Genomic DNA, 57,024 nt, shown 5'->3' on the forward strand with positions numbered 1-57,024 from the left:
CGCGGGAGCCTTCGGGCGTCCCGGCGGCCGTCCGGCGCGTGGCCGCAAGTCGAAGCGGCAGAGGCGCCAGGAGTTCGACAACATGTCGGCGCCGGCGATCGGCGGCGTGCAGGTCGCTCGCGGCAACGGCGCGACGATCCGCCTGCCGCGCGGCGCGTCGCTGTCCGACTTCGCCGACCGCATCGGCGCCAACCCGGCCTCGCTCGTGCAGATCATGCTGCACCTGGGTGAGATGGTGACCGCGACGCAGTCGGTCAACGAGGAGACGCTGCAGCTCCTCGGCGCCGAGCTCGACTACAACATCCAGGTCGTCAGCCCGGAGGAAGAAGACCGCGAGCTGCTCGAGGCCTTCGACATCGAGTTCGGCGAGGACGAGGGCGACGAGGCCGACCTGGCCGCGCGTCCCCCGGTCGTGACCGTCATGGGTCACGTCGACCACGGTAAGACCAAGCTGCTCGACGCCATCCGCAAGACCAACGTGGTGGCGCGCGAGGCGGGTGGCATCACCCAGCACATCGGCGCTTACCAGGTCTCCGCCGAGCACGAGGGCCTAGACCGGAAGATCACCTTCATCGACACCCCGGGTCACGAGGCGTTCACCGCCATGCGTGCCCGAGGCGCCAAGTCCACCGACATCGCGGTGCTGGTGGTCGCGGCCGACGACGGTGTGAAGCCGCAGACGATCGAGGCGCTCAACCACGCCCAGGCGGCCGAGGTGCCGGTCGTGGTCGCGGTCAACAAGATCGACAAGGAGGGCGCCGACCCCAACAAGGTGCGCGCCCAGCTCACCGAGTACGGCCTGGTGGCGGAGGAATACGGTGGCTCGACCCTCTTCGTCGACATCTCGGCGAAGAACGGCACGGGCATCGACAACCTCCTCGAGGCCATCCTGCTGACCGCCGATGCCGAGCTCGACCTGCGGGCCAACCCGACGATGGACGCTCAGGGCATCGCGATCGAGGCGCACCTCGACAAGGGCCGCGGCCCCGTCGCGACCGTCCTGGTCCAGCGCGGCACGCTGCGCGTCGGCGACTCGATCGTGTGTGGCGAGGCGTTCGGCCGCGTCCGCGCGATGCTCGACGACAACGGCGACGCGGTCGAGGAGGCCACGCCGTCGCGTCCGGTCCTGGTGATGGGTCTGACCGCGGTGCCGAGCGCCGGTGACAACTTCATCGTGGTCACCGACGACCGGATGGCCCGGCAGATCGCCCAGCAGCGCGCGGCGCGCAAGCGCAGCGCCGACATGGCGAAGTCGAGCCGTCGCCGCACCCTCGAAGAGCTGTTCAGCGACCTCGAGAAGGGTCGCGTCGACGAGCTCAAGCTCATCATCAAGGGTGACGTGTCCGGTTCGGTGGAGGCCCTGGAAGACGCCCTGCTCAAGATCGACGTCGGCGACGAGGTCAGGCTGCGAGTCCTGCACCGCGCGGTCGGCGCGATCACCGAGTACGACGTCAACCTGGCCGTCGCCGACGACAACGCGGTCATCATCGGCTTCAACGTCCGCCCCGAGCCGCGGGCGCGCGACCTGGCCGAGCGCGAGGGCGTCGACATCCGCTACTACTCGGTCATCTACCAGGCGATCGAGGAGATCGAGGCGGCGCTCAAGGGCATGCTCAAGCCCGAGTTCGAAGAGGTCCAGATGGGCACGGCGGAGGTCCGCGAGGTCTTCAAGGTGCCGAAGATCGGCAACGTCGCCGGTACTCTGGTCCGCTCCGGCGTGATCGTCCGCAACAGCAAGGCCAGGGTGATCCGCGACGGCGTCGTCATCGCGGACAACCTGACCGTCTCGTCGCTGCGTCGCTTCAAGGACGACGCGACCGAGGTCCGCGAGGGCTTCGAGTGCGGTGTCGGTGTCGGCTACAACGACATCAGGATCGACGACGTGATCGAGACGTTCGAGATGCGGGAGAAGCCGCGCGTGTGACGCGCGGCCGGGCGCCCGGCGGGACATCCGCCGGGCGCTTCTCGCACGCCCTGGCCTGGTCCCCACCGCAGCAGGCCGGGCGTGCGCTCACCTCACCAGGACAAGCGGTGGTTGACAACGATGTATGTGGGTGCTCTGACCCTGGACATCCTGCTCGGCGACGTGCACTCGCTGAAGCAGAAGCGCTCTGTCGTACGACCGCTGATCGCCGAGCTGCAGCGCCGTTACCCCAGCATCGCGGTGGCTGAGACCGGCCACCTCGATCTGCACCGCAGGGCGGAGGTCGGCGTGGCGGTCGTGTCCGCCTCCGCGGGCAACTGCAGGGAAGTGCTCGACGCCTGCGAGCGCATGGTGGCCTTCCGCCCCGAGATCGAGCTGCTGTCGGCCCGGCAGCGGCTCTACAACGACGAAGACTGAACGACAGCACGGCCGGGCAGGTCGTGCGTGAGGGGGAGCGAACATGGTGGATGCCGCACGAGCGCGCAAGCTCGCCGACCGCATCCAGCAGATCGTCGCCGAGATGCTGGAGCGCCGGATCAAGGATCCGCGTCTGGGCTTCGTGACCGTGACCGACACACGTGTCACCGCCGACCTGCGCGACGCGACGGTGTTCTACACGGTGTTCGGCTCCGACGCCGAGCGGGCCGACAGCGCCGCCGCCCTCGAAAGCGCCAAGGGCATCATCCGCTCCGAGGTGGGCCGCCAGACGGGCGTGCGGTTCGCTCCGACGCTGACGTTCAAGCACGACCCGCTGCCCGACAGCGCCCGCCACCTCGACGACCTGATCAACGCCGCCCGGGCCCGCGACGCCGAGGTGGCGCTGCGGGCCCAGACCGCCACCTACGCCGGCGAGGCCGACCCCTACCGCAAGCCCGAGGACGACCTGGACGAGGGCCCGGACCGGGACGAACAGGCGTGACACCCGACGTTCGCGACTGGGCCGGACGCCAGCCCCGGATGGAGCGGCGAGTGGCGAACGACTGTCCGATCCCCGAATCGTCGTGGGATCGTGCGCTGTGCCTGATCCGTGAGACCGACGAGGTCGCGCTGGCCTGCCACGTGACGCCCGACGGCGACGCGCTCGGCTCGATGCTGGCCGTCGCGTTCGCGCTGCGCTCGATGGGCAAGCGGGTGGTGGCCTCCTTCGGCGACCGGCACTTCGCGGTGCCGCGGCTGCTGCGGTTCCTGCCGGGGCAGGAGATGCTGGTGCCGCCCGACGACTATCCCGCCGCCCCCGACCTCATGATCGTCTTCGACTCCTCCACCTTCGAACGCGTCGGCCTGCTGGGCGCGAACGTGGCCGCGGCCCGCGAGGTCATCGTGGTCGACCACCACCCGTCCAACGCCGGGTTCGGCACCCTCGACCTCATCGACGCCGCGGCCGCGGCCACCGCCGTGCTGGCCGAGCAGCTCGTCTACCGGCTCGGCGGGCGCCTCGACCGCGACATCGCCACCTGCCTGTACGCCGGCCTGGTGACCGACACCGGATCGTTCCGCTACTCCTCGACCACCCCGGCCGTGCACCAGATGGCGGCCAGGCTGGTGGCGACCGGGCTGCGTACCGACGAGATCGCCCGCGAGCTGTGGGACCGCTCGCCGTTCGGCTACCTGAAGGTGCTGGCCGCCGCGCTCGAGCGGGTGACGCTGGAGGGCGGGCTGGTCTGGACGTACGTGTCACGGGTCGACCGGGCCGCCCAGGGGCTGCCGTACTCCGAGCTCGAAGGCATCATCGACATCGTCCGCCGCACCGACGAGGCGCAGGTGGCGGTCGTGCTCAAGGAGGACGACCACGGCGACTGGCAGGTGTCGACCAGGTCCAAGGGAGACATTGACGTGGCGGCCGTGTGCGCGGCGCTGGGCGGCGGCGGGCACCACAACGCGGCCGGATTCACCTCGTACGACACCGTGGAGGAGACGATGGCCAGGTTCCGGCGCGAGTTGCGGAAGGTCGTGTAGATGTCCGAGAGCGGTCTGATCATCGTCGACAAGCCCGGCGAGTGGACCTCGCACGACGTGGTGGCCAAGATGCGCCGCATCGCCGGCACCCGCCGGGTCGGGCACGCGGGCACGCTCGACCCGATGGCCACGGGCGTGCTGGTGGTCGGCGTGGAGAAGGCGACCCGGCTGCTCGGGCACCTGATGCTGACCGAGAAGGTCTACGAGGCCACGATCCGGCTCGGCGTCAGCACGAACACCGACGACGCCGAGGGCGAGGTCACCGCCACCGTCACGGCGGCGGGGGTGACGGCGGCCGAGATCCACAAGGGCGTGGCGGCGCTGACCGGCGAGATCATGCAGATCCCGCCCCAGGTCAGCGCGATCAAGGTGAACGGGCAGCGAGCCTACAAGATGGCGCGGGCGGGCGAGGAGGTCGAGCTGGCGGCCCGGCCCGTCACGGTGCGGGAGTTCGTCGTAGGCGACATCCGGGCCGAGGGCGAGGTCGTCGACGTGGACGCGGTCGTGACCTGCTCCAGCGGCACCTACATCCGCGCGCTGGCCCGCGACCTCGGGGCCGCGCTCGGCGTCGGCGGCCATCTGACGCGGCTGCGGCGTACCCGGGTGGGCCCCTACGACCTGTCGCTGGCCAGGAGCGTCGACCAGCTCGCCGAGGAGTGCGTGATCCTGCCGATCGGCGAGGCGGTGGCGGCGGCGTTCCCCCGGCGGGACGTCACGGCCGAGGAGGCCCGCGTCATCGGGCACGGCGGGCGGCTGCCCGCGGCCGGGCTCGGAACGGGCCCCATCGGCGTGTTCGGGCCGGAGGGCGAGCTGCTGGCGCTGGTGGAGGAGCGGGGACGGGTGGCCAGGCCGCTCGCCGTCTTCGTGGGTTAGCGCTCGTCAGGCGGTCGTTAGCTAGTGGTGGCGGGCTTGCGGGCCACGATGACGTCGCGGACGATCGCCTGGTCGACCCAGTGCTCGAAGTCGGGGTAGTCCATGACCTCCAGGCCCGCGTCCGTGAGGATCTTGGCCAGGTCGGCGCTCTTGCCGCCGTAGGTGTTCCAGGCGATGCCCATGGCGCCGCCTGGACGCAGCAGCTCGGCCCACACCGGCACGGCCCGGCCCAGCAGCTCCAGCGGGCTGCGCGACAGGCCGGCGCCGCCCTTGCTGCCGTGCTGGACCCCGTAGGGCGCGTCGGTGGCCAGGATGTCGAACGAGCGCGGCTTGAAGAACTCACGGCTCCTGAGGGTGTCGGCGTTGACCACGGCCAGGTGCTGCACGTCGCCGCCCTTGACGGCCTCCTTCGACAGGCCGAAGGTCACGTTGAGCCGCCGCCCGGCCAGGGCGCGCTCGCGGCGCACCGGCACGGTCTCGGCCGTGTGCTTGAGCCGCTTGTTGCGCAGCCACGTCTTGATGAAGCCGCTGTACGCCTCGAAGTCCTTGGCGTCGACGTCGATGCCGTAGGCGTCGTAGCCGTACATGAGGGCCTGGTTGAGCGTGGTGCCCCGGCCGCACAGCGGGTCGAACACCGACAGCCCGTCGCCCAGCCCCTTGTCGCCCGCCAGCGCCGTGACGTTGAGCAGCAGCTTGGTGAAGTGCTCGTTGGTCTTGCCGGCGTATTTCTGGATGGTGATCAGGTCGCTGCTCAGCCGGTCGCGCGAGCGCATGGCCAGCGGCCTGAGCAGCTCGCCCTCCACGGCGAAGAGGGCGTAGACGGAGGAGAGGTTGGACAGCAGCCGGACGGCGGTCTCGCTCAGCGGGCGCTCGGTTTCGAACGTCACGTAGGGGACGCCGCCGATGGTCGTCTCGTCGCTGTCGAGCACCTCGCCGCCGAGGGCACGCGCGCTGAAGACGGCCAGCTCGGCGCGGGTCAGCCGGACGGCACTCTCGGCGTAGACCCGGTTGAAGGCAGGCAGGATCAGAAGCGCGTAACGAGGCATGATGCCCGATGATAGCCCCCTCGGTTGGAGGGAATGCCGGGCCTCGTGGCAGTCTTGTACGGGTTGATCCGGGGACGAGGCGGTCCCAGGACGAGCGAATGGGGCCTTACGTGCAGGGTTCGGAGAGGTCTGTGCAGGGTTCGGAGAGATCCGTCGTGACCGTCGGCGTCTACGACGGGGTCCACCGCGGGCACCAGCGGGTGGTCGGAAGGGCCGTCGCCATCGCCCGTGAGCGGGGGCTGCGCGGCGTGGTGGTCACGTTCGAGCCGCACCCCGACGAGGTGGTCCGGCCGGGGTCGCATCCGCACCGGCTGACCAGCCTCCGGCGCAGGGCCGAGCTGCTCGCCGGGCTGGGCGCCGACGAGATCGACGTGGTGGAGTTCAGCTTCGGCCTGTCGCGCAGCACGCCCGACGAGTTCGTCCAGAACGTGCTGGCCGAGCGGCTGCGCGCGGCGGTCGTCGTGGTGGGGGAGGGCTTCGTGTTCGGGCACAACGCGGCCGGTGACGTGGAGACCCTGCGCAGGCTGGGTGACAAGTACGACTTCGAGGTGGAGGCCGTGCCCCGGCTCGACGCCGTCTCCGCGACCTCGATCCGCGAGCTGCTGGTCGCGGGCGACGTGGCCGCCGCCGGGGCCCAGCTCGGCCGCCCGCATCGGGTGGAGGGCGTGGTCGTACGCGGCTACCAGCGCGGACGCCAGCTCGGTTTCCCCACGGCCAACGTCGAGACCCCGCAGTACACCGCGATCCCGGCCGACGGCGTCTACGCGGGCTGGCTGGAGTGCGTGCCGGTGGCCAACCTGCCCACCCTGTACGAAGGGGAGCGCTGGCCGGCGGCGATCTCGGTCGGCACCAACCCGACGTTCGAGGGCGTGCCGCGTACCGTGGAGGCGTACGCGCTCGACCGGGACGACCTCGAGCTCTACGGCGCCCACGTGGCGGTGGAGTTCGCGGCGCGGCTGCGTGGCAACACCCGCTTCGACTCGATCGAGGCGCTGATCGCCCAGATCCACGACGACGTGGAGGCCACCCGCCGCCTCACGAGTTGACCGCCGCCCCGGGCGCCTCACGAGTCGGGGCGGCCCCGGGCGCTCCACAGCCCGCGTGCCGCCGCCGCGCCGCCCGCGTCCTGTCCGGGACATCGCCGTCTCAGCACCGTCTCAGCGCCCTCTCAGCACCCGTCCCAGGCAGCGGACACGAGGTGGTAACCTTGCATGTCGGCTCTGTAGCGGCGGCGCTGCGCGCTGCCATGACGGCCTTCACGCGGCGACTGTAGGCACGCGCGGTCGTTCGCTCATATTTCATTCGCGCGTGCCCGTAGCTCGAAGGAGAGCCGTGTCCCTCGACACCGCTGCCAAGAAGACCATCATCAGCGAATACGCGACGGCCGAGGGCGACACCGGGTCGCCCGAGGTGCAGATCGCGCTGCTGAGCAAGCGCATCAGCGAGCTGACCGAGCACCTGAAGACGCACAAGCACGACCACCACAGCCGTCGTGGTCTGCTGCTGCTCGTCGGGCGCCGGCGCCGCCTGCTGAAGTACCTGCAGAAGGTCGACATCCAGCGCTACCGTTCGCTCATCGAGCGGCTCGGCCTGCGCCGATAGCATGAAAGGGAGCGGCGGCCTGCGCCGCTCCCTTCTCATATGGGGGTAGGACCCCATACGGTCGGGCGCGTGGCGACGTGAAACCGTCCCGCGCCTGACGTACAAATGAAGATCCGAGACACACAGCCCCCGCGTCCGCTCAGCACCATGCGACCCGCGACGCCTGCGGGCCGGTCCTCGGTAGTGGCTTCCGGTAATCACGCACGCGACCGGGCGCTTCGATCGAAGACCGGCGCTGCACCTAACGAGGGTGCCGGTGAGAAAAGGCGCGGGTGACCGACCACAAGGAGGTCCCCCGTGGAGGGTGTCCACACTGCTGAAGCCGTCATAGACAATGGCTCATTCGGCACGCGTACGATCCGGTTCGAGACCGGACGGCTCGCGCGCCAGGCGGCCGGTTCCGCCGTCGCCTACCTCGACAGCGACACGATGGTGCTGTCGGCGACCACCGCGTCCAAGTCGCCGAAGGAACAGTTCGACTTCTTCCCGCTGACGGTCGACGTCGAAGAGCGCATGTACGCCGCCGGGCGCATCCCGGGCTCGTTCTTCCGCCGTGAGGGCCGTCCGTCCGAGGACGCCATCCTCACCTGTCGCCTGATCGACCGGCCGCTGCGCCCGTCGTTCGTCAAGGGCCTGCGCAACGAGGTCCAGGTCGTCGCCACCGTCATGGCGCTCAACCCCGACCACCTCTACGACGTGGTGGCGATCAACGCCGCGTCGCTGTCCACCCAGCTCGCGGGCCTGCCCTTCTCCGGGCCGATCGGCGGCGTGCGGGTGGCGCTGATCGAGGGCCAGTGGGTGGCCTTCCCGACGCACCACGAGCTGGAGCGGGCCACGTTCGACATGGTCGTGGCGGGCCGGGTGCTCGACGACGGCGATGTCGCGATCATGATGGTCGAGGCCGAGTCCACGAAGGACACGCTCAAGCTGGTCTCCGAGGGCGCGGTCGCGCCCACGGAGGAGACCGTGGCGCAGGGCCTGGACGCCGCCAAGCCGTTCATCAAGGTGCTGTGCGAGGCGCAGTCGCGCATCGCGCAGGTCGCCGCCAAGGAGACGGCCGAATACCCCGTCTTCCTCGAGTACCAGGACGACGTCTACGCCGCCGTCGAGGCCGCGATCAAGACCGAGCTGGCCGCCGCGCTGACCATCGCCGGCAAGCAGGAGCGCGAGACCGAGCTCGAGCGGGTCAAGGCGCTGGCCGCCGAGAAGCTCCTGCCCGAGTTCGAGGGCCGCGAGAAGGAGATCGGCGCCGCGTTCCGCTCGGTGATGAAGAAGCTCATGCGCGAGCGGGTCGTCAGCGAGGGCGTCCGCATCGACGGGCGTGGCACCAAGGACATCCGGGCCCTGTCGGCCGAGGTCCACGTGGTGCCCCGGGTGCACGGCTCGGCGCTGTTCGAGCGCGGTGAGACCCAGATCATGGGCATCACCACCCTCAACATGCTGCGCATGGAGCAGGTCATCGACACGCTCAACCCCGAGCGCACCAAGCGCTACATGCACAACTACAACTTCCCGCCCTACTCCACCGGCGAGACCGGCCGGGTGGGCTCGCCCAAGCGCCGCGAGATCGGTCACGGCGCGCTGGCCGAGCGGGCGCTGATCCCGGTGCTGCCGTTGCGCGAGGAGTTCCCGTACGCGATCCGGCAGGTCTCCGAGGCGCTCGGCTCCAATGGCTCCACCTCGATGGGCTCGGTCTGCGCCTCGACGATGGCGCTGCTCGACGCCGGTGTGCCGCTCAAGGAGATGGTCGCGGGCATCGCGATGGGCCTGATCGCCGAGGGCGACAAATATGTCACGCTGACCGACATCCTCGGCGCCGAGGACGCCATGGGCGACATGGACTTCAAGGTCGCCGGCACCAAGGACGTCATCACCGCCCTGCAGCTCGACACCAAGCTCGACGGCATCCCGGCCCACGTGCTGGCCGCCGCGCTCAAGCAGGCCAAGGGCGCCCGCCTGGCGATCCTCGACGTGATGCAGGAGGCGATCGACTCCCCGGCGGAGATGAACCCGACCGCGCCGCGCATCATCACCATCAAGGTCCCGGTCGACAAGATCGGCGAGGTCATCGGCCCCAAGGGCAAGATGATCAACCAGATCCAGGACGACACGGGCGCCGAGATCACCATCGAGGACGACGGCACGATCTACATCGGCGCCACCGACGGGCCGTCCGCCGAGGCCGCCCGTTCGGCGATCAACGCCATCGCCAACCCGCACATGCCCGAGGTCGGCGAGCGTTACCTGGGCACGGTCGTCAAGATCGCGGCCTTCGGCGCGTTCGTCTCGCTCATGCCCGGCAAGGACGGCCTGCTGCACGTCTCGCAGATCCGCAAGCTGCACGGCGGCAAGCGCATCGAGAACGTCGAGGACGTCATGAGCGTCGGCGAGAAGATCCAGGTCGAGATCGCCGAGATCGACGGCCGCGGCAAGCTCTCGCTGGTGCCGGTCGAGGTCATCGAGAAGGAGGCCGCCGAGAAGGACGCGAAGCCCACCGAGCGGTCCGCCGACGCCCCCGCCGAGGCGCCGGACGAGCCCGAGACCGCCGCTCCGGACGCCGCCGAGGACAAGGCCGACCGGCCCCGCCGCACCCGCACACGCGTGCGCACCACCCGCGGCGCCGAGGGAGACGACCGGAACTCGTGACGACGACCACGCTGCACCCCGGCAAGGACGGAGCCGGGGTGGTGAGGCGCACCGTCCTCCCGGGTGGGCTGCGCGTGGTGACCGAGACCATGCCGACCGTGCGGAGCGTCGCGGTCGGCATGTGGGTCGGCATCGGCTCGCGCGACGAGGCCCCCGAGCACACGGGCGCCACCCATTTCCTTGAACACCTGCTGTTCAAGGGCACCCCCACGCGCGACGCGATGGAGATCTCCGCCTCGATCGAGGGCATCGGCGGTGAGATCAACGCCTTCACCGCCAAGGAGTACACCTGCTACTACGCGCGGGTCCTCGACGAGGACCTGCCGATCGCGGTCGACGTGCTCGCCGACGTGGTGACCAGCTCGCTGGTGACCGACGAGGACGTCGAGTCGGAGCGGGGAGTGATCCTCGAAGAGATCGCCATGCACGACGACGATCCCTCCGACGTGGTGCACGAGCAGTTCGCCGCCGCGCTCTACGGCGACTCGCCGATCGGGCGGCCCATCCTGGGCACGGTCGACTCGATCAACGCCCTGAGGCGCGAGCGCATCGCCGAGTACTATCACCGCTTCTACCGGCCGCGCCGGACGGTGGTGTCGGTGGCGGGCAACATCCGGCACGAGGAGGTCGTCGAGCTGGTCGCGCGGGCGTACGAGCGGGCGGGCGCGCTGAGCGGCCCGGCCGAGTTCGCGCCGCCGCGCACCAGCGGCCCCGGGGCCGAGACGCGCTCCGACGTCAAGGTGCTCGACCGGCCCACCGAGCAGGCCAACCTGGTGCTCGGCACGACCGGCCTGTCCCGTACGGACGATCGCAGGTTCGCGCTGGGCGTGCTCAACGCGGCGCTGGGCGGCGGCATGTCGTCCAGGCTCTTCCAGGAGATCAGGGAGAAGCGCGGGCTGGCGTACTCGGCCTACAGCTACACCTCCGCCTACGCCGACACCGGCCAGTTCGGCATCTACGTGGGCTGTCTGCCGTCGAAGATCGACGACGTGCTCAAGATCTGCCGGGACGAGGTGTCCAGGGTCGTGGCCCAGGGGCTGAGCGCCGACGAGATCATGCGCGGCAAGGGCCAGATGCGGGGCGGGCTCGTGCTCGGCCTGGAGGACACCGGGTCGCGCATGTCGCGCATCGGCAAGAACGAGCTGGTCTACGACGAGCTGATGTCGGTGGACGAGGTGCTCTCGCGCATCGAGGCGGTGACGCCCGACGAGATCACCGAGGTGGCCCGCGACGTGCTCAACCGGCCGCTCACGCTCGCCGTGATCGGGCCGTACGGTGACAAGGACTTCTCCGACGCCATCAGTTGAGCGTGCTGCCGCCTCGGCCGTGGGGGCGGCAGCACGATAGGGTCAGCCTGTGATCAGGGTAGGTGTGCTCGGCGCCCGTGGGCGCGTGGGCGTCGAGGTGTGCAGGGCGGTCGAGGCGGCCGGCGACATGGAGCTGGTGGCCGCGGTCGACAAGGACGACTCCATCGAAGGGCTCGACGGCGCCGAGGTGGTGGTCGACTTCACCCATCCCGACGTGGTCATGGGCAACCTCGAATGGCTGATCGGCCACGGCATCCACCCCGTGGTGGGCACGACCGGGTTCGACGAGGGGCGGCTGCGGACCGTACGCGGCTGGCTGGCGGCCAGTCCCGGCACCAACTGCCTGATCGCCCCGAACTTCGGCATCGCCGCCGTGCTGATGATGCACTTCGCCCAGCAGGCGGCGCGTTACTTCGAGTCCGCCGAGATCGTCGAGCTGCACCACCCCAACAAGGCCGACGCGCCGTCCGGCACCGCCCGGCGTACCGCTGAGCTGGTCGCGCAGGCGCGGGCCAAGGCGGGGCTGGGGGCGATGCCCGACGCCACCTCCACCGCGCTCGACGGCGCGCGCGGGGCCGACGTCGGTGGCGTACACGTGCACGCGGTGCGCCTGTCGGGGCTGATCGCGCACCAGGAGGTGCTGCTCGGCGGCGACGGCGAGATCCTCACGATCAGGCACGACACGATGAGCCGGTCGGCGTTCACGCCGGGCGTGCTGCTCGGCGTGCGCAGGGTGCGCGAGCTGCCCGGCCTCACGCTGGGCCTGGAGCCCCTCCTCGACCTCTAGCGCCTTTGAGCAAGTCTGAGCAAGTCGAACAGCACACGACTGTGCCCACGGCCGCGCACGGTCGTGGGCACGTCGTGAGGAGAGGGTCCCGGCTCCGCACAGCCGGGCCTACGATCATCAACCCTAATACGAGCGGCGAGTCGCACCCGAAACATGAGAACGTGTCGCCATGGTGCGATGGGCTGAAGAGCATGAGCTGGCCGGGCTGGTCTCGATCGAGCTGGCCGCCGATGGGCTGTTCGAGCAGGTGGGCATCGTGTTCCCGCCCGGCACCACGATGATCGAAGAGGTCGACGACCCGGGCGTGGTGCTGGTCGAGGGGGCGCCGCCGGCCGGGTTCGCGCTGATCGGATGGGTCGACGGCGACGTGCACCTCGAACAGCTCGCCGTCGATCCCGCGCACATGCGCCAGGGCATCGGCGGGCGGCTGGTCACGGCCGTGGTCGACCACGCGCGCGCTGCCGGAGCCTCGGCCGTGACGCTGACCACGTTCAGGGACGTGCCCTGGAACGCCCCCTGGTACGAACGGCACGGCTTCGCCACGCTTCCCGAGACCGAGTGGGGACCGGAGCTACGGGCGCTGGTCGAGCACGAGCGCGAGCTGGGCATCGAGGTCGCACCCCGCGTGGCCATGCGCCGCCGCTGGGGCGGCCCGGCCGGGGACGCCCGCGCCTAAGGCGTCTCGACGGCGCTGTGGGCCGCGCGGTCGCCCGTCCGGCGCTGGGCCGCCAGCACGGAGTCCAGCAGGCCGGGGAACAACCCGTCGAGGTCGTCGCGGCGCAGCCGGACCAGCCGGGACCGGCCCTGCACCGTGGTCCAGGTCACGCCTGCCTCGCGCAGCACCCGGTAGTGGTGCGACAGCGTCGTCTGGTGGACGTCGATCTCGCCGCCGATCGTGTTGCAGGCGTCCTCGCCCATCTGGTCGAGCCGCCGGACGAGCTCCAGCCGCACCGGATCAGCCAGCGCACGCAGCACCTCGACCAGCCGGATGGCCTCGGTCGCCGGCTGTGACACCTCACGCATCGCCGCCCCCTGTGTTCCGCATGCCCGCACACTAGCAACACATGGACGCATGGACAAGCATCCATATATCGCCTAGGCTCCCGCCCTGTCACTTCCGAGTCCCCTCTGGAAAGGCAGGCGCCACCCGATGGTGAAACGACTCCTTCCTCTGGCCCTGGCGACGTTCGCCGTCGGCACCGACAGCTACGTCATCGCGGGCCTGCTCCCCTCCATCGCCACCGACCTGCGGGTCTCCACCCCGGCCGCCGGGCAGCTCGTGACGGTGTTCGCCCTGGTGATGGCCCTGTCAGCGCCGGTCATGGGGGCGCTCACCAGCGGCCTGGACCGGCGGTCCGCACTGCTCGTCGCGCTCGGCGTCTTCGTGGCCGGCAACGTCGTCACCGCCCTGGGCACCGAATACGCGGTGGTGATGATCGCCCGAGTCGTCACCGCGATCGGCGCCGGGGCCATCAACTCCGCCGCCTCCAGCACCGCGGCGGCCGTCGCGCCGCCAGAACGCCGGGGCCGGGCACTCGCCTTCGTCATGGGCGGCCTCACCCTGGCGACGGTGCTGGGTCTGCCGCTCGGCACGCTGATCGGCCGTACCGACTGGCACCTCACCCTGTGGGCCGTCGCCGGGATCGGTCTCGTGGCGGCCCTCGGCATCGCCGTCGGACTGCCCAAGGTGACGCTGCCCGCCGCCTCACTGGGCGAGCGGCTGCGCCCGCTCAGGCAGGGCCGGGTCGCCGGGCTGCTGGCGGTGACCACGCTGGCCTTCCTCGGCGTCTACACCCTCTACACCTACCTCGCCCCGGCCCTCCAGGGCGCGACAGGCGGCTCGGAGCTGCTGCTCACCGTCGTCCTGCTGGCCTGGGGAACCGGCGTCCTGGGTGGGAACGTCCTCGCCGGACGGCTGGTCGACCGGCGTGCCCCCGCGCACGTGCTGACCTGGACGCTCGCCGTCGCCGCCGTCGCCCTGGCCCTCACCCCGGTGGCGACCGCCGCCCTGGTCCCCGCGCTGGTGTGGGCCGCGATCTGGGGCGTGACCGTGGGCCTCGTCGTCGTGCCCCAGCAGCACCGGCTCCTCGCCCTCGGCCCGGCCGCCGCCCCCGTTCTCCTCGGGCTCAACTCCTCGGCCCTCTACCTCGGGATCGCGCTCGGCGGCGGCCTCGGCGGCCTGGCGCAGGAATGGCTCGCCATCACGCCCGCCATGCTGGGGCTCTCGGCCGCCGGAATCACCGCCCTGACCCTGCTCTACCACGTGACCACCGCACGCCGCTGGGAGAGGCCGGAGCGTCAGGCGACGTACGCGTCGACCTCGGCGAGATAGGCGTCCTTGAGCTGCCGTGGCAGCCAGGTGACCTCGAAGGCGTTGCGCTGGAGCTGGGCCTGCTCCTCCCGCGTGAGCTGCAGCGCGTCCTGGAGGGCCAGGAGGTTCTCCAGCACGTACGCCGAGAAGTACGCGGGATCGTCGGAGTTGATCGTCACCCGCACGCCCAGGTCCATCAGCTTGCGGATGCCCTCGGCCTTCATCGACCCGGTGACGTAGCCGTTGGACACCGGACAGCACGTCAGCCCCATGCCACGGGCCAGCACCGTCTCCACCAGCCGCTGGTCCTCCAGGAGGTTGACGCCGTGGTCGACGCGGTCGACGCCGATCTCGTCGACGGCCTGCCGGATGTGCTCGATCGCGTCGTCCTGGTCGACGTCGCAGTGCATGGTCAGCAGGTAACCCTCCTGCCTGGCCCGCTCGTAGACCGCCGCGAACTTGCTCGGCGGGTTGCCCTTCTCGTCGGAGTCGAGCCCCACCCCCACGATCCACTCCTTGTACGGCAGCGACTCCAGCAGCGTCGCCATCGCGTATTCGGCCTGGAAGTCGCGCAGGAAGCACATGATGAGCTGCGCCCGCACCCCGAGCTGCGCGTACGCGTCCATCAGCGCCCGCCGCAGCCCTCTGACCACCACGTCGAACGGCACGCCGCGCGAGGTGTGCGCCTGCGGGTCGAAGAAGATCTCCACGTAGCGGACGTTCTGCCCGGCGGCCCTGCGCAGGTAGGCCATGGCCAGGTCGTAGAAGTCGGGCTCGGTGCGCAGCACCCGCATGCCCTCGTAGTAGATCGTCAGGAAGGACGGCAGGCTGTCGAAGGTGTAGGCCGCCCGCATCTCCTCGACCGTCGAGTACGGCAGCTCGAGGCCGTTGCGCCCGGCCAGCTCGAACTTGAGCTCGGGCTCCAGCGTGCCCTCGATGTGCAGGTGCAGCTCGCACTTGGGGAGACCGGCGATGAAATCCTTCACCGTCTCACCCTAAATGACGGCCTACCGTTAGAAAATGATGGCCAGCCCCACCGCGAACAGCAGCCCGTACGCCATCTGCAGCTTGCCCGTCTGCTGCAGCACCGCGATGAGCGCCGGGCCCACCGCCCTGCCCAGCACCGAACGGATGGGGGAGATCGCCAGCGGCGCGGCCAGCAGCACCAGCGCCGCCCACGGCGTGATCGGCACCATCGCCACCGCCACCACGAACGGCACCACCTGGCAGGCCACATACAGCGCACGGGTGCGCTCGGCCCCCATCCGCACCGCCAGCGTACGCTTGCCCGCCTGCCCGTCCGTGCCCACGTCGCGCAGGTTGTTGACCACCAGCATCGAACACGACAACAGCCCCACCGGCACCGAGGCGAACAACGCCGCCCAGCTTAGGTGCTCGGTCTGCACGAAGGCGGTGCCGACCACGGGCACGACCCCGAAGAACACGAACACGGCCGGCTCGCCCAGCCCGTGGTAGCCGTACGGATGCTTGCCGCCGGTGTAGAACCAGGCGGCCGCGATCGCCGCCGCGCCCACCAGCAGCACCCACCACGCCCGCGTCGCCACGACCAGGACCAGCCCCAGCACCGCCGCCACGGCGAAGCAGCCCAGCGCGGCGGTCAGCACCTCCCGCGGCGTGGCCGCGCGCGAGCCGACCAACCGCATCGGGCCGACCCGCTGGTCGTCGGTGCCCCGGATGCCGTCGCTGTAGTCGTTGGCGTAGTTGACGCCGATCTGCAGCGACAGCGCCACGAACAGCGCCAGGATCGCCCGCCACCACACGAAGCCGCCCTCACCGACGGCCACGCCGGTGCCCACCATGACGGGCACGACGGCGTTGGGCAGGGTGCGCGGGCGGGCTCCGGCGATCCACTGACCGGGGGTTGCCATGTTGCTCTTCAATCTCTAGCTGATGTCGGTGGTGAGCCGGACCATCCTGATCGGGCGGCCCATGTCGAGGACGCGCTCGGCCATGTCCTCGCCCCAGCCCGCCGACTCCAGGAAGCCGAGCACCGCGTAGTTGTCGGCGAACACCCAGGTGACGATCTGCCGGAAGCCGTCTTCTCGCAGGTAGTCGACCGTGGCGTTGAGCAGGCGGCTGCCGTGCCCCCTGCGGACGAAGTCGGGGTCGACCAGCAGCGTCAGCATCTCGGCCACCACGCCGGGGTCGAGGTCGGGATCCTCGGCGGGGGCATGGGAGGCCAGGCCCACCACGCGCTCTCCGCCGCGGGGGGTGACCAGCGCCGCCGCGGCGCCGCCCGCGCCGAGGGCGGGGAAGCCCTCGGTGTCGAGGATGGTCTCCACCGCCACCAGCACCCGGTGCATGGGGCTGGGCGGGGCGACGATCGCCTCGTCCCACTGGCGCAGCCACATCTTCTCGGCCGCCGCGCCAGTCATCTGCTCGAGTGGGCCTTCGGGGAGGAAGTCCCGATAGCCGTAGCGCCAGGCGCGGATCTGAGTGTTCGCAACCTGGAGCACATCCTCGCGCCGGGCCGCCCGGACGCCTACGTCTGCCATCTCGGCCCGCTCCTTCGCCTGCCGTTCATGCCACAAGGCACGAGTTACACCGTATCGGTGTTTGAGCCTTGGAGACGACGCGAACCACGCTTCCTCGCCCGGTATGCCCGCGTCTTAGTACGGTTGCCGCATACCCGCATGGAACACCACGACCGGGAACGGTTCTTTGACGAGTCGATGAACGCCCACTGACACGTGCCCTCCGCGCACACCTTGAGCCGGTCCCACGACGCGGACACCGCCGCCGCGGCGATGCCGGCCAGCCCGCCCCGGACCCCGTCCGCCGCCGGCACCAGCTCAGGACCCTCCGCCCGCACCCTGACCTGGAGCGGCAGGGCCGGTAGCGGGGCCTCCTCACGCCTGAGCGCGGCCCTGAGGCCCTCGCGGAGGTGGTGGGCGGCGTGCAGGTCGTCGTCGGTGGCCCGGTCGCCGGGCCCGGCCAGGCCGCGGTCGCGCAGCCACAGGGCCAGCTCGGCGGGGGAGGACAGCTCGTCCGCCTGGGCTTCGACGTCGAAGGTGTTCACGAAGTCTCGTACGAGCTCCGTGGAGAACGGCATGCCGCCACTCTACTGGGCGACACCCGCCTTCGTGATCAACGGGGGCAGTTCGGCGGGGCGTCGGGGCGCCCGGCCTCGGGGGTTTGAGAGGTGCGGGTGTCACTCGGCTTCGTGGGAGGTCAGGGCTAGGGCTTCGGCGAGGCGCCGTACCCCTTCGCCCAGCTCCGCCAGATGGGCGGCGGCCATGTGCGTGACCCGGATGCGCGGCCCCGGCGGCTCCGACGGGTAGTACATCCGTCCCGGGCTCACCAGCACCCCGTTCCGCCTGGCGGCCTCCACCAGGGCGGTCTCGTCCACGTCGGCGGGCAGGTGTACCCAGAGGTGCATGCCGCCGATGGGCAGCAGGTAGGTCCGCGCCCGCGGCATGCGCGCGGCGAGGGCCGCGGCCAGCGCGTCGCGCCGGGTCCTGATCTCGGCGTGCACGGCCGTCAGGTGCCGCCGCCAGGCCGTCGAGCCCACGAACTCCAGCGCCGTCTCCTGGAGGGGCCGCGCCACGAAGAACGACTCCACGAGCTGGCTCGCCCGAAGCCGGTGCGCGGCGGGCCCCCTGGCGATGACCGCCGCCACCCGCAGGCTGGGTGAGAGGATCTTGGTCAGCGAGCCGATGTGCACGACGGTGCCGTGCTCGTCCATGGAGGCCAGCGACGGGGGCGGGTGCTCGGTCAGGTACCGCGCGAAGTTGTCCTCCACCACGAACGCCCCCGCCGCCCTGGCGACCTGCAACACCTGCTCGCGGCGCTCGACCGGCAGGGTCGCGCCGGTGGGGTTGTGCAGGGTGGGCTGGCAGAAGAACACCCGCGCCCCCGTGACGGCGAACGCCTCGGCCAGCAGGTCGGGACGTACGCCGTCGTGGTCCATGGGCACGGCCGTGGCCCGCAGCCCCGCCGCCCTGGCCGCCGCCAGCGCGCCCGGGTAGGTGGGCGTCTCGACCAGCAGGGGCGTGCCCGGCGCCGCCAGCGCCCTGAACGCGTGCGTGAGCGCCGCCTGCCCACCGCTGACGATCACGGCGTCGGACGCGGTCACGTCACCCCCGGCCTGCACGGCGAACCAGCGCCGCAGCTCCGGCAGCCCGGTCAGCGGCGGCACGGCCCAGGCGTCGGGCCTGCGCACCGCCCGTGCCGCCGCGGCCGCGAGCTGCTTGTCCGGGCGCAGCCCCGGCCGCAGGTAGCCGCCGGTGAGCGGCACCACCCCCTCGGCCGCCGTACCCAGCAGCGCCGCGACGGGCCCCTCGTCGACCACGCGATCGCCCAGGGCGACGGTCTGCCAGGACAGATCGGCCGCCTCGCGGGCCCGCCCCACCGGTTGCGCCACGAACGCCCCGCTGCCCGGCCTGGTCACCACGCGTCCTTCGGCCGCCAGTTGCCCGATGGCCCTGGAGACGGTGACGGGGCTGACGTTGTGCCGGCGCACGATCTCCCTGCTGGACGGCAATCGCGCTCCCGGGCCGAGCCGATCGGCCTCTTCCCGCAGTATCGCGGCAATCTGGGCGATACTGCTATCGTTGTCCATGAGAGATCAGAGTAGCGCTATTGTGGTCGATACGGTAGCGGTCCACCGGCGCGGCCAGGGCACGGCCCTGGCGTTCCTGGGCGTCCTGGCGTTCTCCGGCTCGTTCCCGGGCACCGTTCACGCGATGCAGGGTTTCGACCCCTGGCTGGTGGCCATCGGGCGGGCCGCCGTCGCGGGCGTCCTCGCCCTGACCTGCCTGGCGGCCACCGGCACCCCGCTGGTCCCGCCCCGAGCCCACTGGCCCTCGTACGCGCTGATCTCCCTGGGCGTGGTCTTCGGCTTCCCGCTCTTCAGCGGCCTGGCCCTGGACCTCGGCGCCAGTACCGCCCACGCCGCCGTGGTCACGGGCCTCCTCCCGGTGGCCACGGCCGTCTGCGCCGTACTGAGAGCCGCTGAACGCCCCCGCCCGCTCTTCTGGGCCGCCTGTACGGCCGGAGCCCTCGCCATCACCGCGTTCACGCTCATCCAGCACCAGGGGCGGCCCTCCTGGCCCGACCTGCTCCTTCTGGGCGCCCTCGGCTCCGCCGCGATCGGCTACACCGAAGGGGCCCGGCTCTCCAGGCGTATTCCGGGGTGGCAGGTCATCTCCCACGCCCTCGTGTTCTCCCTCCCGGTGACCGTCCCCGTCTCGGCCGTCCTCGCGCTCACCACTCCCATCAGCCCCTCCGGGCCTGCCCTGGCGGGCTTCGCGTACGTGTCGGCGATCTCCATGTTCCTCGGCTTCATCCCTTGGTACGCGGGCCTGGCCAGAGGCGGGATCGCCAGGGCCGGGCAGACCCAGCTCGTCCAGCCGCTGCTGACCCTCGTCTGGGCCTGGTTCCTGATGGGCGAACGCTTCGGGCCGCCGACCGTTGTGGCGGCCCTGGCCGTACTCGTCTGCGTGGCCGTCACCCAGCGCGCCCGTACGTGAGGGTGGGCGGGGTGCGCACGCGTACAACTCCCGCCCGTCCCGAAGCACCTCCAGCCTCTTCCGACACCCCGGCCCCTCAGACGCATCCACCCCTCACGCACCCCCGACCCCGCGCCCCTTGCGGACGCCCGGCCCTACGCCCCTTACGCACGCCCGGCTCCGCGTCCCTTGCGCATGCCCGGCCCTACGCCCCTTGCGCACGCCCGGCTCCGCGCCCTTCACGCACCCCCGGCTCCGCGCCCCTCACGCATGCCCAACTCTTCGTGGACGGGCGCTCAAACCCTCACGGCCGCGCAGCCGATGTCGCCCGCACGCCCAGCCCCTTCCCCTTCCCCGAAACGGATGTCGTCACGAATGCACCCCCAGCCCGGCCCTTCACACAACGGACACCCGGCCCCACACGCACGCGCGGCACTTGGCCGTTGGGCGCGCACGCTTTTTCGAGAACCGCCGTCCTGGTTCGAGGGGCTGTGCGGCGGCCCGCCTGTGCTTGTCGGCCGGCCCGCGCCGTAACCAGAGGTGCCGAGCAGAGGCGCCCAGCAGAGGTGCCCAGCTGTTTGCCCAGCCCACACCCAGGGCACATGAGGCAGCGCGGAGGGCTCGCACTTGAAAGCCGTGACGCTTCCCCGCAGGATGGGAGAGGAGGTGTCACAACCATGGCAGACCTCACGATCCCAGAGGGCGGTTTCTGGCCCGCGCCGGAGATCCCGCAGCCCAACATCTATCCCATGGAATGGCACGTCGAGACCGAGAAGCTCGCCGCCATCTACGAGAAGTCCAAGCGCGTGGTCTGGAACCCGGCCGACCTGCCCTGGGACGGCCTCGATCCCAACGATTTCACGCGGGAGCAGCGCCTGGGCATCATGTACTGGTTCGCGGTGCTGGCGAACTTCGACGCCTCCGGACCGGCCGTGTTCGCCCGCGCGACCATCCAGGCCTTCGAGAAGCACGAGGAGGACCCGGTCAGGAAGTGCTTCTTCTCGATCACCCGTGACGAGATGAACCACGAGGAGTGCTGCCAGCGCACCATCGCCAGGCTCTGGCCGGGCGGCCCGCTCGACTGGACCCCGTCCGACGACCTCGAATCGGCCGCCCACAACAACATCGGCTGGCTCTACCACAACGGCGGCCGCTACTGGACCGGCTACAACTCGGCCGTCGGCAGGTATTCGCTGCCCGTCCTGTTCACGAGTTTCATGATGGGGGAGATGGCCGCCTCCACGCTCTTCAGAGGCATGGCCTCCGGCACCCAGCACCCGGTCTTCAGCGAGATGTTCCACCGCATCGGCCGCGACGAGTCCCGGCATCTGCAGATCTGCATGACCATCCTGGAAAACGAATGGCCGGGCCTCACTGACGCGACCCGTACGCTCATCACACGTCAACTCCGGGCGGGATTCGTCTTTCTCAGCATGATTCTCTGGGAGCCGCCCGAGGGTTTCTGGGAACTGCCGCCGTACTTCCTGCCCAATCACCGCGTCCTCATGGACCACGCCCGGCAGGCCGGGCTGGGCGTGCTTTCGTACGAGGAGCAGGCGGAGAACTGGCGGGTGGCGATGGCCCGAATCCGCGCGATCGTGGAACGCTGGGGGATCGCCTTCCCTGCCATTCCCGAGCTCGACCTGGAAGGCGTACCGGTCGACTTCATCAATCCGGATGACATCATCCCCGTCTTCTAGGCCGAACCCACGCACGGCCGTCACCGAAGATCGACGCCCGCGCCGCCGTCTTCATCCGATGCGCCCCCTGCGACGGACTCCACGCCCTCGACCTGGGTACGCCCACCCGGCGCCACGCACCGAGTGCGAGCCCTGGCCCCACAAGACATGCGTGCCCCGGGACGCAGGACCGCCGACTGCGACCGTTCCCCGGGTTGACGCGTAAAACCAACGCACCGCCGGCACAGGCCAGCGAAGGCCGCCGCACAAGAACTGGCGGACAGATACGGCGCCACCATAGGCCCGCGAGGCATACACGCTTCAGCGCCCCTGCCCGCAGGTCCGTCGACTACAACCTCCCCGGGCTGATGAGTGCAACCCGACGCACCACCAGCAGGAACCCGGCAGACCAGTCCCGAACCAGCGAAACACAAGCACTGCAACACCCCGCCCGGGCCCGCGAGGCATGCGTGCCCAGCGCCCCTCCATAGGACCGCCGACAGCGACAACCGTCTCCGGGCCTGTCGCACACGGTCCGGACCCGCCGTCGGAAGAGGCCCCGCCACGCCGGGTTCGGGCAGGTGAGACACACACGCACCGTTGCGTCGCTGTGCCGCGCTCCCCAACGTGCAACTCAGCCCCAGTTCTGCCGGCCCGCAACCCTTCTGCCTGTACCGCTCACACAGAAGCGCCACACGCATGAGGAGTGAGGAGCCGTGATGCGGTGCGGTAGCCGCCGCGTCTCTCGGGCATGTCGATCCCGGGGATGACCGCAACCACATGGTTCGGCAGGCGATGCGACCTTGCCCGGGACGACAGCCGCTCGGCGTTCAGTAATCGCTGACCGAGCGCCGTCCGCCTGTCGGTGTGCAGTATCGGTCGTTCACCAGTGGCCGGCGGCGGTTGATGGTGAACGGCCGGGCGCTAATCTCCTCCACCGACCGGCCACTTCTCCGCCCGGGACACGAAGCTCCCCCGATGCGGAACGCTGTACACCCACCCCTCGTCCCGCAGCAACGCGACGGCCCGCCGGACCGTCTCACGCGCCGCACGATACTTCCGCACCAACTCGGCCTCGGTCGGAATTTGTTGTCCTGCTGCCAGCTCGCCGCCCTGGATCCGCTCCCGGATTTCCCGGGCGATATGTCGATAGAACGGCACCTGCCGCCCCGCCACCTCTGCCTGGCCGGGAACGCTGACGAACGTCCCCTCACCCTGCCGCGTATGAACCAGCCCCTGGCTTCGCAGCACTTGAATTGCCCTGCGCGCGGTCGTACGCGCGACGTTGAACTCCCGCTGGATTCCCGCCTCGCTGATCACCAGATCCCCGGGGGAGAGTTCGGCGATGATGCGCGTCCTGATGACTTCGCTGATCTGAAGATATAGAAAGGTGTCACCCTCGCGACTCAGCACACTCCAAGGGTATCCAATGGCCCGGCAAAGGGAAGGCCAATCAAGAACCTTGACTAATGGGCTATATTTCAGAGTGTGCCACATATCCACCTCGATGCGACATTAAAGACGGTCATTGGAGTTCATGGAGATGCGCTATATAACGCCCTCTGGTTGCCTTTGTGCCTGCATATTTCCGCATTGCCGAATTCTCGTCAGGAATAACCCCGTTGGTGGGATCTCTCCGTACTCGCTCCGTTCGGCAGCCGGCTGAGCCGGTCCTCCGGTTGACCGGCCATGCGACGCTCGCCACGTACGCGAGCAAGATCCAGAAGAACGAGGACCAGCACGATAACGCCCGGCCACCTCGCGCATCCGCCCGCCCCCTGCGATCCCTCCTCGCTTCGGCCTAGCTGGGCACGTGTGGGGCAGCCCGGTCCAGCCGGGGCGCGGCCTCGCCCTTCACGCCGTCCCCACGCACAGGCGACCTTGTCGCATTCAGCCTGGCCAGCCTGCAGTACCGACCAGGCCACGATGGCGCCGTGCGGGAAGTCATGACGCCCCAGGTATCGAACGACATCGGCCGAGTACGAGCACCATGAGCCGCGAGGTCGAGTACGAGCACCATGAGCCGCGGGGTCGAGTACGAGCACCATGAGCCGCGAGGTCGAGCACGGGCGCCATGAGCCGCGAGGTCGAGCTCGGACACTACGAGTGAGAGGGGGGAAGCCCTCGGGAACCCGGGCAAGAGGGTAATCTCGCGAAACCCCGGGCCGCACCCGCCCTCGGTAGGCAGGCCCCGCCAGCGTGCCGCTTGCACCAGCACGCCCAAGGACCGCCCGCCAACTCTTAACCGGCAGAACCTCGCCATCCTCAATGTGGCGCAGGCAGCCCCAGAGGTAAGGAGTCGCTCAGGGCGAGGAAAGAGGAAAATGGTGACGGCCATCGCGACCCTTACGAAGACGCAGTTCGCAAGGATGTCGAGCGCGATGGCCGCGGTCAACAGTCTGACGCCTCGACCCTTGTCCAGGGAAGAGGTTTCTGACCAGTAGCCCCGACTTTCATTGACGATCTTAGTCAGGAAACCTGATTGTGCACCCAGCGCCGGATTCCCTGAGAATGCCCCCGCCTGCGCTGCCCGCGATCGGGCACGAGTGCCCCTGACGGCCCATGCACATCTCTGCTCGAAACTCAGTTGGTCGGGGAGTTCCCGGGCCGCCCTGCCAGCAGACTCGGGTGTCCGGTTGCCGCCGGCGAGTGAACGCTTCCCTCCCCTGGACCGATCACGGGTCCCGGGAACAGATCGGGCCCTCCGCAGCGGTGGTCAGGAGTCTTGATCGCCGAAGGGATGTCGTGCTCGCCGACCGGAGCTGTCGCCCGGACCTGTAGCGGGAGGCCGAACGCGCGGCCCGAGCCACCGCCTCGCCCCCGGCCAGAGCCAGCCGGCCTGTCCCCTCCCCGGTCCGAGCAGTCGGCATATCCCAGATCCGAGCTACCGGCCTGTTCCCGGCCAGAGCCAGCCAGCCTGTCCCCTCCCCGGCCAGAGCTGTCGGCCTGTCCCCTCCCCGGTCTGAGCCGTCGGCCTATCCCCGGTCCGAGCTACCGGCCTATCCCCGGTCCGAGCTACCGGATTGACGCCGACCCAAGCAGCCAGAGTGACCCGGCCGGAGCCGCTGGATTGGCACCGGTCCAAGCAGTCGGATTGACCCCGGCCCGAGCGGGCGGATTGTCACCGGATGGGAGTGCCGCCACCCATCCGGTGACAACAGTGCGCAACAGGCACCTGTGCACGCAGAGCCATCGCCCCTGCAGACCGAACACCGTCGACGATGACATGCTCAGGTATCCAATGCTGACGCACCTGCTATCCCGCGCGTTGTCCCGGGTGACGCGCCTGCCCACCCCGACAAAGTGCGGGATGGACTTCACCCGGGACGAACGCGAGCCCATGGACCTGGTCCCATGCTGTTTCAAGGGGAAACGGAACCACAGCCCATGACGAGTATTGGCCGGCTGACGTCCGTAACGGCCTACCCGCGTCATTAGATTCTCATGGTCATCCGTTGGAAAACTGCCGTTCGGCGCTATATATGGGATGATGCCGTTTGCGGTTGGATGGGTTCATAATCCGCCGTGGAATTGGTTTAGGTGGGAATCCGCCTCCAGGCGCCGTCCGAGATGATCAGATGGTCGAGCAACCGGAGCCCGACCGTCCGCGCGGCCTCGACGAGCCGGGCCGTGGCCTCCAGGTCTTCCGGGCTGGGTTCGAGCGAGCCTCCCGGGTGATTGTGGGCAAGCCCGAACATCGCCCCACCCGAGGTGAGCACCTCCGTGATCAGTTCGCGTACGGGCATCGCAGTGTGATCGCTGCCGCCTTCGGTCAGCACCGCACGCTTCAGAATCCGTCCGCCGGTATCGCACACCACCATGACCAGGCGTTCCTGCCTCCGGTCACGCAGGAGCGGCGCGCACGCGTGGGCCAGGTCGGACGTGCTCGTGATCCGCTCACGCTCCGGCCACGCGTCCGCCCGGCGTACGAGTTGGAAGGCCGCGGTCACCCGCGCGGCCTTGGCAGGGCCGATCCCGCGCAGCGCGAGTAACCGATGCGGGTCGGAACGACTGAGCGCATTGAGATCCCCGCAGTGCTCGATCACCTGGGTGGCCAGGTCGAGAGCGCTCGCTCCACGGAACCCCGAGCCGAGCAGCACGGCCAACAGCTCCCGGTCTGCCAGTGCGGCAGCACCGATGGACATGAGCCGTTCGCGCGGCCGGTCACGCTCGGACAGGTCTTTGACTCGCATCGGCAACCTCCGCAACCGTTGTATCAACCCGCACCGACAATCTCTGAGCTGCACGTTCCCGGCAGATCCGCGTGATTGTCACGCGTTCACGGCACGGTGGGCACCGCGATTGGGCAGAATCCCCGATGGCCTGCAGCGCGGCCGGCAGACAGGCGTCCCTCGTCGGGCGCCGAAAGGTATGGCAGAACTGCGACTGCTCCCTGGGCGCCCCTCGGTACGGCACCAAGAAGTGGCCCGGGCGTGACCGATGTGGAGGAAACGGCACTACGAACAACGAAACGTGGTTCGCCACCGGCATCCTGACGCCCATGGCGACCAGGGCAAATGCCTGGAATTGCCCATGACGACCAGGATGAACACCTGCAATTCGAGCGACGGGACGCGCACAATCGCACATGCCCGGCCGAGGCCGCGGCGACGGAGCAACCTGCCAGCCGATGGCGAACACGGGAGGAGGCACTGAAACGTGATCACATGGTGCGCTGAACGGGACGCGTCGCGCAGTCGCCCCCAAGACGGAGCGCGACTCGCCCGCGGCTGACCGGAACGGCACACGTGGCTCGCTCAGGCCCTCCATGCGGCGGGCGGCGCCCATGGGACTGAGCCTTGCGTCGGCTGCGTCCGCGGAAGTGGTCCGCAGCAGTGGTGTGTGAGTTAGTCCTGGTCACAGGCGTGGGGCCGCGAAACGGCGACGGCCGCGGCGCATGCGACTGGCGCGTACCTGCCTCAAAGGGCTACACACGGCTTCAGCCTGACGCCCGCCCTGGTCCCCACGGTGTGCGCTGTCATCCGGGAGTACGTACGGTAACGATTTGCTCCGATCCATGCCCGCAGTCTCGACGCGTTTGTCCGGGATTCGCGCCATATTACAGGGGTCGAGTCGAGGGAGCTCCGGGCGAGCGATCAAGGAGGGCGCGCGCCCGGAGCTCCCCGGCCTAAACAGGCATGCTGTAGGTGACCCGGAAGCGATCTCCTGGAATAACGATGTCGCTGGTCTCCACCGGGCGATCTCCCGCCCAATGAGTCCGCTCCACGTGCAGGACGTGCACACCCGCCGCCAGATCCAGCGCATCGCTCTCCACGGGACGGGGGATCCGGGTGTGTACGCTTTCGACGATCTCGGTGATCTTTATCCCGTGTGCGTACAGTCTCGTGACCAGACTCCGCCGCTCCTCTTCCGGATGCAGGGTGAACTCGCGCAGCTCATAGGACGTGGCCAGTTGCAGTGGACGCCCGTCTCCACGGAAGAGGTAATGCGTTTTGGTGAGTGTGGCCGTCTCGGGCAGGCGTAGCCGTCTGGCGATGTCGGGGCCGGCTTCGACGGGTTCGCTGTGCCAGTCCCAGGTCACGCGTCTACCTTGAGACTGCAGGTCGGCGGCGAACGGGGCGGGGTGGTCGAGAAAGCGCCATCGGTGAAGTGGGGTGAGGTCGGGGCGTTCCCTGACGTAATGGCCCGAGCCCACGCGGCCGATGATGAGGCCCTCGCCCGCGAGGACGCGAAGTGCGTGACGGGCGGCGGTCTCGCCAACCTGATACTTACGGGTCAGCTGCGCCCGCGAGGGAATGGGCGCGCCGGGTGGAAGGCTGCCGTCGGTGATCTGTCGCCGGATGTCTTCGACGACACGCAGGTAGACCGGATCTGAGGTGGCCACTAGTCCATCCCTGGGGGTTCGTGTGAGGCGTTGCCCCATGTTGCCGTATTCGACAGGTAACCGACCGTCATCGATGACCGCTGGAGCCCCAACTTTGCGATGGCGGAAAATTATCGGAGAAACCCTGTAACGCCGATGTAAGGCGTACCGATTCTCCGGTAGAGGTCGTCGATGTGTGTACCCCCGAGCACATATCGGCGGCCTCTTCCCTGTCCGCCTCCTCGCTCCACGGCCTGCCTTCATTACGAAGGTCCTGGTCGGACGGGGGCGTAGCGTTGGGGCAAGGACTTCTCGACTGTCGGCACCGGCGACTTCGAGGCCCGCGGAGGTCCCGCCTCTCCGTGACCTGGGCCGCTGCGTGCGTTGGGTGCGCCCCGTGCAGGTGGTCTCCGGGTATCACCTCTGAGTGGTTGTGCCCTGAACGGTCACTCCTCTCTACGGTGTGACACCTGGTCCATTCGGGTGATCTACCGGGCCCTGACGCTGTATCGCGCAGAGTGCCGTAACTGTCCGTGACGTGGCAGCACCACACCGCCTTGGGGAAACTTCATGATCGACATTGGCAGGCTTCTTCCGTCTGAGCGGGACGCGTGGGAGGGCTTGTTCCGTGCATACATCGACTTCTATGAGCGAGTCGAACCGGACGAGATGTACGAGCACGCCTGGCGCGAATTCCTGGCCGACACCCGGCTGCACGCCCTCGGGGCGAGGCTGGACGGTCGGCTCGTTGGGATCACGCATTTCCTCACCCACGGGAACACGTCGGCTCCTGGTACCGACATCTGCTACTTGCAGGATCTGTTCACGGCTCAGGACGTCCGGGGCAAGGGCGTGGGCCGCGCCCTGATCGAGGCCGTCACGGACTGGGCTCGGGAACGCGCCTGCACGCGCGTGTACTGGAACACGCACGAGTCGAACAGCACCGCACGCCGCCTGTACGACAAAGTGGCCGAGAACCGCGGCTTCATCCGCTACCAGATCGACCTGCCTAAGCGGGAGCCGTAGAGCGATCGCGCAGGCCAGGGCGAGGGCGGAGGGCGGCCCAAGATCGTGGCAGCGAGCTGATGCGGGCCGGGCGTGCGGCCGGACAAGTGGCGGGACATGCCTCTGAGGGCTCGCTCTTGCTTTCCTGTTCGGGGATGTGACCAGGTGATCTCGCTGTTGCGGTCAGGCTCGATCTCGACGTAGCCGTCAGGTGGGTGTTGTCGTAGAAACCGGGGCCTGATCTTGCTGGAGTGGTGTGGCTTGCTTCGGCGTCGATGATGTGCTCGTGCTCGTCCGTGCAGGGCTAGGTCGGAGCCGGTTTCGGTGTTCGTCGCTGTGTTGTGATCCCTCCCGGAAGGCTGTGGAGATGCCCCCAGGAGGGACGGGCGGGGCGTCGGGCCAGGTGAGGCTCCGGGGAAGGTCGGGTGGGTTGTCCCTCGGGCGGGAGTGGGCCCACATCTCCTCGACTCGGGGGGCGGGAGCGGCCGACGCGGATCGTTGGTCTCGGCGAAGGGCGCGGCCGAGTCGTTCGGTGCGGGGTGATGGGGTGTCCAGAGGCTGGCGAAAGGGGGCAAAAAGCGGCCCCAGGCAGGCAAAGCGGGGTGGCGGCGTCCAATGGATTTCTGAATCCAGGTAGCGTTCGCACTATGGCATCGCCAATTGGAACCACCGACGCGCCCTTCGGCCGCATGCTGACCGCGATGGTCACGCCGTTCACCCCCGACGGTGAGGTCGATTATGCGGCCGTGCGACGTCTTGCCATCTATCTGGTGGATGAACAGCACAACGACGGACTGATCGTCAACGGGACGACTGGTGAGTCGCCTACCACGTCTGATGAGGAGAAGCAGCGCATCGTCAGCGCCGTCCTCGACGCGGTTGGTGACCGCGCGGCCGTGGTTGCTGGAGCGGGAACCAACGACACCCGCCACAGCGTCGAACTTGCGAAGCAGGCAGCGCGTGCCGGTGCACACGGCCTGCTGGTGGTGACGCCGTACTACAACAAGCCTCCGCAGGAGGGGCTGTATCAGCACTTCACCGCCGTCGCCGATGCGACGGATCTCCCCGTGATGCTCTACGACATTCCCGGACGCAGCGGCGTACCGATCAAGACCGAGACCCTGCTCCGGCTGGCGCAGCACGAACGCATCGTGGCCGTGAAGGACGCCAAGGGTGATCTGTTCGCCGCCAGTCAGGTGATGATCGCGACGGATCTCGCGTTTTACTCCGGTGACGACCTGCTCAATCTGGCCTGGCTCTCACTGGGCGCGGCCGGGTTCGTGAGCGTCGTGGGGCATGTGGTGGGCGCCGAGCTGGCGCGCATGATCCACCTGCACAAGAGCGGTGACGTGAAGGAGGCGCTGGCTGTTCACGGTCAGGTCGCGCCGGTGGTGGACGGGATCATGCTGCGCGCCGGTGGCGCGATCATGGCGAAGGCGGCGCTGAGCATGGTGGGAGTGCCGGTCGGCTCGGTACGGCTGCCGCTCGTGGACGCCACGGAGAAGCAAATCGCCGAGCTGCGTGCTTGCCTGGTAGCCGGCGGGGTGAAGTTGACAGACGCATAGGAATGGGGAGGAACCGGGAGTTTTGAGAACAAGATCTGACCATAGGGGCCAAGCATGAGTCATCCGCATCCGGAGCTTGGCCCTCCGCCCACGCTGCCCGAAGGCGGCCTGCGCATCGTCGCGCTCGGCGGATTGGGGGAAATCGGCAGGAACATGGCCGTCTTCGAATATGACGGTCGTTTGCTGGTCGTCGACTGCGGGGTGCTCTTCCCCGAGCCGGACCAGCCGGGTGTCGACCTCATCCTGCCCGACTTCGAATACATCAGAGACCGGCTCGACGACGTCGAGGCCGTGGTACTGACCCACGCCCACGAGGACCACATCGGGGCGGTGCCGTACCTGCTGCGTGAGCGGCGCGACATCCCGCTCGTCGGCTCCAAGCTCACGCTTGCCCTGATCGAGGCCAAGCTGACCGAGCATCGGATCCAGCCGACCAAAGTCGAGGTCGTCGAGGGCGAAAGGCAGGTGCTGGGGCCGTTCGACTGCGAGTTTCTCGCGGTCAACCACTCCATCCCCGACGCGCTGGCCGTCGCCATCAGGACCCCTGCCGGCATCGTGCTGCACACCGGCGACTTCCGCATGGACCAGTTGCCGAGCGACGGCCGCCTCACCGACCTCGGCGGGTTCGCCAGGCTCGGCACCGAGGGCGTCGATCTGCTGATGTCCGACTCCACCAACGCCGAGGTGCCGGGGTTCGTCACCAGCGAGCGGGAGATCGCACCGGTCATCGACGAGGTGATCCGCACTTCCGAGCAGCGGGTCATCGTGGCGAGCTTCGCCTCGCACGTACACCGCATCCAGCAGGTCATGGACGCCGCCGCCAAGCATGGCCGCAAGGTCGCGCTGGTCGGACGGTCGATGGTGCGCAACATGGGAGTGGCCCGCGACCTCGGGTATCTCAAGGTGCCGCCGGAGCTGATCGTCGACTCGCGCGACATCGAGGAATGGCCGCCCGAGGATGTCGTGCTCATCTGCACCGGCTCCCAGGGCGAGCCGATGGCGGCGCTGTCGAGGATGGCCAACCGCGATCACCCGATCCGCATCGCCGAAGGCGACACCGTGTTGCTGGCCTCGTCGCTCGTGCCGGGGAACGAGACCGCGGTCAACAAGGTCATCAACGGCCTGACCAGGTGGGGAGCCCGCGTCGTACACAAGGGCAACGCCAAGGTGCACGTCTCTGGCCACGCGGCCGCGGGCGAGCTGCTGTACGTCCTCAACCTGACACGCCCGTCGAACTTCATGCCCGTGCACGGTGAGTGGCGCCACCTGCGCGCGCACGCCAAGCTGGCCGCCCTCACCGGTGTGCCCGACGACCACATCGTGATCGCCGAGGACGGCGTTGTCGTGGACCTCGTCGACGGCCGCGCGAGGATCGTGGGCGCGGTGCACGCAGGGTATGTCTACGTCGATGGCTCGTCGGTGGGTGAGATCACCGACACCTCCCTGAAGGACCGCAGGATCCTCGGCGACGAGGGCTTCATCTCCGTGGTGGTCGTGGTCGACTCGAACACGGGCAAGCTCACCGCCGGCCCCGAGATCCACGCGCGCGGTTCGGGCATCGACCCGCTCCAGTTCGAGGAGTTCATCCCGCAGATCGAACGCGCCTTGGCGGAGAAGGCCGCGGACGGTGTGGTCGACATGCAGGAGATCCGCCGGGTCGTACGTCGTACGGTGGGCCGTTGGGTGAGCGACACCTATCGTCGTCGGCCCATGATCATTCCTGTGGTGCTCGAGGTCTGAGCACCCTGAGGACGGTACGGCAGGTGTCCTCGCCTGCCGTACCCGGCGAGGGGCCTGAACCTGGCCGGTTTCCGGCCAGGTCGGCGGCGGATGCCGAGCCTGCGCGTTTGTGATGCGCACGTGGATGGTTGGCGCGTTCATGGTGCGCTCGCGGACGATTGGCGCCTTCGTGGTGCGGTCGTGGACGACTGCGCGGTTCTCCGCGTGTGTGGTGACGGCTTGACCTGGCTGTTCCGTGTGGTGGAGGCGTTGCGCTGGCGTGGGCAACGTGGGCTGGCGTGGGCAACGTGGGCTGATGTGGGCAACGTGGGCTGGTGTGAGCACATGTGCTGGTGTGGGCACGTGGGCCCAGGGAGGCGCTGGGCCCCGGCGCGCATGGATCCTTCTGCGGGCGAGGGCTTTGGGGCTCGTGTCATGTCAGGCGTCCCTTCGGCGAATCAGCCAGGCAGCGATCACGAGCGGGGCGACCGCGTAAAGGACCAAGGCCACGGCAGCCGCCGGGGGAGGCAGGAGCGAGCCGTACACCGAGTTGGCGTTGCTGCCACCGATGACCTCTTGGGGGAGCGCACCGATCATCAGCGAGCCGAAGAACTCGCTCCACGGCTCGGGAAGTTGGCCGATGATCATGGGAATGACGTAGACCAGGCTCACGATGATCGCCATCGCACCGGCGGTTGATCGCAGGAGAGCGCCGAGCGCGAGGCCGAGCAGCGCGAACACCGGCACCGTGAGGGTGAGTGCGATCAGAAGCGGTAGCCGGTCGCCGAAGGCTGTGGCGTACGCCCCGGAGAAGCGGTCACCGAGCATGCTCTTGGTCGCGAAATAGGTGCCGAAGACCGCCGCCGCGCCGACGAGCAGGCCCAGCGTACCGATGATCACGGATTTGGCGGCCAGGATGGGCCAGCGACGGGGGACGACGGCCAGAGTCGTCCTGATCAGGCCCGTCACGTATTCGGATGTGATGGCCAGCGTGCCCAGAACGCCCAGGCACAACTGCGGGACGATCACGAGGACCTCCTCCAGGGCCGCGATCCGGGCGCGCAGTTGTTGCTCCACGGGGGCGGCGTCGTACATGTCGGCGGCCATTGCGGCGAGCCCGAGGCCCAGGAGAACGGTGCAAAGGCTGAGACCAAGGATCACGTATGTCGAGCGCACCGAGCGGAGTTTGAGCCATTCGGAGGCGAGGATGCTGCTCATGAGGACATCCGAGAGGCGGAAGTGCTGGTGACCGCACCAGCGGCGAGGGTGGATCGGACGAAGGCGGCCGGATCCGGCGGGTGCCTCGACGGCGTGAAGGCCGGTGTGAAGGTCGGTGCGAGGGCTGAGGTCGGGAAGGTCATGCGTCTCTCCTTTTGAGCGCGTTGTAGCCGATCACGAGGGTGACTAGCGGGTAGGTGAGGAGCACGGCCAGCGCGGCCCACGGCGGCAGGAAACCGTCACCCAGGCGGGACGAGAGGCGCTGATCGGCTATCTGCGGGACGAGGTTGGGCAGGAAGAGCGAGGCAACGCGGGTGTTCCATGGCGGGGGCAGGTAATTGGCGACGCCGGGCAGCACGAACAGCAGGGCGACGACCGAGACGACGGCACCTGCCGTCGATCGGATGGCGGCTCCGAGGCCGAGCCCCACCAGTGCCAGGGCGGTCACCGACAAGGCCGTGGCGAGGAGCATGGGCAAGTCGTCGGCGAGTGTGGTCTCGTTGAAACCGAGCCGGCGGTCGTTCGCGATCAGGCGGCTCGTCGTGTAGGTGAGCAGCAGGATCGAGGTGGCCGTCACGAGCGTGAACAGGCCGACGATCTCAGCCTTGGCCAGGAGTAAGGCGCCGCGCTTCGGGACCGTGACGAGACTGGTGCGGATCATGCCGGTGGTGTATTCGGAAGTGATCGTCAGCACGCCGAGCACGGCCAGGCTTAGCTGGAGCAGAGGCAGGAAACCCTCCTCGGGCGCGGCCGCCCGCAGTGTGCCGCGCTGATCGGCGAGAGTGCTTACGTAGAACGTCCACACGACACCGAGGAGCACCATCAGAGCTGCGGTGCCGATCGCGTGGTATGTCGAGCGGACCGAGCGGAACTTCAGCCATTCGGAGGAGAGGATCGCCTTCATCGGGCGGCTCCGTATTGGACGCTTTCGGCGGTCAGGGCCAGGTAGGCCTCTTCCAGCGACGGATAGCGGGCCGTCAGCTCGGCGACGGTGGCCTCGGCGACGAGCTTGCCCCGGCCGACGATCACGATGCACTCGGCGGTGAGGGCCATCTCGCTCATGAGGTGGCTGGAGAGCAGGACGGTCCTGCCCTCGGCGGCCAGCGAACGCATCAGGCCCCGGATCCAGCGCACGCCGTCGGGATCGAGGCCGTTGACCGGCTCGTCGAACATCAGCACACCAGGGTCGCCGAGCAGCGCGGACGCGATGCCGAGACGCTGTTTCATGCCCAGGGAGAATCCGCCCACTCGTTTGCGTGCCACCCCCGACAGGCCGACCAGCTCCAGCACCTCCGCGACGCGAGCGGGACCGATGTCGTTGGTGAGGGCCAGGCAGAGCAGATGGTGGTAAGCGCTGCGGCCGCCGTGGACGGCCCCTGCGTCGAGGAGCGCGCCGACCTCGCGCATCGGCTTGGTGAGCGAGGCGTATCGGCGCCCGTTGACCAGGGCGCGGCCGGAGGTCGGCGCGTCGAGGCCGAGGATCAGGCGCATGGTCGTGGACTTGCCGGCGCCATTGGGGCCGAGGAAACCGGTCACGTGGCCCGGCTCGACCTTGAAGGACAGGTCGTCCACGGCGAGGGTGTCGCCGTAGCGCTTGGTGAGGTGGAGGAGTTCGATCACGCGGTAAAGGATGCGGGAGGCCGGGCCGCCGGCGCGTCGGACCACGGTTCGAACTTCAAGGTCAGACCCTGGGTTGACGTGGGCACGCCACTTCAACGGCTACGGTTCAACGCGTGGACACGCACCCCTTCTTCGTCAGGCGCATGAGCCGTCAGCAGTTGGTCGTGCTCGACCTGGTGGCGGGGCTGTGCTTCGCGTTCCTGATGTTCACCATGACGGTGCACGCCACCGTTCTGCCGCCGTCGATGCGGATCGTGCTGCCCCTTGGCCTGGGGCTGCCGCTGGCCCTGCGCAGGGTGTGGCCTCTGCCGGTCTTCTGCCTCACGCTGGCCCTGGCCGTCTACGCCGTGCTGGGCGGTGTCGTGGGGCTGGCCTATCTCGCGCCCGCGTACGCCCTCTATATCGTCGCCTTGTCTGACCGGCGCGGTGCCGCGATCCCGACGTCGGCCATAGCTGTGGTGAGTCTGATCACTTTCCTCGCTCTGACGATGGCGGGCACACCACGCGGAGACGCGCCCGACTGGCTGGTGCACCTCGACCAGCCGCTGCTGGGCATCGCGGCGCTGGGCGGGGCGTGGACGATCGGCCGAGCCGTGCACGAGCGCAGGTCGTATGCGGCCCGTGACGCCGAGCGGCTGGCGGCGCAGGCGGTGACGGAGGAACGGTTACGGCTCGCCCGCGAGCTGCATGACGTGGTAACGCACAGCGTCGGGCTGATCGCGGTCAAGGCCGGGGTGGCCAATCATGTCATGTCCACCAAGCCGGAAGAGGCACACGACGCCCTGCGCGTGATCGAAACTGCTAGCCGCAGCGCGCTGGTCGAGATGCGTCATCTGCTGGGCGTGCTGAGATCGACCGAGATGCCCGACCGTGTGCCCGCGCCCGGGCCGGCAGGAATGCAGGCGCTGGTGGATCAGGCCCGGCTGGCCGGGATCGAGGTGGAGTTCGAGCTCCGCTTCGAGGAGGGCGATGGCGGGGTGCGGGAACGGGAGACGGACGCATGGGGGCGGCTGCCTGAGGGCGTGGCGTTGTCGGTTTATCGAATTGTTCAGGAGGCTCTCACCAACGTGGTCAAACACGCCGCGCCGACCACCTGCCGGGTTTCTGTGGTCGCCGACGGAAAGGCTGTGCGGATCGAGGTGACCGATGATGGGCCGGGGAGGCGTACATTGCCTTCCGACGGTGCCGGGCACGGCCTTATTGGAATGCGGGAGAGGGTGATGATGTACGGAGGTGTTTACGAGGCGGGGAGCCTGCCTGGTCGAGGGTTTCGAGTGTTTGTGAAATTGCCCTATGAGGAGGTTTCGTGATCCGGGTGGTCGTCGCCGACGATCAGGCGTTGATACGGGGCAGCTTCAGGGTGCTGGTGGACTCCGAGCCCGATTTGGAGGTGGTGGGCGAGGCGGCTACCGGGGTCGAGGCTGTTAAGGTCGTATCGGAGCGGCGGCCGGATGTCGTGCTTATGGACGTGAGAATGCCGGACATGGATGGCATTGAGGCTACTCGTCGTATCCGCGAGATTGCTCGAGTGCTGGTCGTGACGATGTTCGATCTCGATGCTCACGTTTATGATGCGCTTCGGGCCGGGGCCAGTGGATTTTTGCTGAAGGATACGCCGCCTGCGGACCTGCTGGCCGCCATTCGTGTGGTCGCCGGTGGGGAGGCGCTGTTGGCCCCGACGGTGACGCGGAGGCTGATCGAGGAGTTCACGCGTACTCCGGTGCTGCCTCGGGTCAAAGGGCTGGAAGGTGTCACGGAGCGGGAACGGGAGGTACTGACGTTGATCGCGCGAGGGCTGTCTAATGGTGAGATCGCCGCGCATCTGCAGGTGAGCCTGGCTACGGTCAAGACGCATATCACGCGGTTGCTGGCCAAACTGGAGGCTCGGGATCGGGCGCAACTCGTTATCGCGGCATATGAGAGTGGGTTGGTCTCTGCGGTCAGGTGATGGAGGTAGACGATTTTGATTTGCGGTGAGCGACGGGATGAGGTAAGGCTATGTCTATGGTGCTTTGGCGGCCTAATGGGGTTGTGGTGTAGCTTCAATGGGTGAGTGGAACGCTTGGTTTGTCTTTTGAGGTAAGGCTAGTTGGGCCGTTTCTGGTAGATGGGTTATGGTTGATGGCGCGGAGAACTCGGATGCTTGGCTGATTGAGAGCGATGGGTTAGGGGTCGGGGAATCGTTCGTTCGAGTATTTGGGTTTGGATGAATGGGTGAAGCTTGGATGTGAGTCATGACGTTGTCTTCGTTGGGTGTGGCATGATTGTTGATAGGGCGGGTGTCGTTGATGGGTTTCGTTGTGAGTGGTGATGGTTGAGGTGTGTTAAAATTGGATTGATTTTGAGAGCCAGTCCAAGTGTGCGCCGTCAAAGGGTCCTGTTCTTTCGCCTACTGCGTTGAGAAGCCAGCGTGCGGATTCTTCTGCTTGTGTGATTAGCTCGGATGGGTAGTTCAAGAGGATCTGGTGTTCCGCGAACTCGTCTTCGTCGTCGAGGATTAGACGTCCGTCCCGCATTCGGATAACGTCCAGGTCGAGATCGAGCATGGTGACCTCGCCGTTCTTCCACTCTGGAATGGTGGTGACGTCGACGTAGACCTCGCTTTTGTGGGGTGGAGTGTTGAACGAGGCTGTCCACCAGGCGTTTCGGGGGAAAAGCATGATGGCTGTCGTCTCCCACGTGACAGGCGGGCCTTCGCCCTTGCGGGCCACGGTTCCGCCGGGGACTTCGACCCACACGCCGTGTTCATCCTCGCCGAGTAGGCGGCCCGGGTGGTTCCAGTGCAGTGCGCCACCGTACTTTCGGAAGACAATTCGCACATCGCTCATGGGGTGAATCTATCCGTGGCGGATGAACTTTATCCGTGCGGGCATGGGGCACGGCATGAGAGTGTGGCGCGACCTGAGGGTGCGTCTCCTGGCCTGAGCGTGCCTTCTGATTCGGGCGTGCCTCGCAGCGTGCGGTGCGGTGCGATGCGTGCGGCATGGGCGTGTGGCGCGGCGTGGGTGTGCGGTGCGTGCGGCGTGCGGTGCGGTGCCGCGTGGGTGTGTGGCGCGGCGTGGGTGTGCGGTGCGGCGTGGGTGTGCGGTGCGCGCGGCGTGGGTGTGTGGCGTGGGTTCGAACTGGGCTGTTCGGCCGGGGGAATCCAGGTTGCGTCGCGTGAGTGAGGGCGGGGTGTCTGCGGGGGAGGCGCGGGCGGGCCCCGAGCACTGCGCCTCGGTCAGTGCGCCTCGGTCACTGTGGCCTGCGCGTACGACTTGTGGTGGGTGCTGCCTAGGGGAGGAGGGCCAGGGCTTGTACGAGGGCTGCCAGGCGGCGGGGGGAGGCCAGGCCGGCGTGGTAGAGGTGGAACTCTGAGGCTCCGGCTTTGGCGTATGTCCGGAGTTGGTCGGCCAGGATCTCGGGGTCTGCTGGGCGGGGCGGGAGGGCTAAGACGTAGGCGCCTACTCGCTGGGGCGGTGTGGCGAGTTCCTTCAGGCGGGCGAGGCGGGTGGCGTCTGTGGTGGGGTCGCCCCAGCAGTTGGCGACCAAGACGTCTGCTGCCGGTTCGCCTGTGGGGAGCGGGGCGAAGGCGCCGGTAGCCCAGGGGTTCGGGTTGGCGTGGAGGGTGATGGGGACCTTTGGGGCGGTTTCTCTGGCGGCAGTGATCAGGCGTTGGCGGAGGGTGGTGGACAGGGCGACTCGGATGTTGCGGATTTCGTCAGTCAGGGGGGCGAGGGCGTCTTCGATGGTGATGGGTGGGGGTTGCGGGGTGGTGACGCTGTTGCTCGATGTCCCGTCGGTGGTGTTGGTGGCGGTGGCGGTGGCCCTGTTGGTGGCGGTGGCCGTGTTGGTGTTGGTGTTGGTGGCGGTGGGTTGGTCGGTTGGGATGGGGCTGGAGGGGTGGATGTGTGTTGGGGTGTTGTGAGGAGGAACGTGGGTTGGGGTGTTGTGGGGGTAGGTGGTGGCCGTTGAGCTGCTGCTAGATCTGAGGTTGGCTGAGTCGGTGTGGGTGTGGGTGTGGGTGTGGGTGTGGGTGTGGGTGTGGGTGTGGGTGTGGGTGTGGGTGTGGCGGTTGTCTATGGTGGCGCGGATTTGCGCTCTTGTTGTTTCTGGGTAGTGGGGGGCGCATTTTGTGCAGAAGCACAGGGAGAGGAGGTCGGTGTCCACTGCGGTCCAGTCTGCGCCGGAGGTTTTCTCGTGGACGCTTTGGTGGCCGAAGCCCATCGGGCCGCAGGCTTCCAGGATCAGGCCGTCCGGCTCGGCCAGTTCCAGGATCTCCTTGACGAGGTTCTCGCAGTACTCGATGACGTCCTCGTGGGCCGGGCACAGTGCGTACGGGTACGGGTCGCCGAAGGCGTTGCGTACGACGAGGTCGGGGTTGGCCGTGCCCAGGTGGGAGTTGTGGGTGAGGACGGTCCAGGCGTGGACCTGGAGGCCGACGGCCTTGAGCGCGTCCCTGGCCTGGAGGTAGGCGTCGGCAGGCGTCCAGGTGGGAGCGGCAGGGACGAGCCGGGACCAGGACGATGGGCGGATCGGGAGGTAGAAGGCCGGATATGGCACGTCCAGTACGCGGTGGGCGGGATGGTACGGCGTGGCCGCTCTGGTCGAGTGGTAACTGGCTGCCAGGGCCACCGCTTGGACGCCCAGGTCCGCCAGGCGACCGGGGGCCGATGGGTCACCGACCACGTCCCAGGGGTAGAGGTAGGCGACGTTCATTGGCGGGTCTCCTTGTGCCGGAGTGGATGGCCTGATGGGAACGGGTTCCGTGAGTGTGGGTGGTGATGGCGGGGGAGACGGATGGTGGGGTTGAGGTAGGGGCGTTTGGGGTCGGAATAGGGTCCTGTTCGTTGTGGAGTGGAGTGGAATGGGCGAGTGGGCGCGGGTGTCTGCCATTTGGGTGAGCGGGTGGGTTTCTGTGCGTGTAGGTGGTTGGGTGGGTTCTGTGCGTGTGGGTGGCTGGGTGGGAATGGTGCTGTAGTGCTGAGGTGGCTGGGTGGGAATGGTGCTGTGGTGGTGAGGTGGCTGGGTGGGAATGGTGCTGTGGTGGTGAGGTGGCTGGGTGGGAATGGTGCTGTGGTGGTGAGGTGGCTGGATGGGAATGGTGCTGTGGTGGTGAGGTGGCTGGATGGGAATGGCGCTGTGGTGATGGGTTCTGTCGGTGTGGATGGTTTGGGGGATGAGGGGTGGGTGGGTTTCTGTTCGGGGGGTGTTTGGGGGTGGGTTACCAGCGGGGTCTGGTTGAGGGGAAAGAGGGGTTGATGCGGCGCATGTACGACGTGTCGTCTCGCGCCACGATTCCGCACTTCTCGTACTGCTCGTTCATGACCGCCAGCGCGTCTCTGTCCAGTTCCACGCCGAGGCCGGGTCCTGTGGGCACCGGGACGGAGCCGTTGGTGAAGCGGAGGGTGCCGGGGGTGAGCACGTCTTGACCGTTCTGCCAGGGGGTGTGCGTGTCGCATGCGTACGTGAGGTTCGGGGTGGTGGCGGCGAGGTGGGTCATGGCGGCGAGGCTGATCCCGAGGTGGGAGTTGGAGTGCATGGACATGCCCAGGCCGAAGGCGTCGCACATGGTGGCGATGTGCGAGGAGCGTGTGAGGCCGCCCCAATAGTGGTGGTCCAGGAGGAGTACGTCGATCGCGCGGGCTGCCGTGGCGGGCGGGAAGTGTTCGGGCGTGACCACGCACATGTTGGTGGCCAGGGGCATGGGTACGGCGGCGGCGACCTCCGCCATGCCCGTTATGCCTGCCGTCGGGTCCTCCAGGTATTGGAGGGCGCCGTCGAGTTCCCGGGCGACGCGGATCGAGGTCTCGACCGACCAGGTGGCGTTCGGGTCGAGGCGGAGCGGGACGCCGGGGAACGCCTCGTGCAGGGCACGGATCGCGGCGATCTCCTCGTCCGGGGGGAAGACGCCGCCCTTGAGCTTGATGGACGCGAAGCCGTATTCCCTGATCAGGAGTCGGGCCTGCGCGACGATGCCCGCTTCGTCCAGGGCGGCGCCGAACCGGTCCGGTTCCGCGCCGGGGTGGCCGGCCCACTTGTAGAAGAGGTACGCGCTGTACGGCACCGCGTCCCTCACCCTGCCGCCCAGGAGGTCGGAAACCGGGACACCGGCCGCCTTGCCGCGAACGTCCAGGCATGCCACCTCGAAGGCGGAGAAGACGCGGTCGATGCTTCTCTCTTGGGAGGCGGTCGGCACGCGCTGAGCGTCCTCGCCGACGATCGCGGTGACCCGGGCGTACATCGTGTTCAGGGCGTGGACGTCGAGGCCGATCAGGGCCTGCGCGCATTCGCGTACCTTGCCGAGGTGTCCGAGATCGCCGTAGGTCTCGCCCAGCCCGGTCAGGCCTTCGTCGGTGACGATCTCGACGATGGCACGGAGGGCCCACGGCTGGTGGACTCCGGCGGCGTTCAGGAGAGGCGGGTCCAGGAAGGCAACGGGAGTGATGCGAATCTGTCTGATGATCATCGCACGCCGTCCATATATGTGAACACTAGCCAGATTTGTGGACACGTCGCCGCAACTGTAAGAATCAGCCTGAAGAAGTGTCAAGACTCCGAAGGGCCATTCGATGATCTACGGACACGACCCCAGGACCGGCGAGACCGTGGGCGCCGCCCTGCCCGAGACCGACAGCGCCGGGGTCGACTTGATCGTCTCCGCTGCGGCCGCGGCCGGAGCGGCCTGGCGGGCGACTCCGGCCGCCGAGCGGGCCGCCGCGCTGGAGTCCGTCGCCGACGCGCTCGCCGCGCATGTGGACGAGTTGTGGCAACTCGCCGACCAGGAGACCGCGCTCGGCGAGGTACGCCTGCGCGGCGAGGTGGCGCGTACGGCGGGGCAGTTCAGGCTCTTCGCCGAGGTGATCAGGGACGGCGGCCACCTGGAAGCCATCATCGACCACGCTGACCCTTCGACGACGCCGCCCCGGCCCGACGTGCGGCGGATGAAGCACGCGCTGCAGGGTGTCGTGGCCGTGTTCGCGGCGAGCAACTTCCCGTTCGCGTTCTCGGTGGCCGGTGGCGACACGGCCTCCGCGCTGGCGGCCGGGTGTCCCGTGGTTGTGAAGGCGCACCCCGGGCACCCGAACACGTCCGAGCGGGTGGCCAAGCTCGTACGGGAGGCGCTGCCGTACCCCGACCTGCTGGGGCTGGTCCAGGGCATGCGGGCCGGGGTCGACCTCGTGCAGCATCCCGGCGTGGTCGCGGCCGGGTTCACCGGCTCCGTGGCAGGGGGCAAGGCGATCCAGCGGCTGATCGACGAGCGGGAGGTGCCGATCCCGTTCTACGGCGAACTGGGGAGCGTCAACCCTGTGGTCGTGCTCCCGTCGGCGTCCGCGAAGGAGGTCGCCACGGGGTTCGCCGCGTCGCTGACGCTGGGGGTCGGGCAGTTCTGTACGAATCCCGGGCTCATGTTCGTGCCCGACGACGACGAGCTGCGCAATGCCATCGTCGAGGCCGTCGAGGGCACGAGTGGCGGGCCGATGCTGGCCGAGCGCATCCGCGACGGGTACCTCGGGGGCGTCGAACGGCTGGGTGAGCTGCGACTGCTGGCCGAGGGCAAGCCGGGCGAGGGGAGTTGGGCGGTCACGCCGAAGGTGTTCACGGCCGATCTCGACACGTTCGCGGAGAAGCTGCCGGGCATTGGTGAGGAGTGCTTCGGGCCGACGTCGATCGTCGTGACTTACCGCGAAATTTCGGACTTGCGGCCGGTGCTCGGACGGCTCGAAGGCTCGCTGACCGCGACCGTTCACAGCGCGGAGCCGGACGAGGCCGCCGAGGTCGCCGAGGTGCTGGCCAAGAAGGCCGGGCGGCTCATCTGGAACGGCTGGCCGACCGGGGTCGCCATCTGCTGGGCCATGCATCACGGTGGGCCTTGGCCTGCGGCTACGACGTCGTACACGTCGGTGGGGGCCACGGCGATCGGGCGGTGGCTGGCGCCCACGGCGTACCAGGACTGGCCCGAGGCGCTGCTGCCGGACGAGCTCAAGGACGCCAACCCGCTGTCCGTCCCGCGCAGGGTGGACGGCCGGTTGGAGGTCTGAACGATCTGGGGGCTCGCCTGTGTGAGGGCCATACATATCGGGTGAGTGGCACTCGCCGCCCGAGAGTAAGCGGGCAGACTGGGGACGGGCGGAGGGCCGCCGATCACTTGGCGGGAGCGGGCCGCCATGGTCAATCATGGTCAATGTCGGCGCGGCCCCGGGCACTCAGCGGTGGGTGCCCGGGGCTCGTCGGCGGTGAGGGAAGGCGGGCGGTCGGCATGGCGCATGCGCGCTCCGGCGTGGGGAAATGTGGGCTAGGTGTGCATGGGGCGCGCTCCGGAGCGGGGAAGTGGCGGCACCACCCCATGGTCCCCGGGGTCTGTGCTCCAGCGGTGGTGCACGAGGGCTGAGTGTGCGGCTTCGGCGCCGGAGTGATGCAGCAGGGGCCTGGGTGCGAAGAGTTGCGGTGGAAGGCCTGCGGGGCTCGCTGGGAGTGGCAGATGGTTGGGGCGCGGCTGTGAGAGAACGGGCGGGCGTCGGGGGGAGGACACGGGTGGTGGGCAGGCAGTGGGCAAGTGGTGGGCAGGCGGTGGGCAGGCGGCTGGCAGGTGGTGGGTAGGCGGTGGGCAGGCGGCTGGCAGGTGGTGGGTAGGCGGTGGGCAGGTGGTGGGTAGGCGGTGGGCAAGTGGTGGGTTTCAGGGGATGGGTGTTGGGGTGTGGGCGATAAGCGGCGGTGGGTGTTGAGTGTCAGTGGGTGGTGCCGGTGATGGACAAGCCCACCCCGATGATCCGTTCCAGCTCCACCAGATCCTCCCCACCAGGATCCACCAGCGGCGCCCGCACACCCCCCACCTCCAGCCCCCGCATCCGCACCCCGGCCTTGACCAGCGAGACCGCGTACCCGGGCACCCGATCCCGCAGCTCCACCAGCGGCAGGTAGAAGTCGGTCAGCAGCCGCTGTGCCAGCACCTCGTCCCCGCCGGTCACGGCCTTGTGGAAGGCGAGCGCGATCTCGGGCGCGAAGGCGAAGACGGCGCTCGAGTACAGGTTCACCCCGAGCCCCCGGTACGCGGGCACGGTCAGCTCGGCCGTGGGCAGGCCGTTGAAGAACGTGAAGTCCTTCCCTGTCTCCCTGCGCACGGTCAGGATGATGCGCTGGAGCAGGTCGAAGTCCCCCAGCCCGTCCTTGAACCCGACCACCAGCGGCACCTCGGCGGCCAGTTCGGCCACCGCCGAGGGGGTGAAGCGGGCGGTGCCGCGCTGGTAGATGATGACGGGCAGCCCGCCGGCCTCGGCCACCTCGCGGACATACCGTACGAGGCCGGAGGCAGGCCCCGTGACGAGGTACGGCGGCATCAGCAGCAGGCCGTCGGCGCCCTCGGCGCAGGCGGCGCGGGCGATGGCGCGGGCGGCAGGGAGCGGCCCTCCGGCGCCGGCGAGGACGGGGACGCGGCCGGCGGTGGCCGCCACCGAGGTGGCCACCACCCTGGTGTACTCCTCGAGGTCCAGGGCGTTGAACTCACCGGTGCCGCACGCGCTGAAGACCCCGCCCGCCCCTGCCGCGACGCCGTTGGAGACGTGCCGGGCGAGGACGGGTTCGGCGAGCGCGCCGTCGGGGCCGAAGGGAGTCACCGGGAAGAAGAGAACGCCGTCTAGCCGCATCAACGGTCCTTTCTAGCGGATGCCCTCCCTGCGGAGGGTGGCCGCCAGCTTCTGGGTGTGTTTGACAACCGCGTGGGTGATCTGCTCGACCTCGGTCGGGGTGAGTCCGGCGGGCATCGAGCAACTGATCGCGTCGGTGGCCGGGATGCGGTAGTCGACCGCCACGGCCACGCAGGCCACGCCCGGCGTGCCCTGCTCGCTTTCGTACGACCAGCCGCGGGTGCGGACCTGGTCGAGCTCGCCTGTCAGTTTGGTCAGGTCGGTGATGGTGTGCTGGGTGAGCGTGGTCAGCGGGTTGGGCAGCAGCGCCACGACCTCGTCGTCGGTGAGCTGGGCGAGCAGCACCTGCCCGAGCGCCGTGAGGTGGGCGGGCAGCCGCCGGCCCACCCTGGGGATGACGTGGTTCGCCTCGCGGGACTCCCTGGTCGCCAGGTAGAGCACGTGCGCCCCGTCACGGCGGGCGAAGTGCACGGTGTGGCCGATCTCGTCCCGCAGGTCCTCCAGGCAGTCCTGCGCGTACGGCAGCGCGGGGTCCTTGTCGAGGTAGGCCGTGCCGGTGAGCAGCGCGTGTGGCCCGATCCCGAAGGCCGACCTGGCCGAGTCGGTCTCCACCCAGTTGAGCTCGACCAGCGTCCGCATGAGGGCGTGCAGGCTGCTGCGGGGGAAGCCGGTACGCTGCTGGAGCTCCGACAGGGTCAGATGGTCGTGCGACTCGGCCAGCGTCTCCAGGATGCGTACGGTCCGCTCGGCGGACTTGACCAACTGGGGCTGCTCCATGGTCGTCCCATCTCGTATCCTTCGGCGGCTTCAGACATCCAGGATATGGGATACCGTTCAGATACATGGACGCCTAACCTTTGACCGCGCCGCTTGTCAGACCGCGCATGAACTGCCGCTGGAACGCCAGGAAGGCGATGATCGACGGCAGCAGCGCCAGCAGTGAGGCGGCGAGCAGCACGCCGATGCCGACCTCCTCGTCCGAGCGGAGCGAGCGCAGCGCGATGGGCAGGGTCCACATGTCCGACTCGGGGGCGACGATCAGCGGGAGCAGGTACTGGTCCCAGATCATGGTGAACCCGAAGACGCCGATCACGCCGAGCGCGGGGCGGCACAGCGGCAGGATGATCGTGGCGAAGATGCGCAGCTCGCCGGCCCCGTCGATGCGCGCGGCCTCCTCCAGCTCGACCGGCACCTCCTTCATGAACTCGGTCATCACGAGGATGGAGAAGCCCCAGGCCCCGACGGGAAGGATCATCCCGGCGTAGGTGCCGATCAGGTTCAGGTGCAGCACCGGCAGGTCGGCCAGGACGAGCGAGAGGGGGATCGCGATGATCTCCTCGGGGAGCATCATCGTGGTGAGCATGAGCAGCATCACGAACGTCATGCCACGAAACTTCTTGCGCGCCAGCGAGTACGCCGCGAAGACGCTCACCAGCATCTGCAGCAGCAGCCCGAAGCCCACGACGACGAACGAGTTGAGCAGGTAGAGGTAGACGTTCTTGTCCTTGGCCTGGACGAAGTTCTCGAAGGTGAACTCGTCGGGCCACAGCGAGAAGGAGGTGGGGTCGAGGGTCTTGTTGAAGGCGCTCATCAGGAGCCCGACCAGCGGCCCGGTGAAGACCGTCACCATGAGCCCGTAGACCAGGACCTTCCCCGCGACGGCCAGCGGCCCCCGCCGGGACTCCAGGCCCAGCGCGCTGTCGAACCTCATGTCGCCTGCCTCCTGCGCAGCATCTGCACGATCACGGTGAGCGCCAGCGTGGCCGCGAACAGCACGATGCCGCCCGCCGAGGCGACCCCCAGTTCGTTCTTCTGGAAGCCGAGCTTGTAGATCAGGGTCATCAGCACCTCGGAGGAGCCGTTCGGCCCGCCGTTGGTGAGCACGTACACCTCGACGAAGACCCGCAGGCCGCGGATGGCCGCCAGTGTGAACAGGATCCAGAACACCGGACGCAGCGCCGGCAGCGTGATGTGCCGCAGCCGCCGCCAGGTCGAGGCGCCGTCCACGGCCGCGGCCTCGTACAGTGTGCGGTCCACGCCGACCAGGCCGGCCAGGAAGATCATCATGTCGTACGGAGTGCCGCGCCAGATGCTCATCAGCATGATCGACCAGAGCGAGGAGTCCTCGCTGGCCAGCCACGGTTGCGGGGCGACGCCCGCCCAGCCGATGATCACGTTGAGCATCCCGTTGTCGGCGGGGTGGAACATGATGCGCCACACCTCGGCCACGGCCGCCATCGTGGTGACGACCGGCAGGAAGGCCGCGGTCCTGACGAACCACAGGTATCGGGCGGGTCCCTCGATGAGCAGCGCCAGCCCCAGGCCCAGCACGAGGGAGCCGACGGTGGTGCCCAGGGCCAGCACGACGCTGTGCCAGATGGCCGCGCCGAACTCGTCGTCGCCCATGATCGTCTGGTAGTTCCGCAGGCCGACCCATTCGTCACCGAGGAAGGTCTGCACCTTGAACAGGCTCTTCCACAGGCCCACGAACATCGGGATGAACTTGAAGTACAGGAAGAGCAGCAGCGCGGGCGCCAGGAACAGCCACGCGATCAGCGGCCCCCGCCACCGCGCCGCCTTGGGCGGGTGGCCGGGGGACGCCGTGCGGCCTCGCGCCGGGGCGAGTGGGGAGGTCATGACGCTTTCTGGCTCTGCAGTTCCTGGGTCAGCTTGGTGTTGAGCTGGTCCATCGCGGCCTTGACGTCGGCGGAGCAGTCGGCCCAGACGGCGTTGATGGCGTCGGCGGAGGTCTGGCGGATGGGCGCCCAGTTGGGCACCGGCGGGGCGTAGACGGCGTTCGCGTACGACTCCTGGAACACCTTCCAGCGCGGGTCCTGCCGCTCGGCGGCCAGGTCGACCGTGGTGTTGACCGGCAGGCGGACGATGGCGCCGTTGGCGTCCTTGTTCATGCCGATCCGCTGTCCCTCGGGCGAGACGGCGAACTCGGCGAACTTCTTCTGCGCGTCCTGGTTCGGCGACCCGGCCATGAGGTAGACGTTCTCGCCCTCGCCGAGGGTGCCGGGGCCGCCCGACGGGCCCTTGGGCACGGGCAGCACCTCGAGCTTGTCGGTGCCGATGCTCTTGACGAACCTGGCCAGCACGTACGGCCCGACCAGGTAGATGCCGCCCTGGCCCTTCTCGAACACCTCGTGCGTGACGGTCGTGTCGTTGCTGACGGCGCCCGGGTTGACCGTCTTGGTCCGGCAGAACTGGTCCTGGAGGTACTGGACGGCCCCGACGGTCTTGGGGTCGTTCACCGTGGCGGTGTACTTGCCGGCGCCGGCGGCCGTGAGGAAGTCGCCGCCGTTGGCGTAGATGAGGGAGGAGGCGTACCAGGAGGCGTAGCCGCGCTTGGTGCCCGCCGGGGCGACGAAGCCCGCGGTGTCCTTCTGACCGTTGCCGTCGGGGTCTCGCTCCGTGAACGCGGTGGCCAGTTCGGCGAGGTCCGCCCAGGTGGCGGGCGGCTCCATCTTGACCTTCTCGCGCCAGTCCTTGCGTACGATCAGCGCGAACGACTGGGCCGAGAACGGCGCCGCGTAATACTTGCCGTCGCTGCCCGTGGCGGCCTTCCAGGCGGTTTCCGAGAGCTGGTCGCCACCGGCCAGCGCCGCCTTGTCGACCTGCTGGAGCCAGCCCTGCGACTGCATGTTGCCGAGTTGGGCGGTGTCGTTGATGACGATGTCGGGCAGTTGTTTCTGCGCCGCCTGCTGGTTGAGTTTGGTCTCGAAGTCGTCGAAAAGGGCGACGACTTTCGTTTGCACCCCGCTGGCCTTGGTGAATGCGTCGGCCAGTTTCTTGGCCGTCTTGGCGGAGTCCGAATCGGGCGCCTGCCTGATCCAGATCTCGAAAGTGTTGTCCGAACCTGACGATCCCCCGGAACCGCAGCCTGTCAGTCCTACGGCCAGAGTCGCCGCGACGGCGACTCCCAGCAGACGACGTGACATCAGACCGCCTCCTGTTCACGTAAGTGGACATGAGTCGTGGACTTGGATGTGTGCCTGTGAACGTAACTAGCGGCATGGCTAACGGTCAATATTCAAGGATGTGAAAGTCGGCCAGAATCGTGTACACCATGGATGCATGCGCATTCTGATGACAGGGGCCGCGGGAAAAGTCGGGACGTTGCTCCGGCCGCGCCTCGCTCGCGACGGCCGTACGCTGCGCCTTTCCGATGTCCGGCCGATCGCGCCCGGCCCCGGCGAGGAGTGGGTGCCGGCCGACCTGACCGACCCGGGCGCCGTGGCCGAGGCGATGAAGGGCGTGGACCGCGTGCTGCACCTGGGCGGCCAGAGCAGGGAGCATCCCTGGGCCGACATCGTGCGGGACAACATCCACGGGACCCAGGTGCTGCTGGAGGCCGCGCACGCGGAGGGGGTCGAGCACGTCGTGCTCATGGGCAGCCACCACGCCGCCGGGTTCCACACCAGGCCGCGGGACGGCTCCGACCTGCCCGACTACGCCTTCCCCCGCCCCGACACCTTCTACGGAGTGAGCAAGGTCGCCATGGAGGCCCTCGGCAGCCTCTATCACGACCGGTTCGGCATGAACGTCACCGTCGTCCGGCTCGGCACCTGCAACGAGGGGCCGGGCGACACGCGCGGGCTGGCCACCTGGATCTCGGCCGACGACCTGACCCGGCTGGTCGAGGCCGGGCTGAGCGCGACCGGCCACCACGTCGTCTGGGGCGTCTCGGACAGCCCCCGCCGCTGGTGGTCGCTGGAGGAGGCCCGGTCGATCGGCTACGTCTCGCGCGACTCGTCCGAGCCCTTCGCCGCCGCGCTCGTCGCCGAGCAGGGCGAGCCCGACCTGTCGGCCCCCGTGCACGACCGCGCGGGCGGCATCTTCACGCTGAACGAGCTGGGCGGCAAGTGGTGACCTGAGTCCGAGGCCATCGAGGCAACCGGTTGCACAACCTTGACGACAGGCGACCAGAAGGTCAAGGTTAAGGCTGGCAACCGTTTGCAAGGGAGGGCCGGGCGATGGCGGCGACGATCAAGGACGTGGCCCGCGCCTGCGGCGTGCACGTCTCCACCGTGTCGCGTACCTTCTCCGCGCCGCACCTCGTCAATCCTGCCACCAGAAGCCGCGTCCTGGCAGTCGCGGACGACCTCGGCTACCGTCCCAACCGGGCGGCCAGGGCGCTCACCACAGGCCGCACGTTCAACCTGGGCCTGATCGTGGCCGACATCTCCAACCCGTTCTTCCCGCCCCTCATCAAGGCGGCCCAGGCCCAGGCGCGCGGTCGCGACTACCACGTGTTCGTGGCCGACACCGACGAGGACCCCCGCGTCGAGGAGGAGCTGATCAGGACGCTCACCAAGCAGGTGGACGGCGTCCTGCTGTGCAGCCCCCGCCTGTCGAACAAGATGATCGAGCGCCTGGCCGAGGACGTGCCGTTCGTGGTGATCAACCGGCGCATCAAGGGCATGCCCGCCGTGCTCATGAACGTCGCCCACGGCGCCGGGCTCGCGCTGGAGCACCTGGCCGATCTCGGCCATCGCAGGATCGCGCTCGTGTCGGGCCCGATCGGGTCCTGGACCAGCAACGAGATGCAGGGTGTCGCCGCCGAGACCCCCGGCCTCGACCTGGTCTTCTTCGGCCCCAACCAGCCCACGGAGACGGGCGGCCTGGCCGTGGCCCCGGAGGTGGCCGCCTGCGGCGCCACGGCGGTGCTGGCCTACAACGACCTCGTCGCCCTCGGCCTCATCGAGGGGCTGGCGGCGATGGAGATCGGGGTGCCGGACCGGATCAGCGTGATCGGGTTCGACGACATCCTGCCGGGGCGGCTCAACCGCCCCAAGCTCACCACGGTCGCCATGCCCGCGGAGGCGGCGGGCAGGATGGCCGTCGATCTGCTGCTCCAGTCGGGAGGCGAGGGCGCGACGGTGACACTCGACACCGCCCTCATCGTCCGCGAGTCCACGGGAAAGGCCCATAAATGATCTTCGGAACGCTGCCGTCGGGCCGTCAGGTCGAGCGCGTGGAGCTGTCGTCGGGACGCCTGCGCGCCGAGGTGCTCACCTACGGCGCCATCGTGCGCACGCTGGAGGTGTCGGGGGTCGACGTGGTGCTCGGGCTGGACACGCTCGACGACTACCGCACCCGCAGCCGCTACTTCGGCGCCGTCGTCGGCCGGTACGGCAACCGCATCGCGCACGCCCGCTTCACCCTCGACGGCGCCGAGTATCACCTGCCTGCCAACGACGGCACCCACAGCCTGCACGGCGGCACCGAGGGCTTCGACGCCAGGGTGTGGACGATCGCCGCCCGCACCGGCTCGTCGGTCACCCTCACGCTGGTCAGCCCCGACGGCGACCAGGGCTATCCGGGCACGCTGACCGCCTCGGTGACGTACACGCTGGAGGGTGACGCCCTGCGCGTCGACTACGCCGCCGAGACCGACGCGCCGACCGTGGTCAACCTCACCAACCACGCCTACTTCAACCTGAAGGGCGAGGGCGACGTGCTCGACCACGTCCTGCGGATGGAGGCCGGGCACTACCTGCCGGTGGACGCGGGCAAGATCCCCACGGGCGAGCTCGCGCCGGTCAAGGGCACGCCGTTCGACTTCACCGAGCCGCACGCCGTGGGCGAACGGCTCGACGGCGGCTACGACCACTGCTTCGTGCTCGACGGCGGGGTCGAGGTGACGGCCGGCGGCCTGACCATGCAGGTCACGACCACCGAGCCGGGCGTGCAGTTCTACTCGGGCAGCATGCTGGACGGGGCCGCGACGCCGTACGGGCCGTTCGCCGGGCTGTGCCTGGAGACCCAGCACTACCCCGACTCGCCCAACCGGCCGCACTTCCCCTCCACGGTGCTGCGGCCGGGCGAGCGCCGCACCTCCACCACCACCTACCGCTTCGTCTGACCGCCCCGGTCCCGACGAGGGATCGGCGGGGATCGGCGGGGATCGGCCGGGGCTACGTCAGGGGGGTCAGCGCGGTGCGCAGGCGTTCGGCGTGGGCGCGGGTCAGGCCGTTGGCGAGCAGGATCCGCTCCGCGCCGCCGCGTCCTGCCACCACGCCCAGGAACGTGCGCATCGCGCTCTCCGGCGCCTCCATCAGCGCAGGGGGCAGGTCGTCGGACAGCGCGGCGCCCAGCATGAGCAGCACGTCGGGCAGCGCCTTGGCGGTGAGCGCGTAGTCGCGCACGATGGCCTCGTGCTCCACGCCGAGCAGGTCGAGGATCAGCGCGACCACGATGCCGGTGCGGTCCTTGCCCGCCGCGCAGTGCACGAGCGCGGGCAGGTGGTCGGCGATCTCCGCGATCACCCCGGCGAACCAGGTCGCCCGGCGGTCGAGCAGGGCCACGTACATGTCGCCGAGTTCCAGGCCGGACGGCAGCGTGGCGAGGCGGGCGGGGGAGAGGGACGAGCCCGCGCCCAGCGGGGCGTGCCGCACGGCGCCGCCCAGGACGGGCGCCCAGTCGCCCTCGACCCGCTCGTGGTCGGCCCGCAGGTCCGCGATGAGCCGCAGCCCCGCCACCAGTTCGGCGTCCTCGCGGGTGAGCGTGTGCGGCTGCGCGGAGCGGTAGAGCACACCGGGCCGCAGCGCGGTCTCCGCCGCGACGTCCCGCAGGTTGAGGAGAGGCATACGTCGTGTATACGAACGTTTTGTGCGGGGAAACGCGGCGGCCAACTGGACGCCGGGTGAATCTCTCGTCACCTTTGGGGTGACCAACCTCGGGGAACAAGCGTGACGGGACATCGGCGAGCCTACGCGCGTGTCGCGGTGTCTCCGACGTACCTTTGGCATCATGGCCACCCGTACGCCGAAAAGCGCATCGAAGGGGCCGGCGAAGCGGTCGACCTCGACCCGTACGACCCCCGCCAAGCGCGGGGCCACGTCGACGGGACGGTCAAAGGCGAAGGGGGCCGCCACCGGCCGCAACTCCTCGGTGACCCATCAGGACCCCGTGAGCTGGGTCTTCACCATGATCGGCAAGTTGATCGTGGGGCTGTGGATGTTGTTCGCCACCGGCATCGGCAGTGCCGCGCGGGCGGTGGGCAAGAACGCCCGCGAGCTCGATCCGGTGCACCGGCGCGACGGGGTGGGCCTGACGGTGCTGGCGGGCGCGATCGTGCTGGCGGCCATGACGTGGCGCAACTCCGACGGGGCCGTGGCCGGTGTGGTCAACGCGGCCGTGCGCGGCGTCTTCGGCTCGCTGGCCTGGGCGCTGCCGCTGCTGCTCGGGCTGCTGGCCTGGCGCTACCTGCGCCACCCCGACCAGAACGCCGACACCGGGCGCATGGTGATCGGCTGGGCCGCGCTGATGGTCGGCGTGCTCGGCGTCGTGCACGTGGCCAACGACACCCCCTACCCGGCCGGCGAGGGCCAGGGCATGGACAAGGTGGCGCAGGCCGGCGGCATGATCGGGTTCATCGTGTCGGCGCCGCCGATGAGCATCCTGCCGTCGTGGGTGACGATCCCGCTGCTGCTGATCCTGTCCGGGTTCGGCGTGCTGGTGATCACCGCCACGCCCGTGCACCGCATCCCCGAGCGGCTGACCGAGCTGAAGCACCTGCTCTTCGAACGCCACTCCGAGACCGAGACGTCCAGGTCGCCGGCGAAGAAGCGGGTCAGGGCCAAGAAGCCCGAGGAGGGCGAGGGCGGCGACGGCGTCAAGCCGTACGACTCGCCCGTGCTGGCGGACAAGGACAAACGGGCCGACCACTCGCCCGAGATCGTCCCCGGGCTGGCCGACGAGGAGGAGGCGCCCGCTCCCGAGGCCGACAAGCGCCCTGAGCCGCCGGAGCCGACGCCCGCGCCCCGCAAGGTGGAGCAGCTCGTGCTGTCGCCGCAGGCGGGTCCCTACAGCCTGCCTGACCTGCAGCACCTCAAGCCGGGCAGCGCCCCGAAGCCGCAGACCAAGGCCAACACGACCGTGGTGAACGCTCTGACCAGCGTCCTCGAGCAGTTCACCATCGACGCGCAGGTGATCGGGTTCACCCGGGGCCCGACCGTGACCCGTTACGAGATCGAGCTCGGGCCCGCGGTGAAGGTGGAGAAGGTCACCGCGCTCACGAAGAACATCGCCTACGCCGTCAAGTCCGCCGACGTCCGCATCCTGTCGCCCATCCCGGGCAAGTCGGCCATCGGGGTCGAGATCCCGAACGCCGACAAGGACCTCGTCGCGCTCGGCGACGTGCTGCGCTCCCAGGTGGCGCAGGCCGACCACCACCCGATGATCGTCGGCCTGGGCAAAGACGTCGAAGGCCGGACGATCGTCGCGAACCTCGCCAAGATGCCCCACCTGCTTATCGCGGGCGCCACAGGCGCCGGCAAGTCGGTCTGCGTCAACGGCCTGATCACCAGCATCCTCATGCGCGCCACCCCCGACGAGGTGCGCATGGTGCTGGTCGACCCCAAGCGGGTCGAGCTCAGCGTGTACGAGGGCATCCCCCACCTCATCACGCCCATCATCACCAACCCGAAGAAGGCCGCCGAGGCCCTCGACTGGGTCGTGGGCGAGATGGACCGGCGCTACGACGACCTGGCGGCGTCGGGGTTCCGGCACGTGGACGAGTTCAACAAGGCCGTGCGGGCGGGCAAGCTGCAGCCGCCGCCGGGCAGTGAGCGGGTCTACCAGCCGTATCCGTACCTGCTGGTGATCGTGGACGAGCTGGCCGACCTCATGATGGTGGCCCCGCGCGACGTCGAAGACTCGATCGTACGCATCACGCAGCTCGCCCGCGCCGCCGGCATCCACCTGGTGATCGCCACCCAGCGGCCCAGCGTCGACGTGGTCACCGGCCTGATCAAGGCCAACGTGCCGTCCAGGCTCGCGTTCGCCGTCTCCAGCCTCACCGACTCGCGGGTCATCCTCGACCAGCCCGGCGCCGACAAGCTGGTCGGCCAGGGCGACGCGCTGTTCCTGCCGATGGGCGCGAGCAAGCCCATCCGCATCCAGAACGCGTTCGTCTCGGAGAAGGAGATCGCCGAGATCGTCACGCACTGCAAGGAGCAGATGCAGGCCGAGTACCGCGACGACGTGGCCGCCGCGCCCGCCAAGCGGGAGATCGACGAGGACATCGGCGACGACCTCGACCTGCTGATCCAGGCGGCCGAGCTGATCGTGACCACCCAGTTCGGCTCGACCTCGATGCTCCAGCGCAAGCTGCGGGTCGGCTTCGCCAAGGCCGGGCGGCTGATGGACCTGCTGGAGAGCCGCAACGTGGTCGGCCCGAGCGAGGGCTCGAAGGCGCGCGAGGTGCTCGTCAAGCCCGACGATCTGCCTGGTTTGCTGGCCGACCTGCGTGGCGAATGACCCCAATGCACGCTTGCACGACGATAACTGATTGAATATGTACCACCACGAAGAGTAGTCGGTGTGGTGGGGGGTGGTTCGCTGTGCAGGAGCAGAGCATCGGGGCCATGCTGGCGGCGGCCAGGCAGTCGGCCGGACTCACGGTCGCGCAGGTCAGCGCGGCCACCAGGATTCGCGAGGCCATGATCCATGGCCTGGAGCAGGATGACTACGGCCAATGCGGGGGAGCCTTCTATGCCAGGGGGCACGTCAGGGCCGTGGCCAAGGCGGTGGGTCTCGACCCCGAGGCCACCGTGCACCTTTACGACCAGCAGCACGGCGGCGCGCCGAAGCCCGTCCGGGCCTCGGCGGTCTTCCAGGCCGACCGCAAGATCAACCTGCGCGAGCGGCGCGGGCCCAACTGGACGATGGCGCTCGGCGTGGCGCTGGCCATCGTGGTGGTCTTCGGCATGATGCGGGTGCTGGGCGGCGCCAGCGACCAGGTGCGCGTGGGTGACGTGCGGGTGGCCTCGGCCCGGCCCAGCGTCCCGCCGAACACGCCCATCACCGAGACGCCCAATCCCGCGCCGTCCAAGGTGTCCGCCAAGAACATGGTGACCGTACGTATCAAGGCGAAACGGTCGTCGTACGTGAACGTGCACGACGCCGACGGGCGCAAGTTGTTCGCCGGTGAGCTCAAGGCCGGCAAGACGTCCACGTGGCAGGCGCCGGAGAAGGTCAACGTGCTCCTGAACGACGCCGGAGCCGTGACACTGCACGTCAACGGCAAGAAGGTGAAGAGCCTGGGCGGCCGGGGAGACGTGGTGCGGCGCTCGTTCGGGCCGCCGAAACCGCAGGCGCGGTAGTCACGGGGAGGTCACCCGGGGGGAGCCCGTGCATCGGGTGGTGGCCAACTCCCGATACCGTAGTGTTCACCATGTCATCCCGCCGAACCGCATCGCTGATCACTCTGGGCTGCGCACGTAACGAGGTCGACTCCGAGGAGCTGGCCGCGCGACTCGAGGCTGCCGGCTGGCAGCTCGACGACGACGAGCCCGAGGTCGTCGTCGTCAATACGTGTGGCTTCATCGACTCGGCCAAGAAAGACTCCATCGACACGCTGCTGGCCGCCGCCGACTCCGGCGCCAAGGTGGTCGCCGCGGGCTGCATGGCCGAGCGCTACGGCAGCGAGCTGGCCGAGGCGCTGCCCGAGGCCGGCGCGGTCATCTCGTTCGACGACTACGCCGAGATCGGCGGCCGTCTCGACGACGTGCTCGCCGGGCGGCCGCTCAAGCCGCACACGCCACGCGACCGCCGCACGCTGCTGCCCATCTCGCCGGTGGATCGTGCCAGCGCGCCGAAGGCCAACATCCCAGGTCACGGCGACCTTCCGGCGGGCCTGGCGCCCGCCACGGGGCCGAGGGTGCTGCGCAAGCGGCTCGACGAGAGCCCGGTCGCCTCGCTCAAGCTGGCCTCCGGCTGCGACCGGCGCTGCTCGTTCTGCGCCATCCCGGCCTTCCGCGGCTCCTACGTCTCGCGCGGGCCGGACGAGCTGCTGGCCGAGGCCGACTGGCTGGCCCACCGGGGGGTGCGCGAGCTGGTCCTGGTGAGCGAAAACTCCACGTCCTACGGCAAGGACCTGGGCGACCTGAGGTCGCTGGAGAAGCTGCTGCCGCGGCTCGCCGCCGTCGAGGGCATCGAGCGCGTACGCGTCAGCTACCTCCAGCCGGCCGAGCTGCGCCCCGGCCTGATCGACGTGATCACCGGCACCGACGGCGTGGCCCCCTACTTCGACCTGTCCTTCCAGCACGCCAGCGGCACGGTGCTGCGCCGGATGCGCCGCTTCGGCGATCCCGAGCGCTTCCTCGGGCTGCTGGAGAGCGTCCGCGAGCGGGCCCCGGAGGCGGGTGTGCGCTCCAACTTCATCGTGGGCTTCCCCGGCGAGACCGAGGAGGAGTTCGCCGACCTCGTCGGGTTCCTGGAGGAGGCCAGACTCGACGTGATCGGCGTGTTCGGCTACTCCGACGAAGACGGCACCGAGGCGGCCGGGCTGCCGGGCAAGCTGGCGCAGGAGGTCATCGACGAGCGCGTACGCGTGCTCAGCGACCTGGCGGAAGAGCTGACCGCCCAGCGCGCGGAGGAGCGCATCGGCACCGAGGTCGACGTGCTGATCGACGACGACCTAGGCGACGGCGGCTACGACGGCAGGGCCGCCCACCAGGGCCCCGAGGTCGACGGGTCCGTCACGGTCCAGGGCATCGGCCTGGTCAAGGGGCAGATCGTACGCGCCGTCGTGGTCGACGCCGAGGGGGTTGACCTGATCGCGCGCATCAAGGCCGGTCCATGACCAGGGACGAGCGCCGCGTGGTGAGCCCGTGGAACATCGCCAACGTCCTCACGGTCCTCCGGTTGGCGCTCGTCCCCTTCTTCGTCTTCTGCCTTTTCCTGCCGGGCACGGGCTGGCGGGTGGTAGCGCTGGCGGTGTTCGCGGTGGCGTCATTCACCGACCACCTCGACGGGGAGCTGGCCAGGCGCTACGGCCTCATCACCGACTTCGGCAAGATCGCCGACCCGATCGCCGACAAGGCGCTCACCGGGGC

48 protein-coding genes and 1 pseudogene (1 of these 49 only partly in view) are annotated in these 57,024 nt (G+C 69.0%); 27 read left to right on the forward strand and 22 right to left on the reverse strand.

The window, feature by feature from the left end:
- The 5 genes from infB to truB all read left to right on the forward strand — a co-directional run.
- The coding region (gene infB / locus ABD844_RS40065; protein WP_344890409.1) for a translation initiation factor IF-2 at positions 1–1,924 on the forward strand (1,924 nt) is incomplete at its 5' end.
- Between the two features lie 120 nt (positions 1,925–2,044).
- On the forward strand, positions 2,045–2,341 hold the full coding sequence (locus ABD844_RS40070; protein WP_344890412.1) for a DUF503 domain-containing protein: 297 nt from the start codon (positions 2,045–2,047) through the stop codon (positions 2,339–2,341).
- A gap of 43 nt (positions 2,342–2,384) precedes the next feature.
- Positions 2,385–2,843, forward strand: a complete 459-nt coding sequence (gene rbfA, locus ABD844_RS40075; RefSeq protein ID WP_344890416.1) for a 30S ribosome-binding factor RbfA — start codon at positions 2,385–2,387, stop codon at positions 2,841–2,843.
- A gap of 50 nt (positions 2,844–2,893) precedes the next feature.
- Positions 2,894–3,880, forward strand: a complete 987-nt coding sequence (locus ABD844_RS40080) for a DHH family phosphoesterase (RefSeq protein WP_344890419.1) — start codon at positions 2,894–2,896, stop codon at positions 3,878–3,880.
- Positions 3,881–4,753 (forward strand): tRNA pseudouridine(55) synthase TruB, encoded by an 873-nt coding sequence (truB, locus tag ABD844_RS40085; RefSeq protein WP_344890423.1) that lies wholly within the window; start codon positions 3,881–3,883, stop codon positions 4,751–4,753.
- A 17-nt stretch (positions 4,754–4,770) separates the two neighbouring features.
- Here truB and ABD844_RS40090 read toward each other — a convergent pair whose 3' ends face one another.
- A complete protein-coding gene (locus ABD844_RS40090) occupies positions 4,771–5,799 on the reverse strand; it encodes a TRM11 family SAM-dependent methyltransferase (protein WP_344890426.1) in 1,029 nt (342 codons plus the stop codon).
- Between the two features lie 98 nt (positions 5,800–5,897).
- On the opposite strand from ABD844_RS40090, the gene ABD844_RS40095 reads away from it, so the two are divergent.
- The 6 genes from ABD844_RS40095 to ABD844_RS40120 all read left to right on the forward strand — a co-directional run bounded on the left by ABD844_RS40095 (position 5,898) and on the right by ABD844_RS40120 (position 12,817).
- Entirely contained in the window at positions 5,898–6,845 is a 948-nt protein-coding gene (locus ABD844_RS40095; protein ID WP_344890429.1) for a bifunctional riboflavin kinase/FAD synthetase, read from the forward strand.
- A 286-nt stretch (positions 6,846–7,131) separates the two neighbouring features.
- Positions 7,132–7,401 (forward strand): 30S ribosomal protein S15, encoded by a 270-nt coding sequence (gene rpsO / locus ABD844_RS40100; RefSeq protein WP_090945762.1) that lies wholly within the window; start codon positions 7,132–7,134, stop codon positions 7,399–7,401.
- A 297-nt stretch (positions 7,402–7,698) separates the two neighbouring features.
- A complete protein-coding gene (locus ABD844_RS40105; protein WP_344890439.1) occupies positions 7,699–10,047 on the forward strand; it encodes a polyribonucleotide nucleotidyltransferase in 2,349 nt (782 codons plus the stop codon).
- Complete coding sequence (locus ABD844_RS40110; RefSeq protein ID WP_344890442.1) at positions 10,044–11,354, forward strand: M16 family metallopeptidase; 1,311 nt, start codon at positions 10,044–10,046, stop codon at positions 11,352–11,354. Before ABD844_RS40105 ends, ABD844_RS40110 begins: the two co-directional genes overlap by 4 nt.
- A 49-nt stretch (positions 11,355–11,403) precedes the next feature.
- Positions 11,404–12,141: a 4-hydroxy-tetrahydrodipicolinate reductase gene (gene dapB, locus ABD844_RS40115; protein WP_344890445.1), complete on the forward strand. Its 738-nt coding sequence runs from the start codon at positions 11,404–11,406 to the stop codon at positions 12,139–12,141.
- A 169-nt stretch (positions 12,142–12,310) separates the two neighbouring features.
- Positions 12,311–12,817 carry a GNAT family N-acetyltransferase gene (locus tag ABD844_RS40120; protein ID WP_344890448.1) on the forward strand — a complete coding sequence of 169 codons (507 nt, stop codon included), beginning with the start codon at positions 12,311–12,313 and terminating at the stop codon, positions 12,815–12,817.
- Here ABD844_RS40120 and ABD844_RS40125 read toward each other — a convergent pair.
- Entirely contained in the window at positions 12,814–13,164 is a 351-nt protein-coding gene (locus ABD844_RS40125) for an ArsR/SmtB family transcription factor (RefSeq protein ID WP_344890450.1), read from the reverse strand. The genes ABD844_RS40120 and ABD844_RS40125 overlap by 4 nt on opposite strands.
- Before the next feature lie 127 nt (positions 13,165–13,291).
- Between ABD844_RS40125 and ABD844_RS40130 the strand changes: the two genes are divergently transcribed.
- Complete coding sequence (locus tag ABD844_RS40130; RefSeq protein WP_344890453.1) at positions 13,292–14,473, forward strand: MFS transporter; 1,182 nt, start codon at positions 13,292–13,294, stop codon at positions 14,471–14,473.
- On the opposite strand, the gene ABD844_RS40135 is transcribed toward ABD844_RS40130, so the two are convergent.
- The 5 genes from ABD844_RS40135 to ABD844_RS40155 all read right to left on the reverse strand — a co-directional run bounded on the left by ABD844_RS40135 (position 14,440) and on the right by ABD844_RS40155 (position 19,034).
- Positions 14,440–15,438, reverse strand: a complete 999-nt coding sequence (locus ABD844_RS40135) for an adenosine deaminase (RefSeq protein WP_344890456.1) — start codon at positions 15,436–15,438, stop codon at positions 14,440–14,442. The two genes, ABD844_RS40130 and ABD844_RS40135, sit on opposite strands and share 34 nt — an antisense overlap.
- Positions 15,439–15,465: 27 nt before the next feature.
- Positions 15,466–16,341 (reverse strand): 1,4-dihydroxy-2-naphthoate polyprenyltransferase, encoded by an 876-nt coding sequence (locus ABD844_RS40140; protein WP_344890459.1) that lies wholly within the window; start codon positions 16,339–16,341, stop codon positions 15,466–15,468.
- 15 nt (positions 16,342–16,356) lie between these two features.
- The gene (locus ABD844_RS40145; RefSeq protein WP_344890462.1) at positions 16,357–16,968 is read right to left on the reverse strand and encodes a GNAT family N-acetyltransferase; all 612 of its coding nucleotides are present in this window, start codon (positions 16,966–16,968) and stop codon (positions 16,357–16,359) included.
- A 44-nt stretch (positions 16,969–17,012) separates the two neighbouring features.
- Positions 17,013–17,525: a CGNR zinc finger domain-containing protein gene (locus ABD844_RS40150; protein ID WP_344890465.1), complete on the reverse strand. Its 513-nt coding sequence runs from the start codon at positions 17,523–17,525 to the stop codon at positions 17,013–17,015.
- 99 nt (positions 17,526–17,624) lie between these two features.
- A complete protein-coding gene (locus ABD844_RS40155) occupies positions 17,625–19,034 on the reverse strand; it encodes an aminotransferase-like domain-containing protein (protein ID WP_344890468.1) in 1,410 nt (469 codons plus the stop codon).
- Between the two features lie 22 nt (positions 19,035–19,056).
- On the opposite strand from ABD844_RS40155, the gene ABD844_RS40160 reads away from it, so the two are divergent.
- Positions 19,057–19,944 (forward strand): DMT family transporter, encoded by an 888-nt coding sequence (locus tag ABD844_RS40160; protein ID WP_344890471.1) that lies wholly within the window; start codon positions 19,057–19,059, stop codon positions 19,942–19,944.
- A gap of 656 nt (positions 19,945–20,600) precedes the next feature.
- Positions 20,601–21,623: a hypothetical protein gene (locus ABD844_RS40165; RefSeq protein ID WP_344890474.1), complete on the forward strand. Its 1,023-nt coding sequence runs from the start codon at positions 20,601–20,603 to the stop codon at positions 21,621–21,623.
- A 903-nt stretch (positions 21,624–22,526) separates the two neighbouring features.
- On the opposite strand, the gene ABD844_RS40170 is transcribed toward ABD844_RS40165, so the two are convergent.
- The 3 genes from ABD844_RS40170 to ABD844_RS40180 all read right to left on the reverse strand — a co-directional run bounded on the left by ABD844_RS40170 (position 22,527) and on the right by ABD844_RS40180 (position 27,447).
- Positions 22,527–23,015 carry a GntR family transcriptional regulator gene (locus ABD844_RS40170; RefSeq protein ID WP_344890477.1) on the reverse strand — a complete coding sequence of 163 codons (489 nt, stop codon included), beginning with the start codon at positions 23,013–23,015 and terminating at the stop codon, positions 22,527–22,529.
- 2,123 nt (positions 23,016–25,138) lie between these two features.
- On the reverse strand, positions 25,139–25,795 hold the full coding sequence (locus tag ABD844_RS40175) for a JAB domain-containing protein (RefSeq protein ID WP_344890480.1): 657 nt from the start codon (positions 25,793–25,795) through the stop codon (positions 25,139–25,141).
- A 935-nt stretch (positions 25,796–26,730) separates the two neighbouring features.
- A complete protein-coding gene (locus tag ABD844_RS40180; protein WP_344890484.1) occupies positions 26,731–27,447 on the reverse strand; it encodes a GntR family transcriptional regulator in 717 nt (238 codons plus the stop codon).
- Positions 27,448–27,996: 549 nt separating this feature from the next.
- On the opposite strand from ABD844_RS40180, the gene ABD844_RS40185 reads away from it, so the two are divergent.
- The 3 genes from ABD844_RS40185 to ABD844_RS40195 all read left to right on the forward strand — a co-directional run bounded on the left by ABD844_RS40185 (position 27,997) and on the right by ABD844_RS40195 (position 31,736).
- Positions 27,997–28,452, forward strand: a complete 456-nt coding sequence (locus tag ABD844_RS40185; protein ID WP_344890487.1) for a GNAT family N-acetyltransferase — start codon at positions 27,997–27,999, stop codon at positions 28,450–28,452.
- A gap of 626 nt (positions 28,453–29,078) precedes the next feature.
- Positions 29,079–29,996 (forward strand): 4-hydroxy-tetrahydrodipicolinate synthase, encoded by a 918-nt coding sequence (dapA, locus tag ABD844_RS40190; protein ID WP_344890490.1) that lies wholly within the window; start codon positions 29,079–29,081, stop codon positions 29,994–29,996.
- A gap of 54 nt (positions 29,997–30,050) precedes the next feature.
- Positions 30,051–31,736, forward strand: a complete 1,686-nt coding sequence (locus ABD844_RS40195) for a ribonuclease J (protein WP_344890493.1) — start codon at positions 30,051–30,053, stop codon at positions 31,734–31,736.
- A 417-nt stretch (positions 31,737–32,153) separates the two neighbouring features.
- Here the strand turns inward: ABD844_RS40195 and ABD844_RS40200 are convergent, their stop codons facing one another.
- The 3 genes and pseudogenes from ABD844_RS40200 to ABD844_RS40210 form a co-directional block, all read right to left on the reverse strand.
- Complete coding sequence (locus ABD844_RS40200) at positions 32,154–32,933, reverse strand: ABC transporter permease subunit (RefSeq protein WP_344890496.1); 780 nt, start codon at positions 32,931–32,933, stop codon at positions 32,154–32,156.
- Positions 32,934–33,072: 139 nt separating this feature from the next.
- Complete coding sequence (locus ABD844_RS40205; RefSeq protein WP_344890499.1) at positions 33,073–33,837, reverse strand: ABC transporter permease; 765 nt, start codon at positions 33,835–33,837, stop codon at positions 33,073–33,075.
- 62 nt (positions 33,838–33,899) lie between these two features.
- Positions 33,900–34,553 (reverse strand): annotated as a pseudogene (locus ABD844_RS40210) (ABC transporter ATP-binding protein); the annotation flags it as partial.
- Positions 34,554–34,666: 113 nt separating this feature from the next.
- On the opposite strand from ABD844_RS40210, the gene ABD844_RS40215 reads away from it, so the two are divergent.
- Both ABD844_RS40215 and ABD844_RS40220 read left to right on the forward strand, forming a co-directional pair.
- Positions 34,667–35,863, forward strand: coding sequence for a sensor histidine kinase (locus ABD844_RS40215; RefSeq protein ID WP_344890506.1), 1,197 nt, complete (start codon positions 34,667–34,669; stop codon positions 35,861–35,863).
- Positions 35,860–36,501 (forward strand): response regulator, encoded by a 642-nt coding sequence (locus ABD844_RS40220; RefSeq protein WP_344890509.1) that lies wholly within the window; start codon positions 35,860–35,862, stop codon positions 36,499–36,501. The genes ABD844_RS40215 and ABD844_RS40220 overlap by 4 nt, the downstream gene beginning before the upstream one ends.
- Positions 36,502–36,877: 376 nt before the next feature.
- Here the strand turns inward: ABD844_RS40220 and ABD844_RS40225 are convergent, their stop codons facing one another.
- From ABD844_RS40225 to ABD844_RS40235, 3 genes are all read right to left on the reverse strand, one after another.
- Positions 36,878–37,381: a DUF402 domain-containing protein gene (locus ABD844_RS40225; protein WP_344890512.1), complete on the reverse strand. Its 504-nt coding sequence runs from the start codon at positions 37,379–37,381 to the stop codon at positions 36,878–36,880.
- 445 nt (positions 37,382–37,826) lie between these two features.
- Positions 37,827–39,251, reverse strand: a complete 1,425-nt coding sequence (locus ABD844_RS40230; RefSeq protein ID WP_344890515.1) for a glycoside hydrolase family protein — start codon at positions 39,249–39,251, stop codon at positions 37,827–37,829.
- A 505-nt stretch (positions 39,252–39,756) separates the two neighbouring features.
- Entirely contained in the window at positions 39,757–41,001 is a 1,245-nt protein-coding gene (locus ABD844_RS40235) for a glucarate dehydratase family protein (protein WP_344890518.1), read from the reverse strand.
- Between the two features lie 103 nt (positions 41,002–41,104).
- On the opposite strand from ABD844_RS40235, the gene ABD844_RS40240 reads away from it, so the two are divergent.
- The gene (locus ABD844_RS40240; protein WP_344890521.1) at positions 41,105–42,574 is read left to right on the forward strand and encodes an aldehyde dehydrogenase (NADP(+)); all 1,470 of its coding nucleotides are present in this window, start codon (positions 41,105–41,107) and stop codon (positions 42,572–42,574) included.
- A 687-nt stretch (positions 42,575–43,261) separates the two neighbouring features.
- On the opposite strand, the gene ABD844_RS40245 is transcribed toward ABD844_RS40240, so the two are convergent.
- The 5 genes from ABD844_RS40245 to ABD844_RS40265 form a co-directional block, all read right to left on the reverse strand.
- Positions 43,262–44,176: a 5-dehydro-4-deoxyglucarate dehydratase gene (locus ABD844_RS40245; protein ID WP_344890524.1), complete on the reverse strand. Its 915-nt coding sequence runs from the start codon at positions 44,174–44,176 to the stop codon at positions 43,262–43,264.
- A 12-nt stretch (positions 44,177–44,188) separates the two neighbouring features.
- Entirely contained in the window at positions 44,189–44,953 is a 765-nt protein-coding gene (locus ABD844_RS40250) for an IclR family transcriptional regulator (protein ID WP_344890527.1), read from the reverse strand.
- Between the two features lie 73 nt (positions 44,954–45,026).
- A complete protein-coding gene (locus ABD844_RS40255; protein ID WP_344890530.1) occupies positions 45,027–45,887 on the reverse strand; it encodes a carbohydrate ABC transporter permease in 861 nt (286 codons plus the stop codon).
- Positions 45,884–46,813: a carbohydrate ABC transporter permease gene (locus tag ABD844_RS40260; RefSeq protein ID WP_344890533.1), complete on the reverse strand. Its 930-nt coding sequence runs from the start codon at positions 46,811–46,813 to the stop codon at positions 45,884–45,886. The genes ABD844_RS40255 and ABD844_RS40260 overlap by 4 nt, the downstream gene beginning before the upstream one ends.
- On the reverse strand, positions 46,810–48,120 hold the full coding sequence (locus ABD844_RS40265; RefSeq protein WP_344890536.1) for a sugar ABC transporter substrate-binding protein: 1,311 nt from the start codon (positions 48,118–48,120) through the stop codon (positions 46,810–46,812). Before ABD844_RS40265 ends, ABD844_RS40260 begins: the two co-directional genes overlap by 4 nt.
- A 136-nt stretch (positions 48,121–48,256) precedes the next feature.
- Here ABD844_RS40265 and ABD844_RS40270 point away from each other — a divergent pair, with 136 nt between their 5' ends.
- From ABD844_RS40270 to ABD844_RS40280, 3 genes are all read left to right on the forward strand, one after another.
- A complete protein-coding gene (locus ABD844_RS40270; protein WP_344890540.1) occupies positions 48,257–49,051 on the forward strand; it encodes an NAD-dependent epimerase/dehydratase family protein in 795 nt (264 codons plus the stop codon).
- A 104-nt stretch (positions 49,052–49,155) separates the two neighbouring features.
- The gene (locus tag ABD844_RS40275) at positions 49,156–50,118 is read left to right on the forward strand and encodes a LacI family DNA-binding transcriptional regulator (RefSeq protein ID WP_344890543.1); all 963 of its coding nucleotides are present in this window, start codon (positions 49,156–49,158) and stop codon (positions 50,116–50,118) included.
- Complete coding sequence (locus ABD844_RS40280) at positions 50,115–51,047, forward strand: aldose epimerase family protein (RefSeq protein WP_344890546.1); 933 nt, start codon at positions 50,115–50,117, stop codon at positions 51,045–51,047. Before ABD844_RS40275 ends, ABD844_RS40280 begins: the two co-directional genes overlap by 4 nt.
- A 52-nt stretch (positions 51,048–51,099) precedes the next feature.
- Here the strand turns inward: ABD844_RS40280 and ABD844_RS40285 are convergent, their stop codons facing one another.
- Entirely contained in the window at positions 51,100–51,771 is a 672-nt protein-coding gene (locus ABD844_RS40285; RefSeq protein ID WP_344890550.1) for a tyrosine-protein phosphatase, read from the reverse strand.
- Between the two features lie 163 nt (positions 51,772–51,934).
- On the opposite strand from ABD844_RS40285, the gene ABD844_RS40290 reads away from it, so the two are divergent.
- The 4 genes from ABD844_RS40290 to pgsA all read left to right on the forward strand — a co-directional run.
- Positions 51,935–54,445 (forward strand): DNA translocase FtsK, encoded by a 2,511-nt coding sequence (locus tag ABD844_RS40290; protein ID WP_344890553.1) that lies wholly within the window; start codon positions 51,935–51,937, stop codon positions 54,443–54,445.
- Between the two features lie 83 nt (positions 54,446–54,528).
- Positions 54,529–55,290 (forward strand): helix-turn-helix domain-containing protein, encoded by a 762-nt coding sequence (locus ABD844_RS40295; RefSeq protein WP_344890556.1) that lies wholly within the window; start codon positions 54,529–54,531, stop codon positions 55,288–55,290.
- 71 nt (positions 55,291–55,361) lie between these two features.
- A complete protein-coding gene (rimO, locus tag ABD844_RS40300; protein WP_344890559.1) occupies positions 55,362–56,771 on the forward strand; it encodes a 30S ribosomal protein S12 methylthiotransferase RimO in 1,410 nt (469 codons plus the stop codon).
- Positions 56,768–57,024 carry the 5' portion of a CDP-diacylglycerol--glycerol-3-phosphate 3-phosphatidyltransferase gene (gene pgsA, locus ABD844_RS40305; RefSeq protein ID WP_344890562.1) on the forward strand. It continues 316 nt past the right edge of the window, so only the first 257 of its 573 coding nucleotides appear in the window; it begins with the start codon at positions 56,768–56,770; its stop codon lies off the right edge, out of view. Before rimO ends, pgsA begins: the two co-directional genes overlap by 4 nt.

The sequence above is a fragment of the Nonomuraea antimicrobica genome, from assembly GCF_039536965.1.
Lineage (GTDB): Bacteria > Actinomycetota > Actinomycetes > Streptosporangiales > Streptosporangiaceae > Nonomuraea > Nonomuraea antimicrobica.

Excerpts from the sequence above, each read along its gene's own strand:
- ABD844_RS40260 (WP_344890533.1), bottom strand. The coding sequence starts at position 46,813 with ATGACCTCCCCACTCGCCCCGGCGCGAGGCCGCACGGCGTCCCCCGGC.
- ABD844_RS40125 (WP_344890450.1), bottom strand. The coding sequence starts at position 13,164 with ATGCGTGAGGTGTCACAGCCGGCGACCGAGGCCATCCGGCTGGTCGAG.
- ABD844_RS40230 (WP_344890515.1), bottom strand. The coding sequence starts at position 39,251 with ATGAACGTCGCCTACCTCTACCCCTGGGACGTGGTCGGTGACCCATCG.
- ABD844_RS40250 (WP_344890527.1), bottom strand. The coding sequence starts at position 44,953 with ATGGAGCAGCCCCAGTTGGTCAAGTCCGCCGAGCGGACCGTACGCATC.
- ABD844_RS40175 (WP_344890480.1), bottom strand. The coding sequence starts at position 25,795 with ATGCGAGTCAAAGACCTGTCCGAGCGTGACCGGCCGCGCGAACGGCTC.
- dapA (WP_344890490.1), top strand. The coding sequence starts at position 29,079 with ATGGCATCGCCAATTGGAACCACCGACGCGCCCTTCGGCCGCATGCTG.
- ABD844_RS40235 (WP_344890518.1), bottom strand. The coding sequence starts at position 41,001 with ATGATCATCAGACAGATTCGCATCACTCCCGTTGCCTTCCTGGACCCG.
- rimO (WP_344890559.1), top strand. The coding sequence starts at position 55,362 with ATGTCATCCCGCCGAACCGCATCGCTGATCACTCTGGGCTGCGCACGT.
- ABD844_RS40275 (WP_344890543.1), top strand. The coding sequence starts at position 49,156 with ATGGCGGCGACGATCAAGGACGTGGCCCGCGCCTGCGGCGTGCACGTC.
- ABD844_RS40290 (WP_344890553.1), top strand. The coding sequence starts at position 51,935 with ATGGCCACCCGTACGCCGAAAAGCGCATCGAAGGGGCCGGCGAAGCGG.
- ABD844_RS40265 (WP_344890536.1), bottom strand. The coding sequence starts at position 48,120 with ATGTCACGTCGTCTGCTGGGAGTCGCCGTCGCGGCGACTCTGGCCGTA.
- ABD844_RS40225 (WP_344890512.1), bottom strand. The coding sequence starts at position 37,381 with ATGAGCGATGTGCGAATTGTCTTCCGAAAGTACGGTGGCGCACTGCAC.
- ABD844_RS40120 (WP_344890448.1), top strand. The coding sequence starts at position 12,311 with ATGGTGCGATGGGCTGAAGAGCATGAGCTGGCCGGGCTGGTCTCGATC.
- ABD844_RS40195 (WP_344890493.1), top strand. The coding sequence starts at position 30,051 with ATGAGTCATCCGCATCCGGAGCTTGGCCCTCCGCCCACGCTGCCCGAA.
- ABD844_RS40150 (WP_344890465.1), bottom strand. The coding sequence starts at position 17,525 with ATGCCGTTCTCCACGGAGCTCGTACGAGACTTCGTGAACACCTTCGAC.
- ABD844_RS40130 (WP_344890453.1), top strand. The coding sequence starts at position 13,292 with ATGGTGAAACGACTCCTTCCTCTGGCCCTGGCGACGTTCGCCGTCGGC.
- ABD844_RS40145 (WP_344890462.1), bottom strand. The coding sequence starts at position 16,968 with ATGGCAGACGTAGGCGTCCGGGCGGCCCGGCGCGAGGATGTGCTCCAG.
- ABD844_RS40070 (WP_344890412.1), top strand. The coding sequence starts at position 2,045 with ATGTATGTGGGTGCTCTGACCCTGGACATCCTGCTCGGCGACGTGCAC.
- ABD844_RS40165 (WP_344890474.1), top strand. The coding sequence starts at position 20,601 with ATGGCAGACCTCACGATCCCAGAGGGCGGTTTCTGGCCCGCGCCGGAG.
- ABD844_RS40095 (WP_344890429.1), top strand. The coding sequence starts at position 5,898 with ATGGGGCCTTACGTGCAGGGTTCGGAGAGGTCTGTGCAGGGTTCGGAG.
- ABD844_RS40155 (WP_344890468.1), bottom strand. The coding sequence starts at position 19,034 with ATGGACAACGATAGCAGTATCGCCCAGATTGCCGCGATACTGCGGGAA.
- ABD844_RS40255 (WP_344890530.1), bottom strand. The coding sequence starts at position 45,887 with ATGAGGTTCGACAGCGCGCTGGGCCTGGAGTCCCGGCGGGGGCCGCTG.
- ABD844_RS40140 (WP_344890459.1), bottom strand. The coding sequence starts at position 16,341 with ATGGCAACCCCCGGTCAGTGGATCGCCGGAGCCCGCCCGCGCACCCTG.
- rbfA (WP_344890416.1), top strand. The coding sequence starts at position 2,385 with ATGGTGGATGCCGCACGAGCGCGCAAGCTCGCCGACCGCATCCAGCAG.
- ABD844_RS40185 (WP_344890487.1), top strand. The coding sequence starts at position 27,997 with ATGATCGACATTGGCAGGCTTCTTCCGTCTGAGCGGGACGCGTGGGAG.
- ABD844_RS40200 (WP_344890496.1), bottom strand. The coding sequence starts at position 32,933 with ATGAGCAGCATCCTCGCCTCCGAATGGCTCAAACTCCGCTCGGTGCGC.
- ABD844_RS40205 (WP_344890499.1), bottom strand. The coding sequence starts at position 33,837 with ATGAAGGCGATCCTCTCCTCCGAATGGCTGAAGTTCCGCTCGGTCCGC.
- ABD844_RS40280 (WP_344890546.1), top strand. The coding sequence starts at position 50,115 with ATGATCTTCGGAACGCTGCCGTCGGGCCGTCAGGTCGAGCGCGTGGAG.
- ABD844_RS40240 (WP_344890521.1), top strand. The coding sequence starts at position 41,105 with ATGATCTACGGACACGACCCCAGGACCGGCGAGACCGTGGGCGCCGCC.
- ABD844_RS40270 (WP_344890540.1), top strand. The coding sequence starts at position 48,257 with ATGCGCATTCTGATGACAGGGGCCGCGGGAAAAGTCGGGACGTTGCTC.
- ABD844_RS40245 (WP_344890524.1), bottom strand. The coding sequence starts at position 44,176 with ATGCGGCTAGACGGCGTTCTCTTCTTCCCGGTGACTCCCTTCGGCCCC.
- truB (WP_344890423.1), top strand. The coding sequence starts at position 3,881 with ATGTCCGAGAGCGGTCTGATCATCGTCGACAAGCCCGGCGAGTGGACC.
- ABD844_RS40090 (WP_344890426.1), bottom strand. The coding sequence starts at position 5,799 with ATGCCTCGTTACGCGCTTCTGATCCTGCCTGCCTTCAACCGGGTCTAC.
- ABD844_RS40285 (WP_344890550.1), bottom strand. The coding sequence starts at position 51,771 with ATGCCTCTCCTCAACCTGCGGGACGTCGCGGCGGAGACCGCGCTGCGG.